Below are 56,947 nucleotides of genomic sequence, written 5' to 3'. Positions count from 1 at the left end.
GACGGCGTGCGCGGCTCTCAACCTCGGCGGGATCGCCAACCTGACGCTGGTCCGGCCCGACGGCGGTGTCCTGGCGTACGACCTAGGGCCGGCCAACGCGCTCGTCGACCTCGCCTGCCGGCGCTACTTCGACCAGCCGTACGACGTCGACGGGCAGATCGCGGCGTCCGGTTCGGTGAGCGAGAAGCTGCTCGCCGCGCTGCTGGACGAGCCGTACTTCCGCCGTACGCCGCCCAAGTCGACCGGCAAGGAACTGTTCCACGGCGGCTACCTCGACGCCGCGCTGCTCGGCGTCCCCGACCTGCCGTCGGACGACGTCGTGGCCACGGTCACCGAGCTGACCGCCCGGCTGGTGGCGACCGAGTGCGCCACCCACCGGATCGGTGAGCTGGTCGTGTCGGGCGGCGGGGTCCGGAACACGTGGCTGATGCGTCGGATCCGGGAACTGACCGGCGCCGCGGTGCGGATCCGGCCGATCGACGACCTGGGACTCCCGTCGGACGCGAAGGAGGCCTATGCCTTCGCCCTGTTGGGCTTCCTCACCTTCCACGGGGTGACCGGAACGGTCCCGGCCTGCACCGGTGCGGACGCGGCGACCGTCCTCGGGAGCATCACTCCCGGTCACAACCCGCTCCGACTCCCCGAACCACCCGGCGTGGTACCGACCCGACTGCGGATCGAGCCGCCCGTAGCGAGAGGATCGAAGGCATGACCGAAACGACGACCGAGCCCGGCGGCACAGCCGCGAAGCCGGAGCCGTCCGAGAAGGAGGCGTCCGTGCAGACGCCTGAAACGCCGGACAAGGCCGACATCGCGGTGACCGGCCTGGCCACCATGGGGCGCAACCTGGCCCGCAACCTCGCGCGGAACGGCCACACGGTCGCGGTGCACAACCGCACTCGCAAGCGCACCGACTCCCTGATCGCGGAGTACGCCGACGAGGGCAACTTCATCGCCTGTGAGTCGCTCGCCGACGTGGTCCGCAACCTCAAGCGTCCGCGCAAGGTCATCGTGATGGTGCAGGCCGGCGCCGGCACCGACGAGGTCATCGACCAACTGGCGGAGCTGCTGGAGCCGGGCGACATCCTGGTCGACGGCGGCAACGCCCACTTCATCGACACCCGGCGGCGCGAGTCGGCGCTGCGCGAACGCGGCCTGCACTTCGTCGGCACCGGTATCTCCGGCGGCGAGGAGGGCGCGCTGAACGGCCCGAGCATCATGCCCGGCGGCACCGCCGAGGCCTACAAGACGCTCGGACCGATCCTGGAGTCGATCTCCGCCCACGTCGACGGCACGCCGTGCTGCACCCACGTCGGCGCCGACGGCGCCGGGCACTTCGTGAAGATGGTGCACAACGGCATCGAGTACGCCGACATGCAGCTGATCGGCGAGTCGTACGACTTGCTGCGTACCGTCCTGGACAAGACGCCCGACGAGCTCGCCGAGATCTTCCGGACGTGGAACACCGGCGACCTGGAGTCGTTCCTGATCGAGATCACCGCCGACGTCCTCGCCGCGAAGGACCCGCGTGGTGGCGATGGCTCGTTCATCGACAAGGTGCTCGACCAGACCGAGCAGAAGGGCACCGGCCGCTGGACGGTGCAGATCGCGCTCGACCTCGGCACCCCCGTGTCCGGCATCGCCGAGGCGGTCTTCGCGCGCTCGGTGTCCGGCCACGCCGAGCAGCGCGACGCTGCCCGTGGCGTCCTCGAAGGGCCGTCGCAGAAGGCGGCCGGCGAGACGGTCGACAACCCCGACCAGTTCGTCGAGGACGTGCGCCGCGCGCTGTACGCGTCGAAGGTGGTCGCCTACGCGCAGGGCTTCGACATGATCCGGGCCGGTGCCGAGGCGTACGACTGGAACATCGACCTCGGCGCGATGGCCACCATCTGGCGCGGCGGCTGCATCATCCGGGCACGGTTCCTGGACCGGATCCGCGAGGCGTACGAGAAGACGCCGGACCTGCCGTCGCTGCTGGTCGACCCGTACTTCGCCCGTACGGTCAACGAGGGCCAGGAGGCCTGGCGCCGGGTGGTCGCGACCGCGGCCGCCGCGGGTGTCCCGGTGCCCGGGTTCGGTGCCGCGCTGTCCTACTTCGACGCGCTGCGCCGCGACCGGCTGCCGGCAGCGCTGCTGCAGGGGCTGCGCGACCTGTTCGGTGCGCACACCTACCGCCGGACCGACGCCGAGGGCTCGTTCCACCTCGAGTGGTCGGGCGACCGGTCCGAGACCGAGGTCTGATCGCCTGCGCCTGATCGAGCTCTCGTTCCACGTGGAACGAGCGGCCTGAATCCGTTCCGCCGTTCGGCGTACATGTCGGTGGGTTCCGGGCTTCCCCGGGACCCACCGACGTGTCGTTTCCGGAGTCGTCCGGAGTACGTTCACTGACATGCGCATATCGGTGTCCTCCGACATGGCGGCCGGCGTCGCCGACGCACTGGTCGCCGACCTTCGCCGCCGCGGCCACGACGTGCTGGCCCACGGCGCGCTCAACCCCGGCGACGACGGCGACCGTGACGACTGGGCCTGGGCCAGCGAGGCGGCGGCCCGCGACGTCGCCGAGGGCCGCGCCGACCAGGCCGTGGTGTGCTGCTGGACCGGCACCGGCGCCTCGATCGCGGCCAACAAGGTGCCCGGGGTGCGGGCCGCGTTGTGCGCCGACGCCTACACCGCCACCGGGGCCCGGCGCTGGAACGACGCGAACGCCCTCGCGCTCAGCCTGCGGGTGGTCTCCGAGCCGCTGCTGGCCGAGATCCTGGACGCGTGGTTCGAGGGAGAGCCGAGCGAGGAGGCCGACGACCGGGCCAACGTCGCCCACGTCGACGCCATCGCGGGCGCCTGACGTCAGCCCCGACTCCGACTCCGGCCCCGACTCCAACCGCAAAGTCACGCTGTCGCGTCGTCGGGACCGCGTAGCAGGGCGTTCACCTCGGCGACCTGCGACGGGGTGAGCGGACCGTGCGCCAGCGCGCCCGCGTTGTCCTCCACCTGGGCGACCGAGCGGAAGCCGGGGATCGGGATCGTCCGGTCGCTGCTGCCCCAGATCCAGGCCAGGGCGCCCTGGGCGAGCGTCCGGCCGCCGCTGCGCAGGATCTCGCGTACGCCGTCCAGCTTCGTCAGCAGCGGGGGCGAGGGCCGGCCCCGGTCGAACCACGGCTGCCAGGTCGCGACCGTGCGTACGTCGTCGGCCGGAAGCTGGGAACCCCGGCCGTACTTCCCGGTGAGCAGGCCCATCGCCAGCGGTGTCCGGTTGATGCTGGTCAGGTCGTGCCGGGCGCAGGTGGCGAGCAGTTCGGTGGCCGGGCGGAACAGGTTGAGGTCGTGCATGACCGCCGCGCAGTGGGTGCCGGAAGCGAAGAACTCCGCGCGTTCGGGGTCGTCGGTGCTCCAGCCGTACGCCCGGATGGTGCCGGCGGCCACGAGGTCCTCCAGCGTCTCCATGACTCCGAGCGCCTCGCTCGCCGGCAGGTCGCCGACGTGGAGCTGGTACAGGTCGATGTAGTCGGTGCCCAGGCGCCGCAGCGAAGCCTCGCAGGCGCGCCGGACGTACGCCGGTGAGGTGTCGCTGCCGGTCAGGTCGCGGCGTTCCTCGTCGTAGGTGTAGCCGAACTTCGTGGCCACCGCGACCCGCTCCCGGTCGGCGCCGAGCGCCCGGCCGAGCACGCGTTCGCTGTGCCCGGTGCCGTACGCGTCGGCGGTGTCGAAGAAGGTCACGCCGAAGTCGAGCGCGCGCCGGATCGCGCGCACCGACTCCTCGTCGTCCACCTCCCCCCAGCCGTCGGGCTGGCCGAACATCGTGAACGGCCCGCCGATCGCCCAGCAGCCCAGGCCGAGGGCGCTGGGTTCGATGTCGGTACGGCCGAGCCGCCGGGCGAGGGAGGGGCTGGTGGTGGGGGAGTTGCCGGTCCGCTGGAAGGTGCCGGTCTGCTTGAGAGAACCGGTCTGCTGGTTCGTCATGCGTTCACCGTAGGAGCATGCGGACCGGGTGGCTGAGCCGAATGCCGCTGGCGATTCCAGACCAATCCAACCGCTGTCACAGCCCGCCACCTCTGTCGCTCGCCGGTCCCCTCCGGATGGCCTACGGCCGGCCGTCGCGAGGTCCGTACGTCAGCCTGCGGAGCACGAACTCCGCCGGCCCCGGACGGCCGCGGCGGTCGAGCCGGTCCGCGGCCACGACGGTCCCGAGCCAGACGGCGACCGCGACCACCAGGCCGGTGACGGTGGGGCTGCCGAACCGGCCGCCCAGGGCGATCGTGAACGGAGCCAGCAGGACGAGCCAGGCCACCGACTGGGTGAGGTATCCCGACAGCGAGCGCCGGCCCAGGGCGGAGAGGGCGCCGACGACCGGTCCGGGCCCGGTGGTCGTGGCCACGCGCGCGGCGATCAGCCCGAACAGCGCCACGTAACCCGGCCCGGCGAACATGCCGCTGGCGCCGTGCAGGGTGAGCGCCAGGGCTGCGACCGACTCGTCGGCGTGCAGCCAGCCGGCGGAGACCAGCGCGGCGGGCAGGCCCCCGGCGACGGCGATCCCCAGTCCGGCGAAGGCGGTCCACCCGAGCAGGGTCCGGTGCCGGGCGGGCTCCTCGAGGACGCGGCGGCGCGCGGCCCACATTCCCAGCCAGGTGATGACGATGAACGGCAGCACGGTCAGCGTGTGCGCGGGCCACTCGCCGAGGCGGTCCAGCACGGACGCCGGGTAACTCGCCGCGGCGAGTGAGTCGATGTGCTTGGGCGGGAGGCCCGCGGAGCCGCTCGCACCTCCGGTGAGGCGGCTCACCACCAGCACCGCGAAGACCGTGACCTCCACCAGGGTGAGCGCCCAGATCGCGAGCACGATCCGGTGGAAGCGGTCGCCGCGGCGCAACAGCACCAGCGTCATCACGATCCCGACGATGCCGTAGGCGCCGAGGAAGTCGCCGTAGTACAGCAGGGCGGCGTGCGCGAGCCCGAAGACGACGAGCCAGGCGTTGCGGCGCAGCAGCACCGAGCGGACGGACCGGGGTGTGGCGCCCGCGGCTTCCTGGCGCCGGGCGAGCTGGACGATCCCGTAGCCGAACATCACCGCGAAGACGGGATAGCCGCGGGCGTGCACGAGGTCGAAGAGCCAGAAGTTGAGGATGCGCTCGGCGCCGTGCGGTGTGGTGTCCAGGCCGGGCTCGCCGGCGAAGACGACTCCCGCGACGTTGGCCACGGCGATGATCAGCAGCATCGCTCCCCGCGCGAGGTCGGGCGCGAGGGCGCGTTCGGCGGGCCGGACCGGCCCTCTTCGGGTCGAGGGTGCGACGTCGACGTTGATGGTGTCCCCCATGGTCGGGTTCAGCGGATGCCGACTAAGTTTGATCAACAAACTATCAGAGGGAAACTAACTCTGTCTGGCAGGATGACGGTTACATTCCGGCACATTCGCGGGCGGGAACGAGGGGGTCATGAGCAGCGACGACGACCACGTGCCGGCGCCGCTGCGCCGGCTGTGGCGAATCCCCGAGCCCTCCCGGCTCGGGCGGCCCGCCGCTCTCGACGTCGACCAGGTGGTCGCCGCGGCGGTGGAGATCGCCGACCGTGAGGGCCTGGCCGGCGTGACCCTTCCCCGGGTCGGCAAGAAGCTCGGCTTCACGGGGATGTCGCTCTACCGGCACGTCGGGTCCAAGGACGAACTGCTCGCCCTGATGGCCGACTCGGCCCTGGGTTCGCCGCCGCCGATCGACCCGCAGGACTGGCGGGCAGGGCTGCGTACGTGGGCGTTCGCGCAGCGCTCGGTGTTCCGGCGTCGGCCGTGGCTGACCCGGATACCGGCCACCGGACCGCCCGCGGGACCGCACCAGATCGCCTGGATGGAGGCCGCGCTGACCGCGGTGTCCGGCACCAGCCTGGACTGGGGGCCCAAGGTGGGCATCCTGTCGCTGATCAGCGATTACGTCGCGCAGTCGGTACGCAGGTCAGGTGAGTTCGCCGAGAGCAGGCCCGAGGGGCTGGGGCAGGTCGAGGCCGAGCGGGCGTACGGCCGGGCGCTGGAACGCCTCGTCGAGCCGGGGCGGTTTCCACAGATGGCCCGGCTGTTCGCGTCGGGACTGTTCGAGACTCCGGCGCCGGACACCCCCGACGCGGCCGCGGACGACGCCGACTTCGCGTTCGGGCTCGAGCTCATCCTGGACGGGGTCGCCGGAAGGGTCGAGCCCTCCGGCTCGTGAGGCCCTCGGGGCCGAAGACCTGAGCCGGGCCTGGCGCGGGCGGCCGGTCCTGCCGGTCTACTCTCGGAGCGTGACCGAAGCCGCACGTGTCCGGTACGCCTATCTCGGTCCCGCCGGGACCTTCACCGAGGCGGCCCTGCGCACCCTGCCCCACATCGACCGGATCGATCCCGAACCCTGCGCGACGGTCCCCGCCGCCCTGGACGCCGTACGCTCCGGCGCGGCCGACGGTGCGGTGGTACCCATCGAGAACTCCGTCGAGGGCGGCGTCCCCGTCACCCTCGACGAACTCGCCGGTGGTCACCTGGCGATCACCCGGGAGATCCTGCTGCCGGTGTCGTTCGCGCTGCTGGCCCGCCCCGGCACGCAACTGGCCGACTGCAAGCGGATCAGCACCCACCCGCACGCCGCCGCGCAGTGCAGGCGCTGGCTGGCGGACAACCTTCCGCAGGCGGAGGTGACGCTGGCCTCCTCCACCGCTGCCGCTGCCGCCGCCGTCGCGGAGGACGGCTCGGAGTTCGACGCGGCGGTGGCACCCCGGATCGCCGGTGAGCGGTACCGGCTCGAGGTGCTGGCGAACGAGATCGAGGACAACGCCGACGCGGTGACGAGGTTCGTGCTGGCCACCCGGCCGGCCGCGCCGGGGCCGGTGACCGGCGCCGACAAGACGTCCCTGGTGGCGTTCATCCGCGACGACCACCCGGGGGCGTTGCTGGAGATCCTGGACGAGTTCGCCGTACGCGGGGTCAACCTCACCCGGATCGAGTCCCGGCCGACCGGGGACGGCATCGGCCGGTACAACTTCTCCATCGACTGCGAGGGACACGTCGCCGAGGCGCGGGTCGGCGAGGCCCTGATGGGCTTGCGCCGGGTGTGTGCGGAGGTGCGCTTCCTCGGCTCGTACCCGCGCGCGGACGGCGCCCGGATCCACCTGCGCAGCGGCACCGCCGACGCCGACTTCCGCGACGCGGCGGACTGGCTGGCGCGGGTGCGCGAAGGCCGCGGCTAGGACACGCCCTATAGCCGCAGCGCGCGAGACCGGCCCCTGGGGTTCCGCGGTGCTGTGCTGTGTGCTCGTGCTCTGGCACCGCGGCGGGCGTGGGTCGCCGCGGTGCCGGCACGAGAACACCATGGCAGGGACCACCGACATCCGCGTGATCCCGCGCCGTCGACCTGGTGTCGGAGCCCGTCGGGCCACCGGGTCAGCGGTCCGGCTCGGCGAGCGTCGGATCATCCGGGCGAGCTCGCCGGCGCGCTGACGGCGCTCCCGTTCTCGCCCGCACCTGATCCGGGCCTGCTTCAGTGCCGGAAGAGGCGCACCCCGGTCCGGACGAGGCCGATCCCGTGCTCGCGGCAGGCCTGCGCCACCTCGTCGTCGCGGATCGAACCGCCCGGCTCGGCGAACCACCGCACGCCGTGCCGGGCGGCCTCGTCCACGTTGTCTCGGAAGTTCACCATCGCGTCCGACCCGAACGCGACCTCGCCGGGCCGTTGCTTTCTGCGCTCCCACCAGGCGTCGGCCTTGGCGCCGGCGATCCGGGTGCAGGCGATCCGGGACTGCTGGCCGGCGCCCACTCCGAGGGTCATGCCCGCACGGACGTAGACGGTCGAGTTGGACTGGGTGTGCCGGAGCACGACCTGGCCGAGGAGCAGGTCCTCGACGGCGCGTGCCGGCAGCGGACGTCCTGTCGTGTCCACGCGTACCAGCTCAGGTGTCAATCGCAGCTTGTCGACAGGCTGGACCAGGCGCAGGCCGTGCACCTCCCGGACCTCCTCCCCGGGCGGTTCGTACGCAGGATCCGTCCGCAGGACGAGGAAACGTCCGCCCTTCTTGGCCGCCAGGATGTCAACCGCACCTTGCTCGTACGCCGGAGCGACGATCGCGTCCGACACCTTGCGGCGCAACAGCCGGGCCAGCGTCACGTCGACCGGCGCCGACACCGCGACGACGTCGCCGTACGACGACTGCGGGTCGGTGTCCCGCGCCCGAACGTACGCCCGCGCGACCGGACTCAGCCCGGCCGCGTCCGCGCTTCCCAGCCCGAAAGTGGCCGCCGCCACCTCGTCCACCGGACCGTCGAGGGCGGCACCGGCCGGCGACAGGTGCTTGACGGACGCGGCGGCGGGCCGGCCGAACACGCCGGCGGCCTCCGCGACCAGCCGCCAGCCGGCCAGGGCGTCCAGCAGGTTGAGGTACGACGGCGTGCCGTTGACCACCTCGAGTGGCCACTCGCCGGGGCGTAGGGGCGTCACGGACGCAGGTAGGTGGGGGTTCATGCCGTACCGCAGGTGCATCGCGGATCTCCTCGGTCGCAGGTGGATGCTGCGGACCGAGGCCCCCAGGCGGTCGAGGCCGGTCCAGGCACGAAGGCCGGTGCCGCTCCCCGATGGTCGGATCCATCCGCGCCAGTTGCGGCGAACCGACTCTATCGGTGTGAACCGGCCCGACACGGGGTAAGTCCCCGGACGAACCGCCCCGGTGGACCGCTGATCCTCGATCACGTCGCCGGGGCTACGTCATTTCGGTGGACGTGTCCGCACGCCCCGACCGCGGGCGGGCGTGGTCGGGTCGATAATGCCTACGGTGAGCGATCCGTTTGCGACAGGGCAGATCCGCGACCGGGTGCTGGCTGGTTGGTCGGCGTCACCGGCGCGTTTCCGGGAGGACGCCAACGCCGAGGAGGACCTCGCCCTCGGCGGCTACCGCGACCGGCTGGTCGTCGAGCTGGCGCAGAACGCCGCCGACGCGGCCGCCCGCGCAGGCGTCCCCGGAGTCGTCCGGTTCACGGTGCGCGACGACGCGCCGGCGTGGTCGGCGTCCGGCGGACCCGTCCTCGTGGTCGAGAACACCGGTGCCGGGCTGACCGCCGACGGGGTGCAGTCGCTGGCGACCCTGCGGGCCTCCGCCAAGCGCGACGAGCCGAGGGAGCCGAGGGAGCCGGGCGGGCTGACCGAGCCGACCGAGCCGACCGAGTCGGCTGTCGGCCGGTTCGGGGTCGGGTTCGCGGCGGTGCTCGCGGTCACCGACGAGCCGGTCCTCCTGTCCCGGTCCGGCGGCGTGCGGTTCTCCCGCGCCGACACCGCCGCGCTGGTCGCCGAGGCGGCGCGGGAGGCGCCCGGCCTGGACACGGAGATACGCCGACGCGGGGGCCAGGTGCCCGCGCTGCGGCTGCCGTTCCCCGCGGAGGGCGAGCCGCCGGAGGGATTCGACACGGCGGTGGTGCTGCCGTTGCGCGACGAGGCCGCGGCGGAGTTGGTACGCGAGCTGCTGGCCGAGGTCGACGACACCCTGCTGCTGGCCCTGCCCAGCCTGGACCGGATCGAGATCGACACCGGCACCGCTCCGGTACGCGTGTTGTCCGACGCCGCGGCCCGCTGGCACACCGTCCGGGCCGGCGGGACCTGGACGGAGGCCGAGCGCGCCGCGCTGCTCGCCGATCGGCCCACCGAGGAACGCGACCGGCCGTACTGGTCGGTCCTGTGGGCGGTGCCCCGCGACGCCGCGCCGGTGGACCCGCTCGGCGGCGGAACGACCTCCCGCTCGGCGCTGCCGCGGGTCGTGCACGCGCCCACCCCGACCGACGAACCGATGTCGCTGCCCGCCCTGCTGCTGGCGTCGTTCCCGCTGGACCCGACCCGCCGGCACGTCGCGCCCGGTCCGCTCACCGACCGGCTGGTGGAGGAGGCGGCCGCGGCGTACGCCGAACTCGCCCGCACCTGCGCCGAGGCCGGGACCGACAGGGACCTGGAGACAGGACCCGACCCGCTCGACCTCGTACCCCTCGGACTGCCGGCCGGCCGACTCGACGGCGCCCTGCGCGACGCCATCGCCCGCCGGCTCCCGGCCACCCCGCTACTGCCCTCGGTGGAGGACCCGCACTTCCTGCTGCGCCCGCGGGAGGCGGTCGTCGTCGACAACGCCGACCCGGTTCTCGTCCGCACGCTGGCGTCCGTGGTCGGTGGGCTGGTCGCTCCCGACCAACGGCACGGCTCCGCCCTCGACGCGCTGGGCGTACGCCGGCTCCCGCTGGCCGATCTGGTGGACGAGCTCGGCGCGGTCGCCGACGCGCACCCGCCGGACTGGTGGCACGACCTGTACGTCGCGCTCGCCGGTGCCGCCGCCGACCCCGAACGCCGGGAGGCGCTGGGCGCCCTGCCGGTCCCGCTCGCCGACGGCCGGGTCGCCCGTGGCGCGCGCGGCCTGCTGCTGCCCGGCGGCGCCGAACTCCCGGAGGAGACGACCGGCGTCCTCGCGTCGTACGGCCTGCGGCTCATCCACCCGGTGGCCGCGGCCGAGCCCGCGTTCGACACCCTCGAACGCCTCGGCGCCATCCCCGCCGGCGCTCGCAGCATCCTCGAGGACGGCGCGGTCCGCGCGGCGGTCCAGGACTCCCCGGACGCCGACGAGCCCGCGGACGTCGCCGACGCCGTGCTCGCCCTGGTCGCCGCCGCGGTACGCGGCGGTGAGCTGCAGCCCGGCGAGTTGCCCTGGCTGGGCGACCTCGCCCTGCCCGACGACACCGGTGAGCTCGCCCCTGCGAGCGCGCTCGTCCTGCCCGGCTCGCGGGCGGAGCAGCTGTTCGACCCCGAGGACCTCGCCCCGCTGGACCGGGCGGTGTTCGAGCGCTGGGGCCCGCAGGTGCTGGAGGCGGCCGGCGTGGTCGGCACCCTCGGCCTGGTCACCGCCTCCGACGTCGATCTCACCGCCCCGCCGGACGAACTCGCGGAACTCGACGACATCGAGACCTGGGCAAGCGAGGCCGCCGACGAGCTCGAGGCGGGCGACGGCGGCGGCACGGTCGGGGAGTTCCTCGCGGTGCGCGACGTCGACTTCGTACGAGAGGACGCCTGGCCGCGGGCTCTCCAGCTGCTGGTCGCCGAGCCGGCACTGCGCCGGGCGCTGGTCGGCCCCGCGCGGCTGCGTGACCCCCGCCAGCCGGAGCTGCCGGCGGTGGACGTCCCGTCGTACACCGCCTGGTGGATCCGCCGGCACGTCCACGTCGACGGCCTGCCGATCCCCGCGTACGCCGACCCCGAGGCCGAACCCGCGATCGCCGCCCTGGCCCGCCCGGCTCCGGCCTGGCTGGCGGCGTTCGACCCGGCGGCCCGGCAGGCGATCGGCCTGGTCCGCACCGCCGACGACCTGGACAGCGACGGCCTGCGCCGCATCCTGCACCGGCTCGCCGACCCGGCCCTGGTCGTGGACGCGGCGACGATGGTGCGGCTGTGGGCGCAGCTCGGCTCCCTCGACCCGCAGCTGCTCGGCTCGGACTCCGCGCCCGAACGCGTCCGGGTCCTGGCGGGCAGGCAGACCCGGGTGGTGGACGCCGACGACGCGGTGGTCGTGGACTCGCCGATGTGGGCGCAGCGCACCGACCTGGGCGAGCACGTCGTGGCGACCGGCGTGGCCGCGGACAATCTGGCCGAGCTCCTCGATCTGCCGCTGGCCTCCGAACTCGCCGCCGGCGAGGTCGAGGGCGAGATCGACGGCAAGCCGGGCGGCGACGGCGGGGAACGCCCGGTGCCGGAGGCTGTCCGCCTGATGCTGCCGGAGGGACCCACGAGCTGGCGGGAGTACGACGACCTGCACGTCGACGGGCAGTCGGTGCAGTGGTGGGTGGACGACGACGGACGCCCACACGCGTCCACCGGCGCCGGGCTGGCCCGGGCGCTGGCCTGGGCGGGCGGCCGGTGGGACCTGCGGTACGCCGTCGCGGCCGTGCTGGCCGAACCCGACCAGGTGGCGGCGTACGTCTTGGAGTCCGCCTTCGACGAGTCGCCCGCCGACGAGGATCCGGAGGACCAGGGTCGGTGAGGCTGCGGTCCGGAACGGCCCTAGTGGCGGCGTTCCGTACTCGGCATCCGGATGACCAGGACACCCGGCTCGATCTCGCACCGCAGCTCACGCCCGGCGTCGACGACGTCGCCGTCGAGCTGGCGGGGGCAGTCCTCCGCGGCGGTGACGACGACGCGGCGTCCGCGCCAGGTGTGCAGGCGTTCGTCCTGTGCCTTCGAGCGCCGGATCACCCGCCATGCCACGTGCGGCCACTCGGTCAGTCGGCGCGGCGCCACCGCCACGACGTCCAGCATCCCGTCGTCCGGCTCGGCCTCGGGAAGGAGCTCCAGCCCGCCGTGCAGGGTGCCGACGTTGCCGATCAGGACGGTGCGCGCCCACCGGCGGACCGGCGGATGGTCGTCGACGGCGATGTCCACCCGCAGCGCGGGGAAGGACAGGTTGCGCGCGATGGACACCGCGTACGCCGCCCAGCCGACCCGCCGCTTGAGCTTGGCCGGCGCTTCGCCCACCACCGCCGCGTCCAGCCCGAGCCCGGCCATCACCGCGAACCGGTCGGTCTCCAGGCTGTCCCCCTCGACCCGAACGAGGTCGATCCGCCGGTCGGAGCCGGTGAACGACACCTCGATCGCCTCCCGCAGGTCCAGCGGCAGGCCGAGGTTGCGGACCAGCAGGTTGCCGGTGCCGGCGGGCACGATCCCGACCGGCACGCCGCTGTCGGCGAGCTCGGAGCAGACCACCCGGACGGTGCCGTCGCCGCCGGCGGCGATCACCAGGTCGACCTCGGCGGCGAGCGCGGCCTTGGTCATCGCGTGGCCGGGGTCGTCCACGGTGGTCTCGAACCACTCCGGCGGCTCCCACCCGCCGCGCTGGGCCGTGCGTTCGACCTGGTTGCGGAAGTCGGTGGGGTCGTCGATCTTCGACGGGTTGAGCACCACGGCGACGCGGCGGCGGGGGCGCTCGGGCTCGTGATCGCCTGCCGGGTCGCGGGGGCGGCCCAGTCCGAAGGCGAGAACGGTGGCTCCGAGCAGGGCGGGCGCGAGTATCCAGGCGGCTAGCACGTCTGAAACGTAGTGCACGGAGAGGGCGACGCGATCCAGCCCGACCAGCATGATCGTCCCGCTGGCCGCGACGACCGCCGCGACCTTGCCGCGCGTACGAACTCCGAGGTGGAAAGCGACGATCACCAGCGCACTCCCGACCAGCGCCGACGTCAGGGCATGTCCGGACGGAAAGGAGTATCCGAGCGGTTCGGAGACCGGTCGCGCCACCGGTGGCCGTGGCCGCGCGACCAGCGCCTTGATGAACCACTCGAGGAGCGTGCCGACCGTCACCGCCCCGATCAGCCACAGACCGAGCCGCCGGTAACCGGCCCTGATCACGAACGCCGCCACCACCACCGAGGCGGCCCGGAGCACCCACGGCTGGCTGACCGCCTGCACCACCAGGAAGAAGTCGGCGAGCCCCGAGCCCGGCGTCACCACTGTCGTCCACCAGGTCGCCACCGAGCGGTCCATGTCGAGCAGCGGGGACCACTGGATGGCGACGAGGACGAGGAGGACGGCGAACCCGGCGCTGCCGGTCAGCGTCGCGAACATCGCGCGGCGCTCGACCGCCCGGTTGCGCCAGGCCCGCCGCCGCGCGTCCTGGGCGGCGCGCTTGGCCGGCCGGACGTCCCGGCGGCGGTAGCCCCGCGGCTTGCCGGTCGCGGCGGGCGCTCGGCCCGGCTCGGCGGACGGAGCGCCGGGTCCAGGCTCGGCCGTGGACGTCCACGAGTCCTCCGGGCCGCGGTCGTCGTCGGCGTCGTCCCGGGCGTGCCCGGTGTGCCTTGCGGATTCGTTCCGCGGGAGTTGTTCGGTTCCGTCCTGTGTGGTCCCGTCCCCACCGGTCCCGTCTCGACCGGTTTCGTCCCGACCGGGTTCGTCCCGGTCGGCCTGGTCGGCCTGGTCGGCCTGGTCGGCCTGGTCGGTGTGGTCGGTGTGGTCGGCAACGGTGACGTTCTCGGGCGTCTGCCGGTCGTTCGTCCGCGGCGTCGCGGCCTTCGGAGCGGCGGGCACGGGTGCCTTCACACCGCGTCGGCGGCGCCGCCGACGGTCCTTGGCCCCCGTCTTGCTACTCACGGAATGCATGTCTACCCCGGGATCGGCCGGTTCGCAGACCGCGGGGGTCCCCGGCGCTCCGGCGCGTCCTGCGAAGGCGCCGCCCGGACCCGGCGCCGGCCCACGAGCCGGCTCGTGGGCCGACTCCCCTCCGCTCGGTGCCGATCCGGCCCCGAAACGGCGTCGTGCCTGGTCCGGCCTGGGGCTTACCAGGTAAACCGGTGGCGGACCCGGCGGCCCACCCGCGTACTCTCGATGCCGTGATCGACCCCAAACTGCTCCGAGAAGACCCCGACCGGGTGCGCGCCAGCCAGCGGCTTCGCGGCGCCTCGGTCGAGCTCGTCGACCAACTGCTCGCCGCCGACGAGCGGCGCCGGTCCTCGATCGCCTCGTTCGAGCAGGTTCGGTCCGAGCAGAAGTCCCTCGGCAAGCAGGTCGCACGCGCCCAGGGCGAGGAGAAGCAGGCCCTGCTGACCCGCACCCGGGAGCTGTCGGCCCAGGTGAAGACGGCCGAGGCCGAGCAGACCGAGGCCGAGCGCGAGTTCCAGCGGCTGATGCTGGAGCTGGACAACCTCGTGGAGGACGACGTCCCGCCCGGCGGCGAGGACGACTACGTCGTACTCGAGGAGGCCGGCAACCCCCGCGACTTCGCCGCCGAGGGGTTCGAGCCCCGCGACCACGTCGAGCTCGGCCAGCTCCTCGCCGCGATCGACATCGAACGCGGCGCCAAGGTTTCGGGTGCGCGGTTCTACTACCTCACCGGTGTCGGCGCGCTGCTGGAGATGGCCCTGATCAACATGGCCGTGGACCAGGCGATGGGATACGGCTTCGTCCCGATGATCCCGCCGTCGCTGGTGAAGCCGCGGGCGATGGAGGGCACCGGCTTCCTCGGCCAGGCCGCCGACGACGTTTACCGCGTCGAGGCGGACGACCTCTACCTCGTCGGGACGTCGGAGGTTCCCCTCGCCGCCTACCACATGGACGAGATCCTGGACGCCGACGCGCTGCCGCTGCGGTACGCCGGCACCAGCCCGGCGTTCCGGCGCGAGGCCGGCTCCTACGGCAAGGACACCCGCGGCATCATCCGGGTGCACTGGTTCGACAAGGTGGAGATGTTCTCGTTCTGCCACCCTGACCAGGCGCGGGAGGAACACCAGCGGTTCCTCGCCTGGGAGCGGGAGTTCTGGGACCGGCTGGAGATTCCGTACCGCGTGATCGACACCGCGGCCGGAGACCTCGGCGCCAGCGCGGCGCGCAAGTACGACATCGAGGCGTGGATCCCCACCCAGGGCCGCTACCGCGAGGTCACCTCGACGTCCAACTGCACCGAGTTCCAGGCGCGCCGGCTGGGCGTGCGGTTCCGCGACGCCGACGGCGTCCGCCCGGTGACGACCCTGAACGGCACCCTGGTCGCGGTCGCCCGGGCCATCGTCGCGCTGCTGGAAAACCACCAGCAGGCCGACGGCTCGGTTCGGGTGCCCAAGGCACTGCAGCCCTTCCTCGGTGGCCGGGCCCTGCTGGAGCCGCGCACGTGACCGCTCGCTCGACGACCTCGCCTGATCAGATCGCCGAGAGCTGGCGCCCCCGCCTGGTGGCGCTCGACATCGACGGAACGCTCGTCGACGCGAAGAACCGCCTGTCACCGGTCGTGGACGCCGCCGTACGCCAGGTGGTGCGCGCCGGCGCGCACGTGGTGCTGGCCACCGGGCGTGGGCTGACCGCGACCCGCCCGCTGGCCCAGCACTTCGACCTCCCGACGCCGTACCTCGTCTGCAGCAACGGCGCGGTGACCGTACGCCTGCACCCGGAGGGGGCGGCGCTCACCCACGACGGCTCGGTCGACGGCCGCGGCGTCGAACTCGTCGACGTGGTGACGTTCGACCCCGAGCCGGTGGTGCGGATGCTGCTCTCCCGGCTGCCGGGCGTCCTCGTGGCCGTGGAGGAGTTGGGCGTCGGCTACCGCGTCAACGCGCACTTCCCCCCGGGCGAGCTGACCGGGGAGATCGAGGTGCAGTCGGTCGCCCAGCTGGTGTCCGAGCCCGCCACCCGCGTCATTCTGCGCGAGCCCAGCATCGAGGCCGAGCACTTCCTGGACATCATCGACCGCGTGGGCCTGCACGGGGTCGCCTACTACATCGGCTACACCGCCTGGCTCGACCTCGCCCCCGAAGGCGTGAGCAAGGCGACCGGGCTGGCCAAGGTCGCCGAGCGCCTCGGCGTCGACCGGGAGGACATCCTGGCGATCGGCGACGGGGACAACGACGCCGAGATGCTGTCGTGGGCCGGACGCGGGGTCGCGATGGGCAACGCGGCGATCGAGATCCAGCGCGTCGCCGACCACGTGACCGCGCTGCAGGAGGAGCACGGCGTCGCCGTCGAGCTTGCCCGCTGGTTCCCCGACGTTGCGGTGCCGTCGCCTGCCGGCGATCCGGGAAGCGGGTAAGCTTCCCGGCATGACATTCCGGCACCAGGAGATGATGCGGCCCCGCTAGGGGTCGCTTCCGTGCCGTATCCACTGCCGAAGGCCCCTCGCGAGAGCGGGCCTTCTTGCATGTCAGGACCCGGGCCTCCCCCTCGCGAGCAGACGAAGGGAACCCGCCCGATGTCCGCCCGTCCGACTCCCCGAACCCCGTTGGCCACCCCAGCCGGCCGCCCGAGACGGTTCTACGTCACCACCTCGATCCCGTACGTCAACGCCGATCCGCACCTCGGGTTCGCCCTCGAACTCGTCCAGGCCGACGTCCTCGCCCGGCACCGCCGCCTGCGCGGTGACCAGGTGCGCTTCCAGTCCGGGACCGACGACAACGCGCTGAAGAACGTCCAGGCCGCCGAGCGTGCCGGCGTACCCACCCAGGACTTCGTGGACGCCCACGCCGCCGCGTTCGAACGCCAGCGCGAGGTGCTCGACCTCTCCTACGACGACTTCCTGCGTACCAGCCGCGACCCACGCCACCGCCCGGGTGCCGAGCGGCTGTGGCGCGCCTGCGCCGACGCGGGCGACCTCTACCGCAAGCACTACGAGGGGCTGTACTGCGTGGGCTGCGAGCAGTTCTACGCCGAGGACGAACTCGCCGACGGGCTGTGTCCCCAGCACGAGACCCGGCCGCAGCTGGTGAGTGAGGAGAACTGGTTCTTCCGGCTGTCCCGCTACCAGCAGCAGCTGCTCGACCTCTATGCCAGTGGCCGGCTGCGGATCGAGCCGGGCGTCCGCGCCAACGAGGTGCGCGCCTTCGTCGAGGCGGGCCTCGAGGACTTCTCGATCTCGCGCTCGGTGGCCCGGGCGCGCGGCTGGGGCGTGCCGGTGCCCGGTGACCCGGGCCAGGTGATGTACGTCTGGTGGGACGCGCTCGGCAACTACCTCACCGGCCTGGACTACGGCGACGGTCCGGACGCGCCCGCGTTCCGCACGTGGTGGCGTGGCGAGGATGCCGCCGGCAGCCGCCGGGTGCACGTCATCGGCAAGGACATCCTGCGCTTCCACGCGATCTACTGGCCGGCGATGCTGCTGTCGGCCGGGCTGCCGTTGCCCACCGAGATCCTCGTGCACGACTTCCTCACCGCGAACGGCCGCAAGCTCAGCAAGTCGCTCGGCACCGTCGTCGACCCGGTGAAGCTGACCGAGGAGTACGGCACCGACGCCCTGCGCTGGTGGCTCACGGCCAGGGTCCCCAAGGTCGGCGACACCGACTTCACCCTCGACCGGCTGGTGGACGTGGCCAACCAGGACCTGGCCGGCGGGATCGGCAACCTCACCCAGCGGGTGGTCAGCATGGTGCACCGCTACCGCGCGGGTGTCGTTCCGGCCGATCCCGGTGGTTCCGTCGTACGTGAGGACTCCGCCGTAGGTGAGGACTCCGCTGTACGTGAGGACTCCGCCGGTGCCGCGCTCGTCGCCGAGGCGGACGGGTTGCCGGACCGGATCGACGAGGCGCTGGCGGCGTTCGACCTGCGGGCGGCAACCCGGGCCGTGCGTGCGGTGATCGCGCAGGCCAACCGGTACGTCGAGGACACCACCCCGTGGGCGCTGGCCAGGGCCGAACGGGCCGGTGACCGGGACGCCGGGCGCCGGCTCGACGTTGTGCTCGGCGTCCTCACCGCGACCGTACGCGCGATCGGCGCCGAGCTCGGGCCGTTCGTGCCCACGCTGGCCGACCGCGTGCTCGCCCAGGTCGGATCCGGTGCGCTCGATGAGCGGCTGCCGGATCCGGAGGCGGTCTTCCCGCGCCTGGAGGTGAGGCCGGAGACCGCGGAGTCGGTGGTTTAGAGTTCCGACTCGTGCCCAGATTCCCCCGAATTGCGCTCGCCGTGGTCGCCAGTTGCGCGCTGGCCGTCGCCGGTTGTGGTTCCAGTGACGACGACTCGGCTGGTGCGCGGCAGGCGAAGGCCCCGGCCAAGGTCGCGAAGACCGGGACCGCGAAGCCGACGAAGAGTCCCACGCCGACTCCTACGCCGACGCCGGAGCCGAAGACTGCCGAGGAGCTGAAGGGTTCGATCGGCAAGATCGTCCTCACCGAGGAGGAGATCGGCCACGACGTCGCGATCCAGAACCAGGACGACAGCCTGACCACGCCGACGAACGACATCTGCGGCCGCAAGTGGGCCGGGGACAAGAAGCGGCTCGCCCGCAACCAGGACTTCTTCTGGCAGTCGGGCACGTCCCCGTCGCTGGTGGTCAGCGGCGAGGCCGTCGCGTACGAGCCGGGCACGGGGTCGAAGGCGCTGGCCGAGATCGAGCGTGCGGTCAGCGACTGCCAGGGCTGGAAGCACGGCCAGGGACAGATTCGTGACGTGACGGCGGTCGACCCGCCGTCGGGTGCGCTCAAGGGTGCGTTCGCGTGGCGTGGGGTCGACGCCCGCGACGGCCAGACGTACTCCTACCTCGCGGTCTACCAGGCCGACGGCGACCTGCTCAGCGCCGTCTACGTCTGGGCCGACAGCCGGTCCGACGCCCAGGAGATCGCCGGCCAGGTCGTCCCCAAGGTCGCCGACCGGCTCGAGAACGCCGCGAACTGACTCCGGATCACCGACCGGCTCACCGACCGGATCACCGCCGAGCGCGGTGATACGGTCCCGGGCGTCCACGCCGAAGCGGGCCGCTCTGGGAGGATGGGCCGGTGACCGTACCGCCGCACCACCTGCCCTCCAGTCCGCCCCGCCTCGTCGTCAGTGACCTCGACGGGACCCTCCTGCGTTCCGACGGAACCGTCTCGGCCCGCACCCGCGCCGCGCTGGCCGCGGCGGAGGAGGCCGGCGCGACGGTGGTGTTCGCGACCGGGCGGCCGCCGCGCTGGATGCGTCCGGTGGCCGAGCAGACCGGTCACCGGGGCATCGCGGTCTGCTCCAACGGCGCCCTGGTCTACGACCTGCACCGGGAGCAGGTGGTCCAGCGCTTTCCGCTGTCGCCGGAGATCGGCAGGTCGGTGGTGGAGGCGATCCGGGCGGCGATCCCCGGGGTGTCGTTCGGGGTGGAGTCCGGCGACCGGTTCGGCTACGAGGAGACGTACGCCATTGACGGCGACGTCGCGGGTGAGACCTACGTCGGAGAGATCTCCGACCTGCTGGGCCAGCCGATGGTGAAGCTCCTCGTCCGCCACGACACCCACTCACCGGACGAACTGCTCGCGAGGGCCCGGAAGGCGGCCGGGCACCTGGTCGAGCTCACCCACTCCAGCCAGGTGGGCCTGCTGGAGATCTCCGCCCAGGGCATCTCGAAGGCGACGACCCTGGCCGCGCTGTGTGACGAACGCGGGATCGACCCCACGGAGGTGGTGGCGTTCGGTGACATGCCGAACGACCTGGCGATGCTGGCCTGGGCCGGTACGGCGTTCGCGATGGCGACCGCGCACCCGGAGGTGCTGGCCGCGGTCGAACGCCGCTGCCCGCCCAACGACGAGGACGGCGTCGCGCACGTACTGGAGAGCATCTACCTCTGAGGCAGTCGCTACGCCGGCCGCGGACCCCCTGCGTCACCTCAGAGGTACATGCCCCCGGGACGCTCGGCCTCCGGCGGCGCCGGCTGCATCTGCGGCGGGAGTTGGCTGCCGGGCGGGAGCGAGCGGCGCATCTGCTCCAGCTGGGCCCGGGCCGCCATCTGCTGTGCGAACAATGCCGTCTGGATGCCGTGGAACAGGCCCTCCAGCCAGCCGACCAGCTGGGCCTGTGCGACCCGAAGCTCCGCCTCGGAGGGAACCACGCCCTCCTCGAACGGCAGCGAGAGCCGGCTGAGCTCGTCGACCAACTCCGGGGCGAGGCCCTTCTCCAGCTCGGCGATCGACGACTTGTGGATCTCGCGGAGGCGCTGCCGGCTCGCCTCGTCCAGCGGCGCGGCCTTCACCTCGTCCAGCAGCTGCTTGATCATGCTGCCGATCCGCATCACCTTGGCCGGCTGCTCGACCAGGTCGGTGACCGAGCGCTCGTCGTCCTCGTGCCCCTCACGGTCGGCGTCGCCGTCCCGGTCGGGCGGACCCTCCACGGCCATGCCGTCGGGGCCGACGATCACGACTCGGGGCGATTCCTCGCTGCCGTAGGGGTGGTCAGAGCCGGTCGCACCGGCGTCGGAGGCGAAGAAGGGATCGGTCATGGCACCCATCCTTACCCCATCGGGTCCCAGACGCGAGGGCACCCCCGGGCCAACGGGGGAGGCCCGCGGGTGGGCTGCCTCAGGCATGTGGGTCGGTGTGGCCGGCGGAGCGGCCGCGCGACGTGGGGCGTTCGGCGTCGCCGGATCTGCGGAGCCGTTCGGCCCGGCGGCGGGCGACCTCGGCGCGGATGCGGATGCGGGCGAGTCGCTGAGCCCTCTGCGTGTAGTCGATGTTCATTCCGCTCACCCGCCTCGTCGTCGGTGCGCCCTCGCACGTCGTCCCGTGCCGCGGCGACTCGGATCAGCCGATTTCGGTGGTCCGGCCGCCACGGGTTACAGGTTGGGACGGGGTGAACGGCGCCACGGTTGCCTCTCCGCCCGATTTTTTTCCGTTTGTCCGTTTTCTGGACTCCCGCCGGACGGTTCGGCACCGTGCGACGAAGGTTCGGTGCCGAACCACCGCCGGCTTGGTGCCCGCCGCTCGCTACTCGTCGCGGACGGCCAGCAGGACCTTGCCGACCTGCTCCCCGCGGTCGAGGATGCCGTGTGCCTCCGCCACCTGGTCGATCGGCACCACCTGGTGCACGACCGGGCGCAGGTGGCCGTCGGCGACCAGCGGCCAGACGTACTCCCGGACGCTCGCCACGATGGCCGACTTCTCCGCCACGGGCCGGGCACGCAGCCCGGTCGCGAGGACGGCGGCCCGCTTGACCAGCAGCCGGCCCAGGTCGAGCTCGCCCTTGCTGCCACCCTGCATTCCGATGACGACCAGCCGGCCCTCGGTGGCCAGGGTGGAGACGTTGCGGTCGAGGTACGGCGCGCCCACGATGTCCAGGATCACGTCGGCGCCGTGCCCGTCGGTGGTCTCGCGTACGACCTCCACGAAGTCCTCCTCGCGGTAGTCGACGGCGACGTCGGCGCCGAGGTCGCGGCACACCGCGCACTTGGCCGGTCCACCCGCCGTGGCCAGGACCCGCGCACCGAGCGCGGTGGCCAACTGGATCGCGGTGGTGCCGATGCCGCTCGCGCCACCGTGCACCAGCAGGGTCTCCCGGGGCTGCAGCACGGCGAGCATGAACACGTTGGACCACACGGTGCAGACCGCCTCCGGCAGCGCGGCCGCCTCGACCAGGCTCACGCCCTCAGGCCGGGGAAGCACCTGGCCGGCGGGCACCGCCACCTTCTCGGCGTACCCGCCGCCGGCCAGCAGCGCGCACACCTCGTCGCCGACCGCGAAGCCGTCGACGTCCGGGCCCACCGCGGCGATCCGGCCCGAACACTCCAGCCCGAGGATGTCCGACGCACCCGGCGGCGGCGGGTAGTTGCCCTGGCGCTGCATCACGTCGGCGCGGTTGACGCCGGCCGCGACCACGTCGATGACCACCTCGCCGGGGCCGGGTTCGGGATCGGGCACGTCCCCGAGCCTCAGGACCTCCGGCCCCCCCGCACCCTCGAGTAGGACTGCACGCATCGTTCGGCTCTCCTCCAGGTCGGCCGGCTGTCGCCTTACCTGGTCGTTATGCGACCCGTTCGGCGTCCTGACACCTGGGACGTGTGTCTCACCGCGTGGCGTGGGGGCCGCCGGGCACGTCCGACCCGGCCGGCCTGATCGGCCCGATCTCGTCGCCGTCGTCGGGGTCGTCGTGGTGGGCGTCGTGTTCCCCGCCCGGCCGGGGCGCCCACGGGAGCTCCTCGGCGGGCCGGACCACGATGACCCGGTCCCCGCGCAGCAACTGCGACACGGTCGGGTCGAAGTAGCGGTAGACCTCGCCGCCGCGGACGACGGCCACGGCCACGTCGTCGAGGTTGCGCGGCGACCGGCCCTCCTCGCGGGGGAGTACGGGACGCTCGGCCACCTCCATGCCCTCGCCGTAGCTGAGCAGGTCCTCAAGCACCGTTCCGAGTGCCGGGCTGACCGTGGACAGGCCCATGATCCGGCCCACCGCGTCGGAGGAGGTGACGGTGACGTCGGCGCCGCTCTGGCGCAGCAGCCGGATGTTCTCCGCCTCGCGTACCGACACCACCACCGTGGCGCTGGGGTTCAGCTGGCGGGCGGTGAGTGTGACCAGGACCGCCGTGTCGTCCCGGTGAGCGGTGACGATGACGCGGGAGGCCACGGAGAGTTCGGCACGGCGGAGTACGTCGGCCCGGGTGGCGTCGCCGACCACCCCACTCAGACCGGCGGCGTTCGCCTCGGCCACCGCACCCGGTGACGCGTCGACGACGACGATCTGGTCGGCGGGAATCCCGCCGTTGATGAGGGTGTCGACCGCGCTGCGGCCCTTCGTGCCGTACCCGACGACGACGGTGTGATCGCGCAACCTGGTCCTCCATCGCGAAATGCGCCACTGCTCCCGGCTCCGCGTGGCCAGGACCTCCAGGGTCGTACCGACCAACACGATAAGGAAAGCGATCCGCAGCGGCGTGACGAGCAGGACGTTCGTCAGCCGGGCCTGCTGGGTGATCGGCGTGATGTCGCCGTATCCGGTGGTCGTGAGGCTGACCGTCGCGTAGTACAACGAGTCGAGCACGCTGAGTGACCCGCCCGCGGCGTCCCGGTATCCGTCCCGGTCGAGGTAGACCACCGCGACCACCAGCGCGAGCAGTCCGAGCGCGGCGGCGACCCGGATGGCGATCTGACGCAGGGGCGGGACGTAGTTCTCGGGGAGACGCACCTCGCCGAACAGGTGCGGCAACGCGCGGTTGGGACGCTGCGGAAGTGACATGGCGGCAATGACAGTAGCGCCAGCCGGGTTCGGTCAGTCCGCCGAGCCGGTCTCCGCACTGCCCGGACCCGACGGATCAGTTGATCCGTCGCCGGTGTCCCAGCGCAGAGCGAGGGCGCGGGCCAGGTCGACACAGGCCGCGAGATCGTCCGGCGAGCCGCCCCGGCGCGCGGCGGCGTACCCCACCAGGAACGTCGTCAGCGGCGCGGCCGGCCGGTCGACGTTGTGCGCGGCGTCGCGGGCCAGGTCGAGGATCGTGTCGATCAGGTCGGAGTCGACCACCTGGCTCACGCCGGCGCCGGAGGTCTGGGAGGGCTCGGTGGCGTCGGTGGCCAGCGCGGTGGTGAGCTGACGGGCCCAGTCGAGGAGCATGGGTGGCCTTTCGGTGCTGTGGGTGCTGTGGGTGCCGTCGGGGGAAGTACGGGCGAGCCGGTCGGCGACGGCGAGGTCGTCCGGGGTGTCGCAGTCACGGGCGGCCAAGGGCGAGCGGAGCTCCGCGCACTTCAGACGGGTGGTGAGCCGACGGGCGGGTTGGTTGCGTGGATCACCGGTCTCGGCCAGTACCCGGTCGACGGCTGTACGCCGGTACGCCGCGGCCAGCGGCTGTGTACGCCCGGTCTCGTCGGTCAGCGTGACCGCCTCGACGTCCGGACCCACGCCGGCCAGTGCGGCCACCAGGTCGGCCACCACGTCCGCGTCCACCAGCGGCATGTCCGCGGCCAGCACCACCACGACGGGTGTGGCACCTGCGCCGAGCCCGGCCGCCACCGCCGCGAGCGGTCCCGAGCCGGGCGGATCCTCCCTGGTCCAGTGGGTGCGTACGGGAAGGTGCGGGTCCACCGGACGCCGCGGCCCGACCACGGTGACCGAGGCGGCACCGGCGCAGGCGGCGAGCACCCGGTCGAGCATCGGCCGGCCGCCGACCGGGAGCAGCACCTTGTCGGTACCCCCGAACCGCCGCGCGCCGCCGCCGGCGAGCACGATCGCGTCGTACGCCGGACCGCCGGGCACTCCAGACGTGGGAGGCGTCGGAGTGGTCACGGGGTCGAGTGTGGCACCCGGGCACGGCAGACTGGACCGGTGCGCATCGCCCTGCTGCAGTTCACCGCCACCCTGGACAAGGAACGCAACCTCGCCGAGATCGGGCGGCTGGCCCGTTCCGTCGCCACCGACCGGCCCGCCGTCGTGGTGTGCCCGGAGGCGAGCATGTGCGACTTCGGCTCGGCCGACACCGTGCTCGCGGAGTACGCCGAGCCGCTGGACGGCCCGTTCGTGCGGGGGCTTGCCGACCTGGCCGGCGAACTCGGCGCGGTCATGGTGGCCGGGATGTTCGAGCGCGTCGCCGACGACCCGGGGCGGGTCCACAACACGCTCGTGGTCGTACGCCCGGACGGTTCGCTCGCCGCGACCTACCGCAAGATCCACCTCTACGACGCGTTCGGCTACCGCGAGTCCGACCGGCTGGTGGCGGGGGAGCCGACGCCGGTCACCGTCCCCGTCGGCGACCACCGGCTCGGCCTGCTCACGTGCTACGACCTTCGCTTCCCGGAGTTCGCGAGGACGCTGGTCGACGCCGGCGCGGACGTCCTGGTGGTGCCGGCCGCCTGGATGCGCGGCCCGCTGAAGGAGGACCACTGGGTCACGCTGGCGCGGGCCCGGGCGATCGAGAACACCAGCTACGTCGCCGCCTCCGGGCAGTGTGGTTCGGCGTACTCCGGCCACAGCATGCTCGTCGACCCGATGGGGGTCGTGGTGACGTCGCTGGGCGAGCAGGTGGGCGCGGCGACGGGCGACGTCGACGCCGAACGCCTGGCGCAGGCGCGCACCCGCAATCCCACGCTGGCGCATCGCCGGTTCACTGTCAGTGCGCAACGATGAACCCCAAGTGACGAAACGGCGTTCAAACCTCCCAAAAGTCAATACCTATGACAAAAATGGGCGCCCGGCGCCCCTGATCGCGTTCGCCACCTCTATGGTCTGTGCTGGCAAAAAGCCGATAAAAGAAAGACAGGCTGGGGGGCTCGTCTCCTAAGGGGTGTGCGACAGATGGCCGTGACGAGTGTGAGTCGTCGGCTACGAGTGCTCGGCGTGCCCGTCGACGCGGTCGACATGCAGGGCACGTTGAACTGGGTGGAAGAACGGGTCGCCAGCCGCCAGAGCGGCACCCACCTGTGTGTCAACGCCGCGAACGTGGTGCGCGCGCACGACGACCCCGACTATCTCGCCGTCCTCGAACGCGGTGACCTGATCGGATCCGACGGCCAGCCGTTCGTCTGGGCCGCCCGCGTCCTCGGCCAGCCGCTGCCGGAGCGGGTCGCCGGGATCGACCTGATGGAGCAGGTGCTCGACCGTTCCCGGGAGACCGGGTGGCGGGTCTACCTGCTCGGCGGCCGCGACGAGGTGGTCCGCCGGCTGGCCGGTCAGCTCAGCGCCCGGGGCGTCCGCATCGCCGGCCACCGCGACGGCTACTTCGGTCCCGACGACGCCGACCGTGTGTGGGACGAGGTGCGCTCGGCCGACCCGGACGTGGTCTTCGTCGGCATGCCGACCCCCACCAAGGAGCGCTTCATCGTCGAGGGTGCCCACCAGGCGCAGGTGCCGGTGTGCATCGGCGTGGGCGGCAGCTTCGACGTCCTGGCCGGCGACCTGCGCCGGGCGCCGGCGTACATGCAGCGACTGGGGCTGGAGTGGTTGTTCCGGCTACTGCAGGAGCCGCGCCGGCTGTTCACGCGGTACGCCGTGACCAACACGAGGTTCCTCGCCCTGGTCCTGCGGGCGATGGTGAGCCGGAACCGGACCACCCGCGCCGACGTCTCGGGTTGACCGTTCCGGCTGATCCCTTCGGCTGACCCGGGCTGATCGTTCGGCTGATCGTTTGGGGACGGGGGCTCGGCGGGCGGATAACGGGTGGGCCCTCCGGGCGAGACCCCATACGATTGGCCCACGTGTCATCAACCTGCGAATCCGCCGGCTCATCGGCTCCCTCCCCGTCACTGGTGGCGCCCGTCGGCAGCGCCGCAGAGTCTCACCGCACCTCCTCCTATGCCGATGTCGCGGTGACGACGCTGGACGCGGAGCGGCGCACCGCGCAGCCCAGCGTCCCGGCACAGTCGGCCGTGGCCCGCGGCTGGCCGGCCTGGCTGCTCCTCGCCGCCGTCGTCCTCCTCGCCTTCAACCTGCGCCCCGCCGTCTCCGGCCTCGGTGCGGTCCTGGACGAGCTGAGCACCGACCTCGGCGTCTCCGCGCTGGTGGCCGGCGTCCTGACCACCCTGCCCGTGCTCAGCTTCGCCGCGTTCGGTGCGATGGCGCCCGGCTGGTCGCGCCGGTTCGGTTCCCGGCGGGTGCTGGCCGCGGCACTGTTCGCCGTGGTGGCCGGGCAACTGGTGCGGGTGCTGGTCCCGTCCGTGCCGGTGTTCCTGCTGGCCACGACGGTGGCGCTGGCCGGGATGGCGGCCGGGAACGTCCTCGTCCCGGCGTTCGTCAAGGCGTACTTCCCGGGGAGGGTGGGCCTGGCCACCGCCGCGTACACCACCTCGATGGCCGTCGGCACCACGGTGCCGGCGGCGCTGACCGTGCCGATCGCGCACGCGTTCGGCGGCTGGCGGTTCGGCCTCGGCGCGTGGGCGCTGGCCGGTGCGGTGGCGCTGTTGCCGTGGCTGGTGCTGGCCCGGCACCGGGGCGTGGTCGCCCGGCCGGCCGGTCCGGGGAGCACAGGGACTGCGGGAAACCGGCACGAGTCGCTGTGGTCGGTCGGCCGCTCGCCGCTGGCGTGGTCGCTGGCGGGGTACTTCGGGCTGCAGTCGCTGCAGGCGTACGCCGCGTTCGGCTGGCTGCCGCAGATCTTCCGGGACGCCGGGGTGGACGCGGCGCACGCGGGGCTGCTGCTGGCGATCCTGCCGCTGGTCGGAGTACCCCTGTCCCTGCTCTTCCCGTCGCTGGCCGCCCGGCTGCCCGACCAGCGTCCGCTGGTGTGGGCGTGCGGCGCGGCGTACGTCGTCGGCTACGTCGGGCTGCTGCTCGCGCCCGCGTCCGGGGCGGTCGCCTGGGCGATCCTGCTCGGCCTGGGCGGTGGCGCGTTCCCGCTGACGCTGACGATGATCGGGCTGCGTTCGCGGTCGCACGACGTGACGGCGCGGCTGTCCGGGTTCACCCAGAGCGTGGGCTACCTGCTGGCGGCCTGCGGGCCGCTGGCGATGGGCGCGTTGTTCGACGTGACCGGCGGATGGACGGTGCCGATCGGGCTGCTGCTGGTGCTGGTGGTGCCGCAGGTGGCGACCGGCCTGATGGCGGCCCGGGCGAGGTACGTCGACGACGAGCTGGCCGCCGCGGACGACCCGGACGCCGGGAACGCCGTGAACGCCGTGGATCCCGCGGAGGAGATCTCCCGCTGACGGGTTCCGGCCGTCCGCGGTTTTGTTCGCGCACTGTCGCCCACAGTGATCGTTCGCCATACTTGGCCACACCAGTAAGCCTTGGCCGGGAGGCGACACGACCGTGACCGGGACCTCGGAAACCACTCCGAACTCCAAGACCGAAGCTCAGCTGTACGCCGGAACCGCCACCGCCGACATCACCCCCGCCGATCCGGTGCCGCTGGCCGGGTTCGCGGTCCGGCTCGAACCCTGGGAGAAGGTGCGGGCGCCGCTGTCCGCGCAGGTGTTCGCGTTCGGCGACGCGGCCGGCACCTGCACGGCGCTGCTGGTCTGCGCGGACCTGCTGTGGTGGGGGCCGGACACGGTGGCCGACCTGACCCGGCGGATCGAGGCCGAGCACGGCGTACCGGCGGGCAGTGTCGTCCTGCACGCCTCACACACTCACTGCGCACCGCAACCGGGGCTGACGTTCTCTCCGCTTCTCGGCCGGGGTGACCCCGCCTACGTCGCTCGCCTGACCGACACCGTGCTCGCCGCGGTCGGTGAGGCGCTGACGGACATGGAGCCGGTGTACGCCGAACGCGGGACCGGCAGCTGCGGGTTCGGCATCAACCGCAGGCGGGCCAATCCCGACGGCACCTTCGGCGGCCCGGACCCCGACGGCACGAACGACCCTGAGGTGGGCGTCATCCGGCTGGCCCGCCCGGACGGCTCGACCCGGGCAGTGCTGGTCCACTACACGTGCCACCCCGTCGTCTCCGCCGACCCGCAGGTGTCGCCGGACTATCCGGGCGCGACGCGGTCGGCGCTGGAACACACGGTCGGCGAGGGCGTGCCCATCGGCTTCCTGCAGGGCTGCTGCGGCGACATCAACCCGAACGTCGTACGCGACGGCGAGTTCCACCGCGGCGGTGACGAGGAGATCGAGGCGATCGGGCGGCAGCTGGCCGCCGCCGTCGAGGACGTCCTCGACCGGCCGTTGCGGCGCCTGCCTCCACTGCCGCCCGGCGGTGTCGCGGTCCGCGCCCACACCGTCAACCTGCCCTTGCAGCCGCCCTCGCGTGACGACCTGGCCCGCCGCCGCGAGGCGCCCGGCATCGTCGGCGACTGGGCGCGCCGGCTGCTCGCCGAGCCGGGCCGGCTGGTCGACCAGGTGCCGCTGCGGCTGACCCGGGCCGACCTCGCCGACGGCCTCACCCTGCTCGGCCTCGACGCGGAGGTGAGTGTGGCGTACGGGCACCACGTGAAGCGGCGCACGTCCGGTGCCGCGCTGCCGATTCCGTACACCAACGGAATGATCGGGTACGTCGTCACCGCCGCGCAGTTGCGGGAGGGCGGGTACGAGCCGGACCAGTCCTATCCGTACGTCTATCGCGCGGGCAGGTTCGCACCCGCGGTGCAGGAGCACGTGCTGACCGCGCTGGACGAAGTGCTCGGCCACGTGCCCGAGGTACCCCAGGTGCTCGAGGCGCCCGGTGTGCCCGACCGGCCCGGCCCGTCCACGCGGATCGGAGACCAGCGATGACCGCGGCCAGACCGACGACCGGGCGGACCACCGACGCGGACCGGCCGGCCCTGCTGGGCGGCACTCCCGTCCGCTCCGCCGGCTGGCCCGCCTGGCCGCCGGGGAACGACGCGGCCGTGCACGCGGTCACCGAGGTCGCGAAGGCCGGCGTCTGGTCCTCCGTCGACGGCCCGGTGAAGACGGAGTTCGAGCGGGCGTTCGCGTCCTACCACGGCGCGCGGCACGGGCTCGGTGTGTGCAACGGGACCATCGCGCTGGAGATCGCGCTGAAGGCGCTCGGCATCGGCAGCGGGGACGAGGTGATCGTGCCGGGCTACACGTTCCTCGCCACCGCGACGGCGGTGCTGGGCGTGAACGCGCTGCCGGTGTTCGCCGACGTCGACCCGGAGTACGTCTGCCTGGACCCGGACGCGGTCGAGGCGGCGATCACCCCGCGGACGAAGGCGATCATTCCGGTGCACCTGGCCGGGCACCCGGCCGACCTGGACCGGCTCACCGAGGTGGCCCGCAAGCACGGGTTGGCGCTGGTCGAGGACGCCGCGCATGCCCACGGGGCCAGTTGGCGCGGGCAGCGGGTCGGGTCGTTCGGCACCTTCGGCTGCTGGTCGTTCCAGGCCAGCAAGAACATGACCGCCGGTGAGGGCGGCATGGTGGTGACCAGCGACGACGAGCTCGCCGACCGTGCGTGGAGCTTCCACCACTGCGGGCGTTCGCGGGCCGGCGCGTGGTACGACCACGGGATCCTCGGCGGCAACTACCGGTTGACGGAGTTCCAGAGCGCGATCCTGCTGGCCCAGCTGGCCGACCTGGACGAGCAGCTGGAACTCCGCGAACGCAGCGCCCGCGTCCTCGACGAGGGGCTGGCCCGGATCGCCGGGCTCACCCCGCTCGCCCGCGACCCGCGGTGCACGAGGCACGGCTACCACCTGTACCAGTTCCGGTACGACCCGAACGCGTTCGGCGGCCTGTCGCGCGAGCGGTTCACCGCCGCCCTGAACGCCGAGGGCATCCCGGCCGGCCCCGGTTACGGCGTACCGCTGGATCGGCAGGGCGTGTTCGCGCAGCGCCGCTTCGACCAGCGTGCGACCGGCTTCGACCCCGCCTACCCCGCGACCGACTACGGCCGGCTCGACCTGCCGGTGACCGAACGCTTCTGCGCCGAGCTGGTATGGATTCCGCAGCACGTCCTTCTCGGCGCAGACGGCGCCATGGCCGATATCGTCGCCGCCGCGGAGAAGATCTCGGCGGCAGCGGACACCCTGGTGGAGGCGACGTGACCGAAGCGGCGGACAGCGCGCGGACCCTCGACGCGACGGCCCGGCCCCGGGTCGCCGTCGTCGGCACCGGCGAGATGGGCCGCCGGCACGTCGAGGCCTGGCACCGGCTCGGTGCCGAGGTCGTGGTCCACTCCCGTTCCGCCGAGCGTGGCCGGGCCTTCGCGTCCGAGCACGGGGTGCGCTCGGTGACCGACCCGGGCGAGGTGCTGGCCGCCGCCGATGTCGTCGACATCTGTACGCCCACCGACACCCACGCACCGCTCGCGCACTGGGCCGCCGGTGCCGGCCGGCACGTCGTCTGCGAGAAGCCGCTGGCGCGCGACCCCGCCGAGGGGCGGGCCATGATCAACGCCTGCATCGACGCCGGTGTCGGGCTGTGCGTGGCGCAGGTGCTGCGCTACTTCCCGGCGTACGTCGTCGCCCGCGACGCGGTCGCCGCCGGCCGGATCGGGCGGCCGACAAGGTTCACGTTCTTCCGGCAGGTGGAAAGCCCCGGGCCGCAGACCTGGTTCGCCGACGTCGCCCGGTCCGGCGGGATCCTGGTCGACCTGGCCATTCACGACCTCGACTACGCGCGCTGGGTGGCCGGGGAGGTGGGCGAGGTCACCGGCCAGACGGCGCCGCGCGCCGAACCCGGCTCGCCGTTGCGCAGCTCCGCGACACTTACGCACGTCGACGGGGTGACCACCCGGGTCGAGGCTGTCTGGGACGTGCCGGGCACCGCGGTGCGCTCGACGTTCGAGCTCGCCGGGGACGAGGGGGTGCTGCGGTACGACTCCGCGCCGAGGCAGGTGCTGACCGACGGGACCGGTGCGGTCGTGTACGCCGACGACTCGATCGATCCGTTCGCCGAGCAGTTCTCCGAGTTCGTCACCGCGTTCACCGGCGGCGTGGAGCCTCGGGTCACAGCCGAGGACGGCCTGACCGCGCTGGCGATCGCGCTGGCCGGTGAGGAGTCGGCGCGTACGGGGCGGCCGGTCGACCCGGCGAGCCTGCTCCGCTAGCTGCGTCGGCCGTCACTGCCGTCACCGCCCGCCGCCGGGCGCCGTGACCGGGACCGGTCGCGGCAATGGCGTACGAAGATCCACTCCGGGCCGAAAGACGTTAACGTGACCCGCACGCACCCAGCAGCGTCGGGTGCCCCACCCCCTGTTGCCGGGAAGGGAGCAGTTCGTGCTTCGACGTACGCCACGACTCACGCGTGTACTCACTCTGGTGGGTGCGGCCGCACTCGCCCTCGCCACCTCCGTCGGCCTCGCGGCCGCGCCGGCCAGCGCCGATCAGGGCCAGCCGGTGGAGGTGCGGGTGGCCAGCTACAACATCCACCACGGCGCGGGTCCGGACAACGTGCTCGACCTGCCCGACGTGGCAAACGAGATCCGCGGTCTGCGGGCGGACGTGATCGGCCTGCAGGAGGTCGACCGTCACTGGGGCGACCGCAGCGACAACCTCGACGAGGCGGCCTGGCTGGCCGACCGGCTGGACATGTACGTCGCCTATGCCGCCAACCTCGACCTGGACCCGGCCACGCCTGGCGGTGAGCGCCGGCAGTACGGCACCGCGATCCTGTCCCGCTTCCCGATCCAGTCCTACACCAACACGTTGCTACCGAAGTTCGGCGACGACGAACAGCGCGGCCTGCTCGTCGCCGACATCAAGGTGCGTGGCGTGATGATGCGGTTCGCCAACACCCACCTGCAGCACAACAACAACCTCGAACGCCAGGCGCAGGCACGGCGGATCGTCGAAGTGCTCGGTGACAGCCCGACCCGCACCTTCCTCACCGGAGACCTGAACGCCAGTGCCGGTGCGGCGGAAATCCAGATCCTGACCGACGTGTTCACCGACTCCTGGGCGGCAGTCGGCGTGGGGGACGGGTTCACCTACTCCCAGGAGGACCCGCACAACCGGATCGACTTCGTGATGTCGTCGCCGGACGTGCAGCCGCTGCGCGCCCGGGTGGCCACCGACGCGGACGGCTCGGACCACCTGCCGGTGGTGGCCGACTTCGCCGTCCGCCGCTGACCGCTCCGTCGTCTCGCCCGCGACAGCCGTAGCGTTGGCCGGGTGAGCACCCCGCGGTTCCACGTGGAACACGAACACCCGCACGGTCCTTCGGAGGGCGGTGGCCGCGACCAGGCCGCCGCCCTTCGCGTCGTCACGTACAACATCCACCACGGGGCGGACGTGGCGGACCGGCTCGACCTCGCCCGGACCGTCGCGGTGCTCGCTCGTACCGGCGCCGACCTGATGGGGCTGCAGGAGGTCGACCGGCACTGGTCCGAGCGCAGCGCGTTCGCCGACCAGGCGGAGTGGCTGGCGACGACGCTCGGCATGCACGTGGCGTACGCCGCCAACCTCGACCTCGATCCCGACCCGGATCGCGGCGGTCCCGCGCAGAGGCGCCGGCAGTACGGCCTGGCGGTGGTGTCCCGCTTCCCGATCCTGTCCGTGGTGCACGAGGTGCTGCCGCACGGCTCGGATCCTGGCCCGGGCACCGAGCCGGTGCTCGAGCAGCGCGGGCTCCTGGCCGTGGACGTCGGCGTGCACGGTGAGAGGCTGCGGTTCGCGACCACGCACCTGTCCGAGGCCGACCCGCGTGCCCGCGAGAGCGAGGCCACCAGGCTCGCGGAGGTCCTCGGGCCCGCGCCGCGGCGGACGATTCTCACCGGGGACCTGAACGCCGTGCCCGCCGCGCCGGAGACCAAGCCGCTCACCGACCTGCTCGCCGACGCCTGGCCCGATGGCGACGCCGACCCGGGCCACACGATTCCGGTCGCCGTTCCGGACCGCCGGATCGACTACGTGCTCGTCTCCTCGGACCTGACGGTCGACCGTGCGAGGGTGGTCACCGACGCCGACGCCTCCGACCACCTTCCGGTCGTGGTTGACGTACGGTTGTGAATCCGGAGCTCAGTCGGCGAGGGGTTCGTCCAGCGGGTCGTGCCACTTCGTACCGGCGTACTCGCGGACGCAACCCAGGAGTTCCTCGCTCGGCCGCGACCAGTTGTCGACCCCGGCGATCAGCAGCAGCCGGCGGTTGGGGTCCCAGCGCATCGCCCACTTCATGCCCCAGCGGCGGGGCTTGGCATCGGTGTCCCACCCGTCCACCGGGCGTACGGACAGGAAGCGGGCACCACGCCACTTCACCAGCCCGACACCGTCCAGGTCGCTCCACGGCATCCGCATCCGGTGGGTGTTGAACAGCCCGACCATCGACAGGGCGGTCTCGTCGATGTCGATCGCGAACCAGCCACGCAGTATCAGGTAGGCGGGAACGCCGAACAGGCACGCCACCGCGGCGAACAGGAGAAACCACAGCACGCCCGCGATGCCGGGGCTACCGAGCAGCATCACGACGGCCGGGACGGCGGTGAGGATCGTCAGCACCGGGAGCAGGAAGACGCCGAGGAACGTGCCCAGCGGGTTGGGTCGGAACACTTCGTTGGCGCGCACGGCCGACAGGGTATCCGTACGCGCCGACCGCGGGCCGTACTCCCGAAGTTGTCCACAGGTGCGGCCGCCGGCCACTCCGGCGCGACCGTCCTGACCATTAGGCTCGGCACCTCGCCTCGCGACATACCGGGATCGGGAGGCAGGGCCGGCGACCGGGACGTGGTCCGGTCCGGGTGGGCAAGGGGACGACGGAGGCCGTTCGGTGGCACCACAGAACAAACACACCAGACATCTGATCGAGGCGGCGGCGAAGGCGGCCGCCGACAAGGCCGGCCCGCACCTCAACGTCGCGGTCGACTACGTCGACAGATACACCGAGCTGCCCTGGAACGCGTTCGGCGCACTTCCCGCGGCCATCCTGGCCGGCTCCTACGACGCGGCCAGGGACAGCCAGCTGCGCAACCTCAGGGACGGCCGGGAGAAGCTCGAGCAGATGGTGGCGGGTCTGGCCCGGGTCGCCCACACCTACTGGACGGCGGAGAAGGCCAACACGCTCACCGCCGACGGCAAGGAGAAGCTCGAGGCCACCAGGCCGAAGCCGGCCACGTCGATGCTCGGCTCGATCGTCGACGGCTACGCGGCCGGCGGGGTTCCCGTCACGGTGCTCGCGGCAGTGGCTCTCCGGCCGCACTGGGTCTTCTCGATCGTCACGAAGAACGCCTCGGCGAGGCTGTGCCCGCTGGCACTGATGAGCGTGGGGACCTGGGCGGCACTGGAGCCCGACGAGGAGTCCCTCAGCCAGGCGAAGGGCGCGTGGGAGCAGACCGCCGAACACCTGAAGAACATCGGTGACCTCGACACGGCGATGGGGCTGAGCGACGACGCCTGGTCGGTGGAGAACGAGTCCCGCAGGCAGTTCAACGCCTGGCTGGCCGACTTCCAGGTCGAGCTGAACGACGCCAAGGACGCCGCGTCCGGTCAGGCGACCGCGATCGACGGTGTCGTCTCGGCCATCCGCGGAATCCAGATGGGCATGATGATCACCGACGCCGCCTGCTTGGCCGCGATGATCTGCTTCAAGATCATGGAGGCGTTCCCGCTGACGACGCTGGCGGGCAAGCTCGGCCAGGTCGCCGTCGCCATCACCAACGCGATCGCGACGACGGCGGTGGCCGCTGCGATCCTGACGTTCATCGCCACGTGGGCAGGTAACGCCACGTCAATCGCCAGCGCCGGACAGTTCAAGAAGCTGGACATCGGGCCGGGCGGTGAGGAGCAGACGTTCGTCGACCTGAAGGATCCCACCAAGGACTGGGCGAAGGCGTGAGCCGCGACCGCCCGACTGTGCACCCCACCTGCCGGGAGGACAGCGCACATGAGCTTCTTCGGGATCCCCGAGCTCGACGCCAACATGGACGGCCTGCTGAACATGGCCGACCAGGTCGCCACGATCCAGCAGCGGATGAACGAGCTGACGGCCAGTGCCACCAGCGAGGACGAGTACATCACCGTCACCGTCGACGCGAGCGGTGAGGTCGCCGCGATCGACCTCAACCCGCGCGTCATGCGGAAGGCGTCCGAGGACCTCGCCGAGGAGCTCAAGGCGACGATCAACCGGGCGCACGCGGCGCTGGCCGAACGGAGCCAGGAGCTCATGTCCGAGCTGACCGGAGCGGCCGGGATCGACCTGAACACCGCGCTGAACGGTTCGAGCAACGTCAAGGAGGCCGCCGAGGAGCTGATCCGGGTCGGGCGCGGTGACCTGACGCCGGAACAGGCGAACGCCGCGATGCGCGACGCCACCCACCGGGTGACCGGCTTCAGGCAGCCCTGACCCGCGGCGCGGTCCTCGGTCCTGACCAGCGGCTCAGTCGACCCGGGTCTCCGGCAGCCGCTGCAGGATCTGCGTCACTGTCTGCTCCGGCGTCTGGTCGGAGGTGTCCAGCCAGAGTCCGATCCGGGGCGTCTCGACGCGCAACGCGGCGTCGAGTTCGGCGGCGCTCCAGCCGTCGGCGTACCCCGTCTTGGTCCGGCCGGACTCACGGCGCTCCACCACGTCCGGCCCGGGCGCGAGGACGACAACGCCGACCGGGCGGCTGACCAGTGACTTCACGTACTCCGGCAGGTGCCGCCCGATGATGATGTCCTGGACGACGGCGGTGTAGCCGGCCGCGGCGTAGGCGTCGGCGACCGAGGCGGAGATCCGGTAACGCAGCCGGAGTTCGGCGTCCATGGCCTCCCCGCCGCCCGGCACGATCGGCGCCGATCCCGACACGATCATCCGGCGGAACACGTCACCGCGTACGTGCGCGGACCGGTCCAGGCGTTCGGCCAGCAACTGCGCGACGGTCGACTTGCCGGCCGCCATGATGCCGGTCACCACGATGACCCTGGGGACCTCGGCCGGCTCGGGGATCTCGAGCGGCTCGCGCTGGGGGACCATCGCTCCATGGTGCCGGGTGGGTGCGCCGCGGAGCACCTGGTTTGGATCTCGGTCCGGGCCGACCGGCCCCGCCGCTCCCGGGCCGGACGCCCGCGGTGAGCGGGACGAGATGCCCGTGCCGCCACGCGGACGCCGATGGTGGGATGCCGGGAGAGCGGGCGTGCTCCGCGTCCGTGCGTCCCCGCGTCTCCGCCTCCTGGGGGTCCGGCCGTGGCTGTCGTACGACTGAACTCCTTCGCCGGCGATCTCGTCGAGGTGCCCGAGGGGGCGGTGGAGAGGTTCGCGGACGACCTGCGCGGCCGCCTCATCCAGCCCATCGATCCCGAGTACGACACGGCCCGGTCGGTGTGGAACGGTCTGGTCGACAAGCGGCCCGGACTGATCGCCCGCTGCGCCGACTCCGGCGACGTCGCCACCGCGGTCAACTTCGCCCGCGAGCACGACCTGCTCCTCGCCGTCCGCGGTGGCGGGCACAACGTCTCCGGGGTCGCCTCGTGTGACGGTGGCCTGGTCGTTGACCTGTCCCCGATGAGCGCGGCCCTGACCAATCCGGCCACCGAGATCGTCCGCGCCCAGGGCGGCGTACGCATCGCCGACCTCGACCAGGCGACGCAGCCGTTCAACCTGGCCGTCCCGATGGGCGTGGTGAGCGACACCGGTGCGGCTGGTCTCACGCTCGGCGGCGGGTTCGGCTGGCTGTTCCGCAAGCACGGGCTGAGCTGCGACAACCTGCGGTCGGCCGAGGTGGTGACCTCCGACGGCGGGACGGTGCGCGCCGGGTCCAAGCCCAGCGAGGACCCGGACCTGCTGTGGGCGCTGCGCGGGGGCGGCGGCAACTTCGGGATCGTGACGGAGTTCGAGTTCCGTGCGCACCCGGTCGGGCCGGACGTCTTCTGCGCGCTCCTCGTGCATGCCGGCGCCGACGCGGGCGAGATGCTGCGGGCGATCCGGTCGTGGAAGGAGACGATCCCGGACGAGGTGGCGACGATCGCGATCCTCATGGACGGGCCGCCGATGGAGGGGATCCCGGCGGACTTCGTCGGGCGGCCGGTGCTGATCCTCCTGGCCACCTACATCGGCGACCCCGACGAGGGCGAACGCGTGCTGGCCGCGGCCCGCGCGCTCGGCCGGCCGGTCGCCGACCTCAGCGGGCGGCGTACGTACCTCGAACTGCAGCAGTTCTTCGACGACGACTATCCCGCGCACGATCTCCGCTACTACTGGAAGTCGCGCTTCCTCACCGGGCTGGACGACGCGCTCATCGACACGATCGTCTCGCTCGGCGAGGCGGCGCCGTCGCCGCGGTCCAGCATCGACGTGTGGCCGCTCGGCGGCGCGATGGCCAGGGTGCCCGCGGGCGACACCGCCTTCGGCGACCGGTCGATGCCGTACATGCTGGGCATCGAGGCGAACTGGGAGCTTCCCGAGGACGACGACGCCAACATCGCCTGGGCGCGTGAGGTGTACGAGCGGACGGGAGCGTACTCCGACGGGCGGGAGTACGTGAACTTCCCCGGCTTCTACGAGGCGGACGAACTCGCGCGGTCGGCGTTCGGGGACAACTACGCGCGTCTGGTCGAGCTGAAGCGGCGCTTCGACCCGGAGAACCTCTTCCGGCTCAACCACAACGTCTTGCCTACGGGCTGAGGCTGCGGCTTTCGGCTCGTCTCGACGGGGGCTCGCAGCCAGGGGTGGGACGGGCTGTCGTAGGTGGATGGGACAATGGTCGGCGTTGCCCTCGAGGCGTGAGCTCGGGGGCTGATCTGCGGGGTACGCCGGGGTGGGGTCTGGTCGTTCGACCGGCTGTCGCCTCTCGGGCTCAGGCGTCGTGCCGCAGGTCGGGAGGGCTCGCATAGTGGCCTAGTGCGGCGGTCTTGAAAACCGCTACCGAGGGACCCCTCTCGGTCATGGGTTCGAATCCCATGCCCTCCGCCCAAGCCGGAAAACGGCCGCTGACCTGCGACGATGCGTGACTGCGGTCTAGTTGGCCAGTCCAGCCGCGTCCGGCCGTCGATGGCCGTTCGCGAGCATCTGCGGCGAATACGCGGCGAAGCTAGACATGAACCCGAGCATCCAAGCGAGGATGAACACGTGACGCCGAAGGCGATCCCAAGGCTCGCCGAGCCGCTCCACCGGGCGCCCGCGCCTCTTTGAACGCTCCCTCTCAACGTAGCCCCGCCGCCCTGGCCGGTATGTGATGTAGTTCTACCAACTGCTGACATTTTGCCTCTCGGCGTGGCATGCTATGGCGGCGTGATCGACTCGCCATAGGTGTGCCTAATCATGCAGACCGCAGTGACTAGATATGGGGGCAAGATCGTATTCTGCAGGCGTCGTTGCCATTTCGCGCGGCCCTTAATTTGCGAGTGCTTTGAGTCGCGGCATCGTTAAGGATTACCGCGTTAGACACACAGGCGCCAGGCGTGATTCGGAATCTATTACTCACACGCCGACATACGTAAGGGGAGGGATACGTGCGTTTCAACACTAGTGATCCAGACTTGGATACCATCGTCAACCGGGTGCGAAGGAAGACTATCGATCTTCAGCCAGAATTTCAGAGGGGGGAAGTTTGGACAATTTCGAAGAAGCAGCGATTAATCGACAGCATCCTCCGGCGGTGGCACGTCCCCCCGATACACCTTGTCGCCAAGGGTGGCGGACGTTTTGATGTCCTCGACGGTCAGCAACGCCTCACCGCAATCCGAGACTTTATGGATGGGATCTTCCCTGTCGACGGGCGGATCGAACCGCAAGAGGACCGTCTGTACGAACTGCACGGCAAGAAGTATTCGCAACTCCCAGAGGAGGTGCGTGACGAATTCGGGACCTTCTCGATTCGTGTATTCGAACTCGGGGATTATTCACCTGATGAGCCGCACGAACTATTTTTCCGGTTGAATCAACCGACGAACCTTACAGAGGCTGAGAAACGCAACGCCTTCATCGGTGACCCACGTAACCAGGTGCGCGAATTGGTGGACTGGGCGTCTGCAGAAGGTCTGTCAACACATCGAATTGGTTTTTCGAATGCAAGAATGGCCTATGATGACCTCATAGCGCGTTTCATGCTAACGCTGGAGCAGCGGTCACTCGTTGAGAAGGTTACTGCGCAAAGGATTACAAATAGGTATCGAACTAAGTCGCCCTTCTCACCTGAGACCATCGCCACTGCGAAGAACTGCCTAAGCTACGTGCTGCAGCTTCCCATGCTTGACGGTCAAAGCGAGCGAATCAAGCCCAATAAGGCCACAGTCCATACTTGGCTCTGCATGGCAGCTCGTGCGAACCGGATACATAAACTTGAAGTGCTAAGTCCCATATTATCCTTTTCAATTGAGTGGATCGAGCGGGCGCGTATGGCCAGAGATTCCTCCCACCCGCTTGAGCTTTCAGTTCCACTACGGATCTTTCAAGACAGAGCTACTGCGCGGGTCGCGGATGTGTCGTCGGTTGTCCTTCGGGACCTGACGGCCTGGATGATCTTCGCCGATCTCTGTCCTGAGAGACTAATATCGGAGCTTCCAATGGCTTCGCTCTTACTTGAGGCCCGAGCTCACTCTGAGGCACGAGACGCCGAGCATCGCCTGTCTGCGTTCTCCCAGAAGTCAGAGTGGGGGGCAGAGGGTTGGATTTGAGGTTTGCAGAGCGAAGGAAATGGTTCAGGCAGCTAGAGAGGAGAAGCTATGCGACCTCGCTGTCCGTGGCTAAGTTCACTTCTAGCTCCGGAGAATTGCTCAATTTAGAGTTTACGCCTGGACTGCACGTGATAAGTGGAGGGAATGGCGCGGGTAAGTCCACCACTCTGGGGGCTTTGTCGCGATGTCTAGGTGTGTCGACTAACCGCGAACGAGATCAGTTCAGTCTACCAAGTGTGCCCGCATGGCTAGCCAAACTGGAAGTCAGTGGAACGCATAACGACACTCAGTGGTCGGCTGCTATGGACTTTGTCGCGCCTGAGCTTGTGGGGGATTGTCCAGCACCGACCTTCTACGTGAATCCGTCATCGGAGACCGAGCAAATACTATTGCAGTTCAAGGAAGACGACTCCCCTGGGGATCTGACCGAGGGAGTCGATCCGGCGCCTTTCAGTGAGGATGCGTGCCAACTCGTGTCCTATCTGCTGCGGCGGAACTATAGTTCTATCGAAACCTACGAAGTTACCGCGTATAGCGAGGAAGATGATCCGGTCCCCTTTTTCGTGGTGTCGTCTATGGGTCGCACATACGATTTGATGGGAATGGGGAGAGGTGAACTCTCGGCGATCTACCTAGTGTGGCGTTTAAATCAGATCCCGGCTGGCTCGGTAGTCCTTTTAGAGGAGCCGGAAAGCCACTTAGCTGTATTTTCTCAGGATGCCCTAGTTGATACATTGGTGAAAATCGTAATAGATCAGAATCTTGCGGTCGTGGCTTCGAGTCATTCACCCGGTTTTTTCGAGCGGCTTCCGAATGGAAGCGTAACGATGCTTTCGGCTCTACCCCAGCCAGCGATCTCAAGCGGCCTGTCGACGGCTGCGGTAGCGAGACATCTAGGAATTCCTAGCCGCGGTGAGACCATTTGCCTGATCACAGAGGACCGGCTTGCTGCTGAAATGCTTCGGGCGGTCTTAGCGAGATTCGATGAGGAATTGCTGTCGCATACCATGATCTGGTATGCGAATTCAGGGATGTCAGGTGTTCGTCGCATCGCCGACGAGTTGAAGGCTGTCCAAGGTGCGCGCCATCAGGTTGTGGGGATTTTGGATGGCGACCAGAGGTCTGTCGCTGGCGATAAGTTTGGGTACCTCATTGGCGATGGGGCCCCAGAGGTAGTGATCAGAGGCGAGTTCGACAATTGGCGGTCCGGCGCAATCCAGAACTGGTCGCCTCTTCTCCCGGGCGGGGCGGAAAATTTGATAAGGGCTCTTGAGCGGGCGGACGGGTCCGATGGTCATGACTGGTTTGAAGCAGTGGCCAAGGAGTGCGGTGGTCTACAAGTCTTTATGTCGGCATGTCTCGACTTAATGTGTCGCAACGAAGAGTTGGAGAGTCAGGCTGCCGTCTTAGTCTCGTGGATTCGATCAAGGCATCGAGTTGCGGACGTGTAAATGGTTGCCCAGTGGTCCTCTAACTGTTGCTCTCTTTCTGCAGTGCGCGTTCGATTCGCTGTTTGGCTACCTCGTCGCGGCCAGCGATGCAGCGGACATAGACGCGGAGGAGGACGGCGACGCTGTGGCCCGCCCATTCGGCGACCTGTGCGGGGTCGACGCCGGCGTTGAGCCAGGTGGTCACGCACGCGTGGCGTAGGTCGTAGGGGCGGCGGGCGAGCGCGGAGGCAGCCTCTTGCGGGGAGAGTGCTGCGGCCCTTGCCTTGTGCCAGACCTGCCAGACGGTGCTCTCCGACAGCGGACGGTTGTGGTACCGGCTACGGAAGAGCCGACCGTCAGGAGCTGTGCCGAACTCGTCCAGGTGCCGGCGGAGCAGCTCGACCAGCCGAGGGTGGCAGGGCACAGGGCGCACGTCCTGCTTGGCGCGGTGCTTGAGCTGACGTGACTCGCGTCGAGTGCCGGCCTCGGTCCACGCGGTGCTGAGGGCGGGTGAGGAGTGGCTCAGCAGGAGCTCACCCCACTCTCCCGACTCGATCTCCCGGTCTTCCTCGTTCGACCGGACCAGCGGTGGCAGCTTGATGTCCGATGCGCGAAGGTCGGCTACCTCGGCCGGCCTCATTGCGGCGTAGTAGATGCAGGCGTAGAAGGCGACCATGCGCGGGCCCATCGCGGTGGGCAGATCTTCGGCAGCGGCGAGGATGGCTTCCGCCCGTCTGCGGTCGACCAGGATCCGCGGGTCTACCGCGTCGGCGACCTTGGGAGCCGTCCACTTCACCCGCCGAAGCGGGTTCGTGGGCAGATGGTCGCGTTCGACCGCGTACTCCAGGGCGTTGAAGAAGATCGCCCGCTTGCGCGCGAACGTGTTCGCGGCGGTAGGCGTGCCGTCCTGCTTGCTTGCCAGCGTGTCGAGGGCTCGACGTATGACGACGGGGTCGTCAAGGCTGGACATTGGCAGCGTGTGGCGTTCCAGCCAACGAGTGATGCCCACGCAGTCCTCAGGTGGACCGCCGGCCTTCCGTGCGGACGTGTTGAAAGCCCATGCATAGAGGGCCTTGCGCAACAGTTTGCGATTGGGAGGCGTGCTGCCGTCCGCGAGCAAGGCCGGCGTCACCGTGGCCAAAGCGTCGGCGATGGAGCGCCGCGAGTTTCCGGCTGCGCGGGCCCACTTCATGTCGACGTAGGCGCAGGCGTGCTCGTACCAGCTGACGTCGGCGTCTTCTTGGACGGATAGCGAGATGGGTAGTCCGGTCTGGAGGTCGAAGGCCTCACCTCGCCGGGCGGCGCTGAGGAGGTCTGCGCGGAAGCTTTCCGCCAGCGCTCTCGTAGCGAAGGTTGAACGTCGTTGCGTCCTGGCGACCGTCCACCGCACGGTGTGCGAGCTACCCCTGGCGCCCTTGTAGCTCCTGATCTGCCATACCCGGACGTCGAACGATGTGTCCTTGCGGGCCTTCGCAACTTCGTGGCTTGAGCGCATGAGTTTGCCTCACCTCGGCTGGTCAGGCTGCTTCCTCGTGAGCGTCGAGCCACCGCTCGAGCTCCGAGCGGCGGATGCGGAGTTCACCGTTCGGGAGCCGGATACAGCGAGGCCCCCGGGCCTTCTTTCGCCACTCGTAGAAGGTGGACCGGGAGACGCCGAGCTCCTTGCAGAACTCAGCGACTGTGAGACGTTCGTTCGACCTGGATGGCGGCATAGTGCCTGATCCTTTCTCGGACCGGTGTGACGATCGTGGGTGAGCTCTACTCGCCGCGTCGGCCGGGTGCCGGCTACGCCTCGGTGGTGCAGTCGGGTGAGATCTCCTTGAGGGAGGTTTGGTCGGTGACGTGGGTGGCAGTAGGCGCACTCGGCGCCGTCGGCCAGCGGCGTTCACGCGTGCGGGTCGCCGCGGCCGGTGCGGCAGGGGATGAGGTCGGAGAGGTCGCGGTTGGCGTGGGCGAATGTCTGGGCGCAGTCCAGGCACTCGTCGTAGCCGTCGCGGTGGATGAGCCGGTGCGCCCTCATGGGTGGGCACCGATGCTGACGAGGACGTCGGTGATCTGTGCGATGGCAGCCTGGGTCTGAGCTGGGCTGAGGTTGATGCTGTCGCCGTCGGAGGTGACGCCGCAGAGCAGGACGGGGCCGAAGTAGGGCTGGTGGGTGTGTCCGTAGCGGCGGGCCAGTTGGGTGGCGTACGGGTTGGCAGGGTGGTTGTAGATGCCCTCGTCGTCGAGCCACATGTCGATCTTGTCGGTGAGGGACACGACGTCGACGAGATCGCAGCCCAATGCGGCGTACATCGCCTTGAGTCGGTCGCGGTCGGGCAGGGTGATGGCGGTGACGGTGCCGTCGACCGCGAGGACGAGCGCGTTGCCGGTCATAGGTACGTACTCCTTGGGATCCGGGTACTGGGTGGCGTTGCGTGGCAACGTCAGGGCGTCTCGCTGGTCTCGCGGGCGGGTCCCGGCAGGGGAGTCAGATGAGCGCCGATGAGTCGTTCGCTGGCGTCGGCGGCGTGTGCTGTGCAGACGTGTGACTCGCGGCCCTGTCCGTCGCGAAGGAGGAAGGCTGCGGGTTCCTCGCACGCCATGCCGGCGCGGTCGTAGTCGAAGCTCCGAGAGCAGCGGCTGCACCAGCAGCGTCCGCCGGAGGAGCGCAGCGTGTTGCCGTGCTCGGGGCACACGCCCCACTGCACCTGGCAGGTGTCGGGCCCGCGTGCGGCGATACGGGTCAGGTCGCTCGCGGTGATCTCAAGCTGCGCAGCGACCGAGCGGGCGAAGGATGCGGAGGTGTCCAGCCGGAAGCCGGCGCGTCGTTGTGGTGTGTCACCGGTCGACCGGATCTCCTGGTCCACGGCGTCGATGTCTGCTCCGAGGCCACGGGCCACGGTGGCGAGCTGGTGGAGTCGGTCGATCACGCCGGTGTGCTCGTCCATTGCTGTGCTTCTCTCGCGTGGGTGTCGCGTGGTGTGGTGTTGGCTGGGTGGGCGGTACGGATGTGCTGGTCGGCGTCTGCGTAGGCGAGCGCCCAGGTGGTTGCGGTGCCGACATAGGGACGAGCACCGGCGCACAAGGAGCACCGCCAGGTCCACAGACCGTCGGAGCTCTGATGTACGCGGACCAGCCGATCGACGTGCAGGTTCATCGCCGATCACCGCCGGCCGTGCTGGCCAAACGTTCGGGCCCTCCGTGGTTGGCGTTGCCGCGTTCCTCCATGGACTCCTGCGTCTCCCTACTCGTAAACAGTCGGCGAGCACCGCGAGCATCACCACATAGTGCACTAGGAGGCATGGAGGATCAAAGCAGAGTTGAAGAACGTGGGATTACCCTGCGGACTGGCCTTGTCCGTCGACCTGCACGAGCCTCTTCCCGGGCTTTCGGAGTAGGCGTCGACTATCTGTCTGTCCGCCGCAGAATCCGCAGAACGCGCAGAACCTGGTCCGCCGACGTGTCCGCCCGGGCCAGAGGCCTGAACGATTCAAGCCAGCGCAGCCGCAGAACTGGCGCAGAAGTCCCGCACAATCGATGTGTGGGCGCTGTTCAGGCTGACGAGGACACGGAGCCCGGCGCGGACTGGCAGTTGTGCGGCGATTAATGCAAGGTTCTGCGGCTGGCGTCGCCCAGGGGTCCGAGGGCCTCTGACCTGCGCAGACGTCCATTGGGCGAGGATCTGCGTATTGTGCGGAATCTGCGGCCAGGACACATCCGGCCGGAGGGCGCTGCCTGTGGTAACGAACTGACGGACTACCCGCCGGCGGTGCGGCCCGTTCGTCGATTGGATGGAACCGCACACGCGGCAAGGCCCCTTCCCGTGCGATGCCGGCCTTCTCAAGATGCCTGCCGTTCGGCGTTCTTTCGCGCGCTTCCTACCTCTACGGTCGCCTCGGCGGCTCATCACTGGTTCCGGCCTGTGCACACCTCGATGCGGTGATGTGCGACTCTCGTACGAAAGAAGATCATCAGGACGGAGTGTGCGCGATGGTCGGGGACGGGCAGCAAGGTCTGGCCGATTCAATCTGGTCCGTGACGGACCTGTTGAGGGGCAATATCAGGACGACCGAGTTCGGCTCGGTCATCCTGCCTTTCACGGTGTTGCGCAGGATGGATTGCCTGCGCGGCCAGGGAGGCGCGCCTGAGTCGAGCGAAGGCAGACGCGCAGGCTGCCCTGAGGGCGCAGCTGCCGATGCTGGACTTGTAAGGCTCCTACCTGGCCCTGAATCTCACGCAGTCCGAGGCGAGCAGTCTCTTGCCGCGGACTTGTATCGCCTTGCACAGGAATGCCCGGCAGGGCTCGTAGACCTGCTGGACTCGTTCCATTTCGCGGAAACCGTCCATAGCCTCGCGAAAGCGCATCTGTTGGGGCGGGTAGTGTCCCACTTCGCAGCGCTCGATCTGAGCCATGCGACGGTTCCCGTACCGCAGATGGGTCAGGCATTCGAGGAGCTGCTGCGGCGCTTGACCGAAACCTTGGACGTGCTGTGGGAGCACACAACCCCACGAGACGTCACTTCGATTACCGCACGGCTCGTCCTCGGTCCGGACATTGCAGAGCTGAGCCGCACGCATCGCCAGGTTCGGGTCTACGACCCCTGCTGCGGTACTGGCGGCATGTTCTCTGCTGCCGAGACTCTCCTGCGGGGCGAGAGAACGCGTTCCGAACTGGTCGTCGCCGGTCAGGAAGTGAACGCGCAGGCTTACGCCGTGGCTTGCTCCCTACTGCTGATGAAGGGCATGGAACCGGGTGGGCTTTCACGGGGTGACGTGCTGGTCGATGATCGATACAGCAGTGAAACGTTTCACTACCTGATGGCGGCCCCACCGTTCGGCGTTTCCTGGAAGAGGCAACAGGAGGTAGTCACAAGGGAGGCGAGGGACTTGGCGTTCGCTGGAAGGTTCGGAGCTGGGTTACCGAGCCTCAGCGACGGCAGCCTGCTATTCGTTCAGCACGTGGTAAGTCACATGCGGTCGGCTGAGCAGGGCGGAGCGCGTGCCGCTATCCTGCTCAACGCCTCGCCTCTCAACCGGGGTGGCGCGGGATCTGGCGAGTCGGAGATCCGTAGGTGGTTGCTGGAGCAGGACATCCTAGAAGGCGTGATCGCCCTGCCTGCACAACTCTGGCCGAATACGGCGATTCCTACGTACATCTTGGTGTTGTCGAATCGGAAGCCGTCTCGGCTTCGCGGGAAAGTGATCGCCTTAGACGCAGGCGGACAGTGCGCGACCAGACGCAAATTCGTGGGTAGCAAGCGCAAGTACCTCACCGACCAGCATATCAGCGACATCGTGCAGCGGTACGAGCGCGCAAGAGAGGGCGAGTTGAGTGAAGAACGTTCTGTCGACGGCGAACACAGCGCGCTGCTGTTCGACGCGGATGACTTCGGTTATCGCGAGGTCAGGGTCGACCATCCAATGCGGCAGCACTTCGAGGTGAACGCCGATGTAATCGATGCATTGGAGTCGGCGAAGCTGGTCAGCCGTTTCGAGGGGGCCGACCACCTACTGCGCGCACTGCGGTCTCTCAGCGGTCAGACTTGGGCGACCTGGTCTTCCTTCACTATGGCGCTGGCGTCAGCTCTAGAAGGGTCGGACCTGTCCGGCGACCTCACCCCGACGCTGTGGCGACTTCTCCGTAGAACTGCTGGCGCCTTGGATCCGCTCGGTGAGGTCCAGCGGGACGAGCAAGGAAGAATTATTCCGGATCCCGCACTTCGGGACCGTTGGCGGGTGCCTCTACGCCAAGATCTCGAAGACTCCTTGCAGCGCGATCTGACGGAACTATACCCGGACTCGCAAGCCGACCTTGGATCAATCGAGATTGGATATTCGCTACCTCAAGCTCCCTTTATTAACAGTTGGCCTAGTACCGGATTCGGACCGCTTTCAAGAGTAGCGCGGCAGGTTCCAAATCGCTCGCTCACGCAGCGGGACAAGGAAGGGAAACGCCTGCTGCGCGGGCACGACCTTCAGGCGGTTGCCACTGCAGCGGACCTCCCGGAGGCGACAGAGTCGGAACTACCACTCGCCGCGTGTATCGATGGCGATGTAGTAGGGCAGCATGTCAGTTGGCGCCTGCTGCCAGGAGGATTCGGTGACGCATTGACGCCACTTACAGTACTGCGACCAATCGGTGACTTTGGATTTGCCTTGTGTGAATGGCTCCAACGTGGGAGCGAGGAGGGCGCGGGAGTTAGGCGTCTTTCGCCCCACACCCTCGTGCCGCTGACGCTGATCAAGGACGTGGCGGTCAACGGATGGCTGGAGGAGCTTTACGCGGGACGGGCAGCGCTCGCTGCCGCCACCTCACAGGTCCTGCCGAACGTGTTTAGTAACCCGCGTGCCGGCGTTAATGACATTCGCCGTACGGCTCGGGCCGCGGCGTCCGATGGGCGCATCATTGGGGAGCTAATGTCACCGCTTGAGGACCCGGTATGGCGTGCAGAGTGGAGCTATCCATACCAAGTAGCAGCATCGGCTCGGCAGTATCGGACCGCGACTCAGCTCGGCCAGCGTCAAGATGCCCTGCTCAAACTTGGAGAGAGCGTGGCGCGGTGCGTCGGGGTGCTTTCCGTTGCAGTCCTAATCCAGCGTGGCGGGGGCCTGACCAGGGCGCTTCGTGATCCATTCACGCGAGGTGATGGAGCGACGTTCGGAGTGTGGCACAGACGGGTCACGGACCTGCTCAAGGCTGGGTCCGTTCCCGAGCTCCCCGAGATAGAAAACATTTTGGATGACGCTGGGGGGCTCGGGCCGCTCAGCCGGTTGCTCGCAATGAGGAACTATTCCCGTCATGCGTCTAGGGTGCAACCCGACCACGAGCTGGAGCGCGAAGTAGAGACGTTGGAATCCGAAGTTGTTGCCACGCTTGAGGCAGTGGGCTGGCTGTCGGGACTTCATTGGGATCTGGTTGACGCGTGCTCATACGTCGGTAACGGGAGCTTCGCCATACGGGGGCGGCGCTTGCGAGGAAGTCATCCCGAGTGGGAAGCCTTCGAAGACCCCAGCGCAGGCGTAGTTGAACCAAACAGAATCTATGTGCGCGGCAGTTCCTCTCTACAATCGCTAGATCTCTGGCCCATTGCACGGGTTGAGGTGTGCGCGGAGTGCGGGTCGCGAGAACTCTTCTTGCTGCACAAGAGTGAGGAGAAGGAAAAATTGATAACCCTTCGCTGCGCCCGAGATCACGAGATCAAGCGACCTATTAACTAGGGCATCCTGCAAGGCCTTTAGGTCCCGGCCTAACGTAGTCAAGATGGGCGGGCGTAAGTCGGTGCAGGCGGGACGGTGTGGTGCCGTACTCGGGTACCGTCGTGAGAGATGCTGCCCCGGGAGGTTCCAATGGCTCGCTCGACGCCGGCTCACTGCTCGACCTGCGGTACACGGTTGAGCAGGTACAACAAGACGTCGACGTGCAGTGCGTGCGAGAAGTCAGCCACCGCAAACCGATGCCGGAAGCCCCAGGAGCGGCCCAAGGCACGGGCTCCGTGGCTCTACGTCGGTCGCCGTACGACCCCTCCGGACGGCTCGAACATCGGCGAGATCCTTCGCGAGTGGCGGGCGGCTCATGGTGTTACCCAGGCACAGTTGGCTGAGAAGCTGGCGTTCACGCAGTCGTACGTCAGCCAGCTGGAGAGCGGTCGCCAGAAGCTGCGAAGCATTGACCGGCTCTGGCATCTCCAGCAGGTACTGGATATCCCCGCCGAGGTCCTGGGACTGCTTCCTGGCGCGATTGTGGGTGGTGGACCGACGACTGCGGCCCACAGCGAACCGCGGGGCCATGCCGCAGACCAGGCGCACGAGGTTGAGTTGAGCCAGCGGCAGTGGCGCACCGTCCGGCAGCACCTTGACTCAAACCGGCGGGACCTGACATGGTCCGCGGCCGACCTTTATACCCATGCGGCCAGGTACGACGGGAGCCCGGTCCTGGCGAAGCAGTCGTGGATGTTGGCCGAGCCGCGTGAGTTCTCCGAGGTCAGGCTGGCCTGGACGCCGGCAATCCCGCCCCCGACCGTGGTGGGGACCGATCCGGAGGCCCGCTCGACGCTTCCGCTCACCGCTGCGGGTACGCCGTACGAGCGGTACTCCCGCGCAGTGCGGGACCTGGCCCGGCCGACGCTGTTCGAGAACCGCCCGGGCTACCGGCTGCTCGAGGTCGACTGGAGCTCACCGGAAGCGAACCTGACCTTCGGCTACACCTCGTACTTCGATTCTGTGGTCGACGTCTCCAGTGCCCTGGCGCACGAGTACGGCGGCCAGATGGCGCGCACCTCGCCGTCGGGCAACGCGGTCAGCCTCGACGACCTGCCGTTCCGGTCGAGGGTCGGTGACCCTTTTGACCTGGCGCGCAGGTCGGTTCTCCCGTCGATCGACACGCTCACCATCCGGAAGGGTAGGGACGGGAAGGCGTCGTTCGTGCTGCACTACCGAGACGCGGCAGCGGTCGCCACTGCTTCGAGCCTGTACCACCTGATGCCCGCGGGCGTCTTCCAGCCGTCCAGCATCGCGCCGTCGCACCAGGCCAACGACTTCAGCCTGTGGCGTTCGTCGATGCGGGAGTTTGCCGAGGAGTTCCTCGGCATGGAGGAGGCGGATGGCAGCAGCGTGACGCCGATTGACTACGAGGGCACCGAGCCGTTCCGGTCGATGGTGCGTGCGCGGGAGGCGGGCACTTTCCGGATGTGGTGCTTCGGCGTTGGCCTGGATCCGCTGTCGCTGTGTGGCGAGATCCTCTCGGTCGCGGTCATCGACGCCGACGTGTACGACGAGATCTTTGCCGGCCTGGTGGCCACTAACCAGGAGGGGAGCCTGGTCTCGGTCGATCCGGACGCCCCGACGACCGGGCTGCCGTTCACCGAGGCAGAGGTGAACCGGCTGGGTAACGCCGTTGCCCGGGAGCTGCTGGGTGCCGGGTTCGACGTCGTCGCCGGGGTCCACAAGACCGACCCATGGCTTCCTGAAGGGGTCGAGATCAGGCGTGGTGACCTCGCCGATCCCGAGTCGACCCATGATCTCGTGCGGGACGTCGACGCGGTTGCCCACCTGGTCGCCCTGGCGCGGGTACGCGAGGCCGCGTCGATGCCGCGGCAGTACTACCGGGTCAACACGGTCGGCACGCTGAACCTGCTGGACGCGCTCGCCGCCGAGACCGACCGGACCGGCACGCCCGCGCGGCTCGTCTTCAGCTCGACCGCGGCTGTGTACGGAACGCCGGCGAAGCAGCCCATCGACGAGGCCACGCCTCTGGCCCCGATGAACCCGTACCCAGCGTCCAAGGTGGCGGCGGAGGACCTGATCGGCTGGCAGGCGGCGACCGGTGCGCTCGGGGCGACGACGCTGCGTCTGTTCAACGCCGCCGGCGCAGCGGGTGGACGCGCCGACCCCGACCTCACCCGTGTAATCCCGAAAGTCGCGGCGGTCGCGGCCGGCCGCGAGAACGAGCTGGTCGTCAACGGCGACGGCACCGCCATTCGCGACTTCGTCCACGTCCGTGACATCGCCCGTGCCGTGGCGCTTGCACTGCAGGCAGCCGATCCGGGTAGGCACGAGGTCTACAACGTCGGAGCTACCCCGGCGAGTGTGCTGGACATCGTTCGCGTCGCCGAGAGTGTGACTGGTCGTCTGGTGGCCGTCCGGCACCAGCAGGCGTACGGCGCGGAAGCCCCGGTGCTGACAGCGGACACCACGAAGATCCGCTCTGACCTGGGCTGGCAACCCGAGAACTCTGCCCTCGAACGCCTGGTCGGCGACCAGTACGAGGTGACCGTCAACCAGCCGTGAGGTCGCCGTCGCGGTCGGTATGAGTAATGGTTATTGGACCATTCCGGCTCCACCGGGAACGCTACTGATCATCGGGGACCAGAGCTGCCGCCCCCAGGACCTTGTGGCTTGCGGACGGCGTCGCGCGGAGGCCGGATCATGGCACTTACGGAGACCGAACGCAGGTTGCTTGAGGTTGGACTGGAGTCACTGGTGGAGGAAACCGGCGAGCTCAGGAAGAGGGTCGACGCGATCGCTTCGCGGGTTTGTCTTCGCCCTGAACGAACTTCTCCAGATGGTCCAGCCGGTCACCCAGGCGGCGGACGTCGTCGTGCACCTGGTCGAGATGCTGCATGATCGCGGCGAACTCCGGGGACGGTGGAGGAGTCTTCGTCTCCGCCGACGGCTCCGCGCGTACGAAGCTGCCCTTGCCCTGGTGGCTGTCGATCAGGCCTTCACTACGCAGCTCGCTGAGCGCCATCCGCACCACGGTGATGGACACCTCGTACTCGTGCATCAGGTCGGCGATCGACGGTAGCTGAGCCCCGACCTTGAGCCGGCCGTCCCGGATCCGTGCCCGTAGTCCCTCCGCCACCTGCTTGTAGGCGGGTTCACCTGACCAGTTGGCCATCGCCGGGCAGTCTCCTTCTGCTCTGCGCACTCTGACGTCCTAGTGCACCACAAGCAACGAGGACACGTAACCCCTTCCGATGTCCTGCTTTGACGTCTCGAACAACAGAGTGCACTATGAGCTAACCAAGCTTTGAATAGTCGATCGAGGAGGCGACCCGTGCAGCCAGGTAACCGCAGGCGAACTGCTGAGCACCGGCGCTCGGTGCCCCGTCGTGGGTTCAGCGTTGCCGAAGTCGCGGAGATGTTCGGCGCCTCGCAGATGACGGTGCGGCGGGCGATCAAGGCCGGCCAGCTGCGCGCGTTCCGGCTTCGCGGTCGTGTCGTCGTCCCGGCCGAGGCGGTCGAGGCGATGAAGAACTCGGATGCTGCTGGACTCGATGTCGCCGACGCGACGCTCGGCGGGGGTGCGGCATGAGCCGAATCGACGTTCACGAGTTGCGCCGCACTGCTCGACTCACCGACTCCCAGCTACGGGAGATCACCCACCACCGGGGACTCTGCTCCCGGAATGCCGACCGGGCCGACGAGTGGTTCCTGCCCGAACCGAACCCGGGGTCGACCAAGGCTCGTGATGCCTACGAGCGCCGGGCCGAGGAGCTGTGTTGTGGGTGCCCGGTGCGGGTGGAGTGCCTGGAGTTCGCGCTGCGGCGCGAGACCGGGCATGCCGCGTGGGGAGTGTGGGGCGGGCTCGCGCCGTGGCGGCGTGAGGAGCTGGTGCAGATTCGCCGGGACGCCGATCGGGACGACGAGGTTGTCACCCGGACTGCGCGGGCGCTGTCGGGAGTCGGCTGATGCGCGCTCCTATGACCAAGGCTGTGCCGGACTTTCCGGATCGCGTGTGCGGCGAACCGATGCGGGCCGCTCAGGCGCTGACGTTGGTCCGGTCTGAGAGCCGGGCCGCGGCCGGGAAGCGGCCGGTCCCGAACTGGACCGGACGCGTGGCGTTGGACGGGCGTCCTACGGATCGAGCCGAGCTGGCGCCGACGTCGGACAGGGGCGGACGTGCCCGTGAGTATGGCCGGACCGCTGGTGCGGTCGTTCGTGCGGTCCCGTTCGCGGTCGTGGTCGCGTCGCCGGTGGTCGCGTCCTGGTACGGGCTGACGGCGCTGGGCCGGGACTGGCTGGGACTGGGACAGGCGGCACCACTCGTCCCGCTGACGCTGGATGCGGCCGCGCTCTATGCCGCGGTGCTGGCCTGGCGGGCCACCCTGGCCGGCGATGCCGGCGGGGTGGACCGGCTGCTGGTCTGGGTGTACGCCGCCCTGAGTGCCGGGCTGAACATCTGGCACGCCGACAGCATCGGCGGACTGCCGGCGGCAGTCTTCTACGGCGCAGCCTCGCTGTCCGCGGCGCTCGTATGGGAGCGCACCCTCCGGGCCGTCCGGCGACGCGAGCTCCGCACCCTCGGTGCCATCGACTCACCGGCCCCGCGCTACCGGGCCCTGCGCTGGCTCCTGCACTTCACCGAGACCTGGGGCGCCTGGACCTACGCCATCGGCGAGGGCATCAGCGACGCACGCGAGGCGATGACAGCCCACCGAGCCCGTACGGAGACGGACCGGGCCGAACTCGACGCCGGAACCGTGCCTACCGAGCAACCGGGCCGGACCGGCTCGCCCAGCTCGGGGCCGCGGGATCGGATCGCTCACCGGCACCGCCAGCCCGAACCGGCCCGCAAGGAACACGCCGACCTAGACCCGGCCCGGACCGCCACGAAAGAAGCGGACCGGCCCGCGCCGCCCGAACCGGACCGGTCCGTCGACGACCAGACCGATGCCGACCTCGTTCGGGCACTGCGCGAACTGGATGCCGAAGCGGGCCGGACCGTCGGCAAGCACACAGCCACCAAGCGGCTCGGCATCGGCAGCTCGCGGTTCGAGCGGATCCGCCGGCTCGTCGACGAGTCGGACCGGACCGAGAACAACGACCGGTCGGATGGACCGGGCCGAGCGGAGGTCCGATGACCGCCACCGAGAGCTGCCGGGGACGTGGTGTCGCCCCCACGTCCCCGGCGTACCACCTCAACTACCCCAACGGCCTGGAAGCAGAACGGGAGGTCGCGATGGTGCCCCTGAGTAGATCAGACGGACCGGCGACCGCCAACTCGTTGGTGGTGCCGTGTCCCCTCACCCGAGGAGAGGCCACCATGCAACTGCTCGACCTGACTCTCGTCCGCGCCGACGGCCGGCGCCTGCCGAAGGTGCGCGTGTTCACCGACCCAAAGAACGGCCTACTGCTGCGCGCCTACACGGAGGTGCTCGCGCGATCGCAGGACAACCGGAAGGGCCGCAACGACTGGCTGGGCGAATACCGCCTGGAGGTACGGCTGCCCGACCGCCCGGAACCGGAGTTCACCTTCGCCGCGCTGGGCGACGAACGGGAACGGGGCCGATAACCGTGGCGGGCTACCGGAACCGGAAGGGCCGGCCGACGTCGGCGGAGCAGCGGCTCGCACGCCACGCCGAGCAGGTGACCCACCGCCTGGCCGCGGCCGTGAACCTGCGGGACCGGCTGGTCGTGGCGTACAGCCACTTCCTCTTCGCCTACAAGCACGCGCTCAACCGTCCGGCCACCCGCGCGATGGCAGAGAACCTCGCGGACCAGTTCGCGAGCGGCCTGATGGGCGCGGGGGACCAGCTGATCACCGAGCAGATCCGGAGCAGTCATGACCACCGCTGAGATCACGACCGACCGTAAAACTCCAGCCTCCACTGGAGGTTCGGAGAGTTCGGCGCCGGAGGAGTCCAAGGCGTCTGTGCACCCCCGTGCGCGCGAGGGTAGCGCTGGCTCTCCACCCACGCAGAGTCCGCGTGCTACCGGTGTGCGGGCGTGGCTGCGCCGGTTCGTGGCGTACTTCGATCCGCCGGAGATCGTGGCCGAACGCCGACCGTCGCTGTCTGAGGTGGTGCGGTACGCCCGCCGCGCGCCCTACGCACCCGAGGCGGGCATCCGCCGCGGCCTAGGCGTCGGGTACGCGTTCGTCGTCGCCGTGCCCGTCTACGCCGTGGCGTACATGGCGGCCTGGGTGTGTGAACGCCCTGCCCGGCTGGGCTCTGGCCTGGCCTTGGTGGCGGTGTTCGCGTTCACCCCGGCCGGCCACTGGTGCGGACGCGGCCTGGCCGCCGCGTTCGCGTGGGCCGCCGCCGCACTCACCTGACCGGCCTGCGCAAGCACGGCTTGACACCTGACAAGCAAGCCAGATGAGGAACGAAGGAGCGGCAGGGATGGGCACGTTGTCCGCGGCGGCACTGGGCGCGATCTTGTTCGGCGTCGCGTGTGTCTGCCTGAAGAAGAACAAGCTCAACCGTGGCACGTCGTGGTTGATGCTGGCCGCCGGTGCGTGTCTGTCGGGCATGCTCGGCGCGATCATCGGCTGGATCACCACCACGGCGGGGACTGTGGGCGGCACGGTCACGGGGATCGTGTTCGGCGCGGCGGTTCCGGCGGTGCTGACGTTTGTTGCCGGAACGTTGCTGTGGATCGAGATGCACCCCAAGACCGGGCGGGCAACCAGGGGCACGCCGTGGATGGCGTTGCTGTTCGTCCCGCTCGTGGTTGCCACTGTCGGTGGGGTGATGGCGGCGTTGCCGGCGCGGATCAACGAGCTGGTGCTGGCGGCCGGGAATGCTGTGTCGCAGGCGCTCGGCGATGTCGTCGGACGGCTGTGAGGTAGCCGGTCATGGAGATTCTCGTTCTGTGCCTGGTGGTTGCTGGGCTGGTGCAGCGGGCCGCCCAGGACGCCTGGGCCGGGGTGACCGGGCGGACGTTTCCCTCGCAGGCGTACCGGATGCGGCGGCTGGAGCTGCGGGAGGCTCGGCGGGCCGCGGCCGGTCAGCTCGCACCGGCCCGTCGTCCGGCGCGTGACTATTTCGCCGGGTTGTGGGCGCTGGCGTGGGACACCCGGGCCCGTCGGCGTGAGGTCGCCTGGGCTGAGAAGCAGGAGCGGTGGGAACGGCGGCGGGCCGGTGAACCCGTCGAGTCGCGCACGGCCGGTCCGGCCCGGTCGTACCTGCGGACGTGGTGGCACACCGGACCGGCCCAGCGGTGGCAGAACGCGTGGACCAAGGCCCTGGAAGCCCGCCGGCGAAAGCTCGACGGCGCCGGCGACCCGCCGGACCGTCAGGCCGGTGATCAGCCCGGACCGGCAGCTGGCGCCGAGAGGCCGCCCACGAAGGACCCGGCACCCGCCCCGAACCCCGAGCCAGTCACCGACGACGACACCGATGAGACGCCCGGACCAAAAGCCAGCGACGACCAGACCACCGACGGCCAGCTCCGTGACGACGAGACCAGTCAGGACCAGACCAGCGGTACGAACGAAGGGATTGATGACGTGAGCGCTACATCGACCGGGCCGGCTCTCGCTTCGGGTGAGGGCCCCCACGCTGGATACCAAGCAGGCGTTCGTGGAGTCCTACGCGACCGTGTTTCCCGCCATCAAGGGCGCGTTCCTGAACTTTGCGAACAGCCTCGCCATCGACGAGTACGGGCCAGGCACCCAGGGTGCGGCCATCCGTGCCGCCGAAGCGGTCACGGCCGCCGAAACGGCCGTGGCCGAACTCGCCGAGATCGTGTCCGGCGCGGCCGTCGACATCCGTGACCGTGCCGCAGCAACCGGCTTCGAGGTCGGCCGCGACGCCCTGCGCCAGTAGCCACACCTGCTGGCTGACCCCAATGACCGGTGGGCCCTCGGGCTCCCCCCACCCGGGGGTCCACCGCTCCACGGATGGGCGCCCAGCCCTCCCGGCCCATCCCACTGGGCGCCCATCCCTCCTCCATGCACACAGTCACAACCGCCGGCCACGAAGGGAGCACCGATGCCCGCCACACCGGCACCCACCACCAATCCGGCGAGCGTTCGCGTCGACGGCCGTGAGCCGAAGCCGGCCGTCCAGGGTCCCGGCCGCCCGACCGGCAAGCCCCAACCGGAAGGTGCGCAGGAGGCCACGACGAGCTCGGTGGACTGGTGGCGCGAGCTGCGGTCGTCGCTGTGGCGGCTGCGCCGTCCTGCGATGCCGCACGCCGTCGTGCTGGGACTGGCGGTGTGCGCGACGTTCGTGGAGGGCCTGGACCGGCGTACCGGAGGGATCTACCAGGC

52 protein-coding genes, 1 tRNA gene and 1 pseudogene (2 of these 54 cut by a window edge) are annotated in these 56,947 nt (G+C 70.1%); 37 read left to right on the top strand and 17 right to left on the bottom strand.

Annotated elements, in window-relative coordinates:
* From ABZV93_RS04820 to ABZV93_RS04810, 3 genes are all read left to right on the top strand, one after another.
* Window positions 1-712, top strand: partial view of an anhydro-N-acetylmuramic acid kinase gene (locus ABZV93_RS04820; RefSeq protein WP_354930427.1) — the 3' portion only. Its footprint begins 542 nt before the window's first position; the window shows 712 of its 1,254 coding nt (coding positions 543-1,254); its start codon lies beyond the left edge, outside the window; the stop codon is at window positions 710-712.
* Window positions 709-2,241, top strand: a complete 1,533-nt coding sequence (gene gndA / locus ABZV93_RS04815) for an NADP-dependent phosphogluconate dehydrogenase (protein WP_354930424.1) — start codon at window positions 709-711, stop codon at window positions 2,239-2,241. The genes ABZV93_RS04820 and gndA overlap by 4 nt, the downstream gene beginning before the upstream one ends.
* A 148-nt stretch (window positions 2,242-2,389) precedes the next feature.
* A complete protein-coding gene (locus ABZV93_RS04810) occupies window positions 2,390-2,842 on the top strand; it encodes an RpiB/LacA/LacB family sugar-phosphate isomerase (RefSeq protein ID WP_354930421.1) in 453 nt (150 codons plus the stop codon).
* Between the two features lie 44 nt (window positions 2,843-2,886).
* Here ABZV93_RS04810 and ABZV93_RS04805 read toward each other — a convergent pair whose 3' ends face one another.
* Window positions 2,887-3,957 (bottom strand): aldo/keto reductase, encoded by a 1,071-nt coding sequence (locus tag ABZV93_RS04805; protein WP_354930418.1) that lies wholly within the window; start codon window positions 3,955-3,957, stop codon window positions 2,887-2,889.
* 121 nt (window positions 3,958-4,078) lie between these two features.
* Entirely contained in the window at window positions 4,079-5,308 is a 1,230-nt protein-coding gene (locus ABZV93_RS04800; RefSeq protein WP_354930415.1) for a DUF418 domain-containing protein, read from the bottom strand.
* Window positions 5,309-5,426: 118 nt separating this feature from the next.
* Here ABZV93_RS04800 and ABZV93_RS04795 point away from each other — a divergent pair, with 118 nt between their 5' ends.
* Both ABZV93_RS04795 and pheA read left to right on the top strand, forming a co-directional pair.
* Complete coding sequence (locus tag ABZV93_RS04795) at window positions 5,427-6,188, top strand: TetR/AcrR family transcriptional regulator (protein WP_354930412.1); 762 nt, start codon at window positions 5,427-5,429, stop codon at window positions 6,186-6,188.
* A 70-nt stretch (window positions 6,189-6,258) separates the two neighbouring features.
* On the top strand, window positions 6,259-7,197 hold the full coding sequence (pheA, locus tag ABZV93_RS04790) for a prephenate dehydratase (protein ID WP_354930409.1): 939 nt from the start codon (window positions 6,259-6,261) through the stop codon (window positions 7,195-7,197).
* 290 nt (window positions 7,198-7,487) lie between these two features.
* Here pheA and ABZV93_RS04785 read toward each other — a convergent pair whose 3' ends face one another.
* Window positions 7,488-8,483, bottom strand: coding sequence for a 5-aminoimidazole-4-carboxamide ribonucleotide transformylase (locus tag ABZV93_RS04785; RefSeq protein WP_354930406.1), 996 nt, complete (start codon window positions 8,481-8,483; stop codon window positions 7,488-7,490).
* A 289-nt stretch (window positions 8,484-8,772) separates the two neighbouring features.
* On the opposite strand from ABZV93_RS04785, the gene ABZV93_RS04780 reads away from it, so the two are divergent.
* Window positions 8,773-12,003 carry a hypothetical protein gene (locus ABZV93_RS04780; RefSeq protein WP_354930403.1) on the top strand — a complete coding sequence of 1,077 codons (3,231 nt, stop codon included), beginning with the start codon at window positions 8,773-8,775 and terminating at the stop codon, window positions 12,001-12,003.
* Window positions 12,004-12,023: 20 nt separating this feature from the next.
* Here ABZV93_RS04780 and ABZV93_RS04775 read toward each other — a convergent pair whose 3' ends face one another.
* Window positions 12,024-14,102 carry a diacylglycerol kinase family protein gene (locus tag ABZV93_RS04775; protein ID WP_354930400.1) on the bottom strand — a complete coding sequence of 693 codons (2,079 nt, stop codon included), beginning with the start codon at window positions 14,100-14,102 and terminating at the stop codon, window positions 12,024-12,026.
* 239 nt (window positions 14,103-14,341) lie between these two features.
* Here ABZV93_RS04775 and serS point away from each other — a divergent pair, with 239 nt between their 5' ends.
* The 5 genes from serS to ABZV93_RS04750 all read left to right on the top strand — a co-directional run bounded on the left by serS (window position 14,342) and on the right by ABZV93_RS04750 (window position 20,014).
* Window positions 14,342-15,616, top strand: coding sequence for a serine--tRNA ligase (gene serS, locus ABZV93_RS04770; RefSeq protein ID WP_354930397.1), 1,275 nt, complete (start codon window positions 14,342-14,344; stop codon window positions 15,614-15,616).
* Window positions 15,613-16,524, top strand: a complete 912-nt coding sequence (locus ABZV93_RS04765; RefSeq protein ID WP_354930394.1) for an HAD-IIB family hydrolase — start codon at window positions 15,613-15,615, stop codon at window positions 16,522-16,524. Before serS ends, ABZV93_RS04765 begins: the two co-directional genes overlap by 4 nt.
* 159 nt (window positions 16,525-16,683) lie before the next feature.
* The gene (gene metG / locus ABZV93_RS04760) at window positions 16,684-18,345 is read left to right on the top strand and encodes a methionine--tRNA ligase (protein WP_354930391.1); all 1,662 of its coding nucleotides are present in this window, start codon (window positions 16,684-16,686) and stop codon (window positions 18,343-18,345) included.
* Window positions 18,346-18,356: 11 nt separating this feature from the next.
* Window positions 18,357-19,094 carry a hypothetical protein gene (locus ABZV93_RS04755; protein WP_354930388.1) on the top strand — a complete coding sequence of 246 codons (738 nt, stop codon included), beginning with the start codon at window positions 18,357-18,359 and terminating at the stop codon, window positions 19,092-19,094.
* Between the two features lie 101 nt (window positions 19,095-19,195).
* Window positions 19,196-20,014 (top strand): HAD family hydrolase, encoded by an 819-nt coding sequence (locus tag ABZV93_RS04750; protein ID WP_354930385.1) that lies wholly within the window; start codon window positions 19,196-19,198, stop codon window positions 20,012-20,014.
* 38 nt (window positions 20,015-20,052) lie between these two features.
* Here the strand turns inward: ABZV93_RS04750 and ABZV93_RS04745 are convergent, their stop codons facing one another.
* From ABZV93_RS04745 to ABZV93_RS04725, 5 genes are all read right to left on the bottom strand, one after another.
* Window positions 20,053-20,661, bottom strand: a complete 609-nt coding sequence (locus tag ABZV93_RS04745) for a bacterial proteasome activator family protein (protein ID WP_354930382.1) — start codon at window positions 20,659-20,661, stop codon at window positions 20,053-20,055.
* Window positions 20,662-20,740: 79 nt separating this feature from the next.
* Window positions 20,741-20,899: a hypothetical protein gene (locus tag ABZV93_RS04740; RefSeq protein WP_354930379.1), complete on the bottom strand. Its 159-nt coding sequence runs from the start codon at window positions 20,897-20,899 to the stop codon at window positions 20,741-20,743.
* Between the two features lie 246 nt (window positions 20,900-21,145).
* A complete protein-coding gene (locus ABZV93_RS04735) occupies window positions 21,146-22,132 on the bottom strand; it encodes an NAD(P)H-quinone oxidoreductase (protein ID WP_354930376.1) in 987 nt (328 codons plus the stop codon).
* Between the two features lie 88 nt (window positions 22,133-22,220).
* Window positions 22,221-23,387 (bottom strand): potassium channel family protein, encoded by a 1,167-nt coding sequence (locus tag ABZV93_RS04730; RefSeq protein ID WP_354930373.1) that lies wholly within the window; start codon window positions 23,385-23,387, stop codon window positions 22,221-22,223.
* Window positions 23,388-23,420: 33 nt separating this feature from the next.
* Entirely contained in the window at window positions 23,421-24,428 is a 1,008-nt protein-coding gene (locus ABZV93_RS04725; RefSeq protein WP_354930370.1) for an NTP transferase domain-containing protein, read from the bottom strand.
* Between the two features lie 39 nt (window positions 24,429-24,467).
* Here ABZV93_RS04725 and ABZV93_RS04720 point away from each other — a divergent pair, with 39 nt between their 5' ends.
* The 8 genes from ABZV93_RS04720 (at window position 24,468) to ABZV93_RS04685 (ending at window position 33,466) form a co-directional block, all read left to right on the top strand.
* On the top strand, window positions 24,468-25,265 hold the full coding sequence (locus tag ABZV93_RS04720; RefSeq protein ID WP_354930367.1) for a carbon-nitrogen hydrolase family protein: 798 nt from the start codon (window positions 24,468-24,470) through the stop codon (window positions 25,263-25,265).
* A gap of 168 nt (window positions 25,266-25,433) precedes the next feature.
* Window positions 25,434-26,210: a WecB/TagA/CpsF family glycosyltransferase gene (locus tag ABZV93_RS04715; protein ID WP_354930364.1), complete on the top strand. Its 777-nt coding sequence runs from the start codon at window positions 25,434-25,436 to the stop codon at window positions 26,208-26,210.
* A 233-nt stretch (window positions 26,211-26,443) separates the two neighbouring features.
* Window positions 26,444-27,778, top strand: a complete 1,335-nt coding sequence (locus ABZV93_RS04710; protein WP_354930361.1) for an MFS transporter — start codon at window positions 26,444-26,446, stop codon at window positions 27,776-27,778.
* 103 nt (window positions 27,779-27,881) lie between these two features.
* Entirely contained in the window at window positions 27,882-29,285 is a 1,404-nt protein-coding gene (locus ABZV93_RS04705) for a hypothetical protein (protein WP_354930357.1), read from the top strand.
* Entirely contained in the window at window positions 29,282-30,562 is a 1,281-nt protein-coding gene (locus tag ABZV93_RS04700) for a DegT/DnrJ/EryC1/StrS family aminotransferase (RefSeq protein WP_354930354.1), read from the top strand. The genes ABZV93_RS04705 and ABZV93_RS04700 overlap by 4 nt, the downstream gene beginning before the upstream one ends.
* Window positions 30,559-31,566 (top strand): Gfo/Idh/MocA family oxidoreductase, encoded by a 1,008-nt coding sequence (locus ABZV93_RS04695; RefSeq protein WP_354930351.1) that lies wholly within the window; start codon window positions 30,559-30,561, stop codon window positions 31,564-31,566. Before ABZV93_RS04700 ends, ABZV93_RS04695 begins: the two co-directional genes overlap by 4 nt.
* A 211-nt stretch (window positions 31,567-31,777) precedes the next feature.
* Entirely contained in the window at window positions 31,778-32,587 is an 810-nt protein-coding gene (locus tag ABZV93_RS04690) for an endonuclease/exonuclease/phosphatase family protein (protein WP_354930348.1), read from the top strand.
* 42 nt (window positions 32,588-32,629) lie between these two features.
* Window positions 32,630-33,466, top strand: coding sequence for an endonuclease/exonuclease/phosphatase family protein (locus tag ABZV93_RS04685; RefSeq protein WP_354930345.1), 837 nt, complete (start codon window positions 32,630-32,632; stop codon window positions 33,464-33,466).
* A gap of 9 nt (window positions 33,467-33,475) precedes the next feature.
* On the opposite strand, the gene ABZV93_RS04680 is transcribed toward ABZV93_RS04685, so the two are convergent.
* Window positions 33,476-34,018, bottom strand: a complete 543-nt coding sequence (locus tag ABZV93_RS04680) for a hypothetical protein (RefSeq protein ID WP_354930342.1) — start codon at window positions 34,016-34,018, stop codon at window positions 33,476-33,478.
* A 202-nt stretch (window positions 34,019-34,220) separates the two neighbouring features.
* Between ABZV93_RS04680 and ABZV93_RS04675 the strand changes: the two genes are divergently transcribed.
* Together ABZV93_RS04675 and ABZV93_RS04670 are read left to right on the top strand one after the other, a co-directional pair.
* The gene (locus ABZV93_RS04675; RefSeq protein ID WP_354930339.1) at window positions 34,221-35,285 is read left to right on the top strand and encodes a hypothetical protein; all 1,065 of its coding nucleotides are present in this window, start codon (window positions 34,221-34,223) and stop codon (window positions 35,283-35,285) included.
* Window positions 35,286-35,333: 48 nt separating this feature from the next.
* On the top strand, window positions 35,334-35,792 hold the full coding sequence (locus ABZV93_RS04670; RefSeq protein ID WP_354930336.1) for a YbaB/EbfC family nucleoid-associated protein: 459 nt from the start codon (window positions 35,334-35,336) through the stop codon (window positions 35,790-35,792).
* Window positions 35,793-35,825: 33 nt separating this feature from the next.
* On the opposite strand, the gene ABZV93_RS04665 is transcribed toward ABZV93_RS04670, so the two are convergent.
* The gene (locus tag ABZV93_RS04665) at window positions 35,826-36,401 is read right to left on the bottom strand and encodes an AAA family ATPase (protein ID WP_354930333.1); all 576 of its coding nucleotides are present in this window, start codon (window positions 36,399-36,401) and stop codon (window positions 35,826-35,828) included.
* Between the two features lie 210 nt (window positions 36,402-36,611).
* Here ABZV93_RS04665 and ABZV93_RS04660 point away from each other — a divergent pair, with 210 nt between their 5' ends.
* The 4 genes from ABZV93_RS04660 (at window position 36,612) to ABZV93_RS04645 (ending at window position 41,490) form a co-directional block, all read left to right on the top strand.
* Complete coding sequence (locus ABZV93_RS04660) at window positions 36,612-38,048, top strand: FAD-binding oxidoreductase (RefSeq protein WP_354930330.1); 1,437 nt, start codon at window positions 36,612-36,614, stop codon at window positions 38,046-38,048.
* A gap of 194 nt (window positions 38,049-38,242) precedes the next feature.
* A tRNA-Ser gene (locus tag ABZV93_RS04655) sits at window positions 38,243-38,333 on the top strand.
* Window positions 38,334-38,875: 542 nt separating this feature from the next.
* Window positions 38,876-40,039, top strand: coding sequence for a DUF262 domain-containing protein (locus ABZV93_RS04650; protein WP_354930327.1), 1,164 nt, complete (start codon window positions 38,876-38,878; stop codon window positions 40,037-40,039).
* Window positions 40,015-41,490: an AAA family ATPase gene (locus ABZV93_RS04645; protein ID WP_354930324.1), complete on the top strand. Its 1,476-nt coding sequence runs from the start codon at window positions 40,015-40,017 to the stop codon at window positions 41,488-41,490. The genes ABZV93_RS04650 and ABZV93_RS04645 overlap by 25 nt, the downstream gene beginning before the upstream one ends.
* Window positions 41,491-41,509: 19 nt before the next feature.
* On the opposite strand, the gene ABZV93_RS04640 is transcribed toward ABZV93_RS04645, so the two are convergent.
* The 5 genes from ABZV93_RS04640 to ABZV93_RS04620 all read right to left on the bottom strand — a co-directional run bounded on the left by ABZV93_RS04640 (window position 41,510) and on the right by ABZV93_RS04620 (window position 44,399).
* Entirely contained in the window at window positions 41,510-42,859 is a 1,350-nt protein-coding gene (locus ABZV93_RS04640; RefSeq protein ID WP_354930321.1) for a tyrosine-type recombinase/integrase, read from the bottom strand.
* A gap of 127 nt (window positions 42,860-42,986) precedes the next feature.
* Window positions 42,987-43,181, bottom strand: a complete 195-nt coding sequence (locus tag ABZV93_RS04635) for a helix-turn-helix domain-containing protein (protein ID WP_354930318.1) — start codon at window positions 43,179-43,181, stop codon at window positions 42,987-42,989.
* Between the two features lie 173 nt (window positions 43,182-43,354).
* Window positions 43,355-43,489 carry a hypothetical protein gene (locus ABZV93_RS04630; protein ID WP_354930315.1) on the bottom strand — a complete coding sequence of 45 codons (135 nt, stop codon included), beginning with the start codon at window positions 43,487-43,489 and terminating at the stop codon, window positions 43,355-43,357.
* Window positions 43,486-43,845 (bottom strand): DUF3846 domain-containing protein, encoded by a 360-nt coding sequence (locus tag ABZV93_RS04625; RefSeq protein ID WP_354930312.1) that lies wholly within the window; start codon window positions 43,843-43,845, stop codon window positions 43,486-43,488. The genes ABZV93_RS04630 and ABZV93_RS04625 overlap by 4 nt, the downstream gene beginning before the upstream one ends.
* A gap of 50 nt (window positions 43,846-43,895) precedes the next feature.
* Window positions 43,896-44,399: a hypothetical protein gene (locus ABZV93_RS04620; protein WP_354930309.1), complete on the bottom strand. Its 504-nt coding sequence runs from the start codon at window positions 44,397-44,399 to the stop codon at window positions 43,896-43,898.
* 880 nt (window positions 44,400-45,279) lie between these two features.
* On the opposite strand from ABZV93_RS04620, the gene ABZV93_RS04615 reads away from it, so the two are divergent.
* The 3 genes and pseudogenes from ABZV93_RS04615 to ABZV93_RS04605 all read left to right on the top strand — a co-directional run bounded on the left by ABZV93_RS04615 (window position 45,280) and on the right by ABZV93_RS04605 (window position 51,237).
* The gene (locus ABZV93_RS04615) at window positions 45,280-48,669 is read left to right on the top strand and encodes a class I SAM-dependent DNA methyltransferase (RefSeq protein ID WP_354930307.1); all 3,390 of its coding nucleotides are present in this window, start codon (window positions 45,280-45,282) and stop codon (window positions 48,667-48,669) included.
* 108 nt (window positions 48,670-48,777) lie between these two features.
* Window positions 48,778-49,152 (top strand): annotated as a pseudogene (locus ABZV93_RS04610) (helix-turn-helix domain-containing protein); the annotation flags it as partial.
* Between the two features lie 249 nt (window positions 49,153-49,401).
* Window positions 49,402-51,237 (top strand): NAD-dependent epimerase/dehydratase family protein, encoded by a 1,836-nt coding sequence (locus tag ABZV93_RS04605; protein WP_354931355.1) that lies wholly within the window; start codon window positions 49,402-49,404, stop codon window positions 51,235-51,237.
* 211 nt (window positions 51,238-51,448) lie between these two features.
* On the opposite strand, the gene ABZV93_RS04600 is transcribed toward ABZV93_RS04605, so the two are convergent.
* On the bottom strand, window positions 51,449-51,847 hold the full coding sequence (locus tag ABZV93_RS04600) for a winged helix-turn-helix domain-containing protein (protein WP_354930304.1): 399 nt from the start codon (window positions 51,845-51,847) through the stop codon (window positions 51,449-51,451).
* A 159-nt stretch (window positions 51,848-52,006) separates the two neighbouring features.
* Between ABZV93_RS04600 and ABZV93_RS04595 the strand changes: the two genes are divergently transcribed.
* The 9 genes from ABZV93_RS04595 to ABZV93_RS04555 form a co-directional block, all read left to right on the top strand.
* The gene (locus tag ABZV93_RS04595) at window positions 52,007-52,264 is read left to right on the top strand and encodes a helix-turn-helix domain-containing protein (RefSeq protein ID WP_354930301.1); all 258 of its coding nucleotides are present in this window, start codon (window positions 52,007-52,009) and stop codon (window positions 52,262-52,264) included.
* Window positions 52,261-52,641, top strand: a complete 381-nt coding sequence (locus ABZV93_RS04590; RefSeq protein ID WP_354930298.1) for a WhiB family transcriptional regulator — start codon at window positions 52,261-52,263, stop codon at window positions 52,639-52,641. Before ABZV93_RS04595 ends, ABZV93_RS04590 begins: the two co-directional genes overlap by 4 nt.
* Complete coding sequence (locus ABZV93_RS04585) at window positions 52,641-53,813, top strand: DUF2637 domain-containing protein (protein ID WP_354930295.1); 1,173 nt, start codon at window positions 52,641-52,643, stop codon at window positions 53,811-53,813. The genes ABZV93_RS04590 and ABZV93_RS04585 overlap by 1 nt, the downstream gene beginning before the upstream one ends.
* A 182-nt stretch (window positions 53,814-53,995) precedes the next feature.
* Entirely contained in the window at window positions 53,996-54,244 is a 249-nt protein-coding gene (locus tag ABZV93_RS04580; RefSeq protein ID WP_354930292.1) for a hypothetical protein, read from the top strand.
* A gap of 2 nt (window positions 54,245-54,246) precedes the next feature.
* Window positions 54,247-54,528 carry a hypothetical protein gene (locus ABZV93_RS04575; protein ID WP_354930289.1) on the top strand — a complete coding sequence of 94 codons (282 nt, stop codon included), beginning with the start codon at window positions 54,247-54,249 and terminating at the stop codon, window positions 54,526-54,528.
* A gap of 142 nt (window positions 54,529-54,670) precedes the next feature.
* Complete coding sequence (locus ABZV93_RS04570; protein ID WP_354930286.1) at window positions 54,671-55,006, top strand: hypothetical protein; 336 nt, start codon at window positions 54,671-54,673, stop codon at window positions 55,004-55,006.
* A 67-nt stretch (window positions 55,007-55,073) separates the two neighbouring features.
* Window positions 55,074-55,517, top strand: coding sequence for a hypothetical protein (locus tag ABZV93_RS04565; RefSeq protein WP_354930283.1), 444 nt, complete (start codon window positions 55,074-55,076; stop codon window positions 55,515-55,517).
* 738 nt (window positions 55,518-56,255) lie between these two features.
* Entirely contained in the window at window positions 56,256-56,501 is a 246-nt protein-coding gene (locus ABZV93_RS04560) for a hypothetical protein (protein ID WP_354930280.1), read from the top strand.
* 165 nt (window positions 56,502-56,666) lie between these two features.
* Window positions 56,667-56,947: the 5' end (the start) of a type IV secretory system conjugative DNA transfer family protein gene (locus ABZV93_RS04555; protein WP_354930277.1), read on the top strand. It continues 1,867 nt past the right edge of the window; only the first 281 of its 2,148 coding nucleotides appear in the window; it begins with the start codon at window positions 56,667-56,669; its stop codon lies beyond the right edge, outside the window.

The organism is Actinopolymorpha sp. NPDC004070, from assembly GCF_040610475.1.
Classification (GTDB): Bacteria; Actinomycetota; Actinomycetes; order Propionibacteriales; family Actinopolymorphaceae; genus Actinopolymorpha.
The sequence above is the reverse complement of the archived record's forward strand: the minus strand, read 5'-3'. Positions and strand labels throughout refer to the sequence as shown.

What these genes read in the sequence shown, in the direction of transcription:
- gndA (WP_354930424.1), top strand. Translation starts at nt 709, where the DNA reads ATGACCGAAACGACGACCGAGCCCGGCGGCACAGCCGCGAAGCCGGAG.
- ABZV93_RS04810 (WP_354930421.1), top strand. Translation starts at nt 2,390, where the DNA reads ATGCGCATATCGGTGTCCTCCGACATGGCGGCCGGCGTCGCCGACGCA.
- ABZV93_RS04805 (WP_354930418.1), bottom strand. Translation starts at nt 3,957, where the DNA reads ATGACGAACCAGCAGACCGGTTCTCTCAAGCAGACCGGCACCTTCCAG.
- ABZV93_RS04800 (WP_354930415.1), bottom strand. Translation starts at nt 5,308, where the DNA reads ATGGGGGACACCATCAACGTCGACGTCGCACCCTCGACCCGAAGAGGG.
- ABZV93_RS04795 (WP_354930412.1), top strand. Translation starts at nt 5,427, where the DNA reads ATGAGCAGCGACGACGACCACGTGCCGGCGCCGCTGCGCCGGCTGTGG.
- ABZV93_RS04785 (WP_354930406.1), bottom strand. Translation starts at nt 8,483, where the DNA reads ATGCACCTGCGGTACGGCATGAACCCCCACCTACCTGCGTCCGTGACG.
- metG (WP_354930391.1), top strand. Translation starts at nt 16,684, where the DNA reads ATGTCCGCCCGTCCGACTCCCCGAACCCCGTTGGCCACCCCAGCCGGC.
- ABZV93_RS04745 (WP_354930382.1), bottom strand. Translation starts at nt 20,661, where the DNA reads ATGACCGATCCCTTCTTCGCCTCCGACGCCGGTGCGACCGGCTCTGAC.
- ABZV93_RS04740 (WP_354930379.1), bottom strand. Translation starts at nt 20,899, where the DNA reads ATGAACATCGACTACACGCAGAGGGCTCAGCGACTCGCCCGCATCCGC.
- ABZV93_RS04735 (WP_354930376.1), bottom strand. Translation starts at nt 22,132, where the DNA reads ATGCGTGCAGTCCTACTCGAGGGTGCGGGGGGGCCGGAGGTCCTGAGG.
- ABZV93_RS04730 (WP_354930373.1), bottom strand. Translation starts at nt 23,387, where the DNA reads ATGTCACTTCCGCAGCGTCCCAACCGCGCGTTGCCGCACCTGTTCGGC.
- ABZV93_RS04715 (WP_354930364.1), top strand. Translation starts at nt 25,434, where the DNA reads ATGGCCGTGACGAGTGTGAGTCGTCGGCTACGAGTGCTCGGCGTGCCC.
- ABZV93_RS04700 (WP_354930354.1), top strand. Translation starts at nt 29,282, where the DNA reads ATGACCGCGGCCAGACCGACGACCGGGCGGACCACCGACGCGGACCGG.
- ABZV93_RS04670 (WP_354930336.1), top strand. Translation starts at nt 35,334, where the DNA reads ATGAGCTTCTTCGGGATCCCCGAGCTCGACGCCAACATGGACGGCCTG.
- ABZV93_RS04665 (WP_354930333.1), bottom strand. Translation starts at nt 36,401, where the DNA reads ATGGTCCCCCAGCGCGAGCCGCTCGAGATCCCCGAGCCGGCCGAGGTC.
- ABZV93_RS04635 (WP_354930318.1), bottom strand. Translation starts at nt 43,181, where the DNA reads ATGCCGCCATCCAGGTCGAACGAACGTCTCACAGTCGCTGAGTTCTGC.
- ABZV93_RS04630 (WP_354930315.1), bottom strand. Translation starts at nt 43,489, where the DNA reads ATGAGGGCGCACCGGCTCATCCACCGCGACGGCTACGACGAGTGCCTG.
- ABZV93_RS04625 (WP_354930312.1), bottom strand. Translation starts at nt 43,845, where the DNA reads ATGACCGGCAACGCGCTCGTCCTCGCGGTCGACGGCACCGTCACCGCC.
- ABZV93_RS04620 (WP_354930309.1), bottom strand. Translation starts at nt 44,399, where the DNA reads ATGGACGAGCACACCGGCGTGATCGACCGACTCCACCAGCTCGCCACC.
- ABZV93_RS04615 (WP_354930307.1), top strand. Translation starts at nt 45,280, where the DNA reads ATGCCGGCCTTCTCAAGATGCCTGCCGTTCGGCGTTCTTTCGCGCGCT.
- ABZV93_RS04605 (WP_354931355.1), top strand. Translation starts at nt 49,402, where the DNA reads ATGTTGGCCGAGCCGCGTGAGTTCTCCGAGGTCAGGCTGGCCTGGACG.
- ABZV93_RS04600 (WP_354930304.1), bottom strand. Translation starts at nt 51,847, where the DNA reads ATGGCCAACTGGTCAGGTGAACCCGCCTACAAGCAGGTGGCGGAGGGA.
- ABZV93_RS04590 (WP_354930298.1), top strand. Translation starts at nt 52,261, where the DNA reads ATGAGCCGAATCGACGTTCACGAGTTGCGCCGCACTGCTCGACTCACC.
- ABZV93_RS04585 (WP_354930295.1), top strand. Translation starts at nt 52,641, where the DNA reads ATGCGCGCTCCTATGACCAAGGCTGTGCCGGACTTTCCGGATCGCGTG.
- ABZV93_RS04580 (WP_354930292.1), top strand. Translation starts at nt 53,996, where the DNA reads ATGCAACTGCTCGACCTGACTCTCGTCCGCGCCGACGGCCGGCGCCTG.
- ABZV93_RS04565 (WP_354930283.1), top strand. Translation starts at nt 55,074, where the DNA reads ATGGGCACGTTGTCCGCGGCGGCACTGGGCGCGATCTTGTTCGGCGTC.